This window comes from Photorhabdus viridis, assembly GCF_040256935.1.
Taxonomy (GTDB): domain Bacteria; phylum Pseudomonadota; class Gammaproteobacteria; order Enterobacterales; family Enterobacteriaceae; genus Photorhabdus; species Photorhabdus viridis.
The window spans coordinates 1-57,481 of record NZ_JBEJZY010000029.1; the positions used below are offsets into that span (position 1 = coordinate 1).

General features: G+C 44.2%; 56 protein-coding genes, 1 tRNA gene and 2 pseudogenes (1 of these 59 cut by a window edge). 28 read left to right on the top strand and 31 right to left on the bottom strand.

Annotated elements, in window-relative coordinates; all coding sequences use genetic code 11:
- Window positions 1-357 (top strand): RNA-guided endonuclease InsQ/TnpB family protein (locus ABR397_RS13605; protein WP_350306207.1); only part of this gene is annotated, 357 nt, incomplete at its 5' end.
- Window positions 358-394: 37 nt separating this feature from the next.
- Here ABR397_RS13605 and ABR397_RS13610 read toward each other — a convergent pair.
- The 6 genes and pseudogenes from ABR397_RS13610 to aspA all read right to left on the bottom strand — a co-directional run.
- A pseudogene (locus ABR397_RS13610) lies at window positions 395-508 on the bottom strand (Arm DNA-binding domain-containing protein); the annotation flags it as partial.
- Between the two features lie 153 nt (window positions 509-661).
- Window positions 662-737: transfer RNA gene (locus ABR397_RS13615), tRNA-Phe, on the bottom strand.
- Window positions 738-865: 128 nt separating this feature from the next.
- Complete coding sequence (dicD, locus tag ABR397_RS13620) at window positions 866-1,438, bottom strand: division control transcriptional repressor DicD (RefSeq protein ID WP_350306208.1); 573 nt, start codon at window positions 1,436-1,438, stop codon at window positions 866-868.
- Between the two features lie 16 nt (window positions 1,439-1,454).
- The gene (locus tag ABR397_RS13625; protein WP_350306209.1) at window positions 1,455-3,185 is read right to left on the bottom strand and encodes a protein-disulfide reductase DsbD; all 1,731 of its coding nucleotides are present in this window, start codon (window positions 3,183-3,185) and stop codon (window positions 1,455-1,457) included.
- Between the two features lie 179 nt (window positions 3,186-3,364).
- Window positions 3,365-4,666: an anaerobic C4-dicarboxylate transporter gene (locus tag ABR397_RS13630; protein WP_350306210.1), complete on the bottom strand. Its 1,302-nt coding sequence runs from the start codon at window positions 4,664-4,666 to the stop codon at window positions 3,365-3,367.
- A gap of 141 nt (window positions 4,667-4,807) precedes the next feature.
- The gene (gene aspA, locus ABR397_RS13635) at window positions 4,808-6,232 is read right to left on the bottom strand and encodes an aspartate ammonia-lyase (protein ID WP_350306211.1); all 1,425 of its coding nucleotides are present in this window, start codon (window positions 6,230-6,232) and stop codon (window positions 4,808-4,810) included.
- A 377-nt stretch (window positions 6,233-6,609) separates the two neighbouring features.
- Between aspA and ABR397_RS13640 the strand changes: the two genes are divergently transcribed.
- From ABR397_RS13640 to ABR397_RS13660, 5 genes are all read left to right on the top strand, one after another.
- The gene (locus ABR397_RS13640) at window positions 6,610-7,101 is read left to right on the top strand and encodes an FxsA family protein (protein WP_350306212.1); all 492 of its coding nucleotides are present in this window, start codon (window positions 6,610-6,612) and stop codon (window positions 7,099-7,101) included.
- Between the two features lie 197 nt (window positions 7,102-7,298).
- The gene (locus tag ABR397_RS13645; RefSeq protein ID WP_011148251.1) at window positions 7,299-7,592 is read left to right on the top strand and encodes a co-chaperone GroES; all 294 of its coding nucleotides are present in this window, start codon (window positions 7,299-7,301) and stop codon (window positions 7,590-7,592) included.
- A 49-nt stretch (window positions 7,593-7,641) separates the two neighbouring features.
- Window positions 7,642-9,288: a chaperonin GroEL gene (gene groL, locus ABR397_RS13650; protein ID WP_350306213.1), complete on the top strand. Its 1,647-nt coding sequence runs from the start codon at window positions 7,642-7,644 to the stop codon at window positions 9,286-9,288.
- Between the two features lie 563 nt (window positions 9,289-9,851).
- On the top strand, window positions 9,852-10,733 hold the full coding sequence (locus tag ABR397_RS13655; RefSeq protein WP_350306214.1) for a LysR family transcriptional regulator: 882 nt from the start codon (window positions 9,852-9,854) through the stop codon (window positions 10,731-10,733).
- Between the two features lie 535 nt (window positions 10,734-11,268).
- Window positions 11,269-11,613: a DUF4156 domain-containing protein gene (locus tag ABR397_RS13660; protein ID WP_350306215.1), complete on the top strand. Its 345-nt coding sequence runs from the start codon at window positions 11,269-11,271 to the stop codon at window positions 11,611-11,613.
- Between the two features lie 58 nt (window positions 11,614-11,671).
- On the opposite strand, the gene epmB is transcribed toward ABR397_RS13660, so the two are convergent.
- Window positions 11,672-12,700 carry an EF-P beta-lysylation protein EpmB gene (gene epmB, locus ABR397_RS13665; protein WP_350306216.1) on the bottom strand — a complete coding sequence of 343 codons (1,029 nt, stop codon included), beginning with the start codon at window positions 12,698-12,700 and terminating at the stop codon, window positions 11,672-11,674.
- Between the two features lie 39 nt (window positions 12,701-12,739).
- Between epmB and efp the strand changes: the two genes are divergently transcribed.
- Window positions 12,740-13,306: an elongation factor P gene (efp, locus tag ABR397_RS13670; RefSeq protein ID WP_021324340.1), complete on the top strand. Its 567-nt coding sequence runs from the start codon at window positions 12,740-12,742 to the stop codon at window positions 13,304-13,306.
- Window positions 13,307-13,538: 232 nt separating this feature from the next.
- The gene (gene sugE, locus ABR397_RS13675) at window positions 13,539-13,853 is read left to right on the top strand and encodes a quaternary ammonium compound efflux SMR transporter SugE (protein WP_350306217.1); all 315 of its coding nucleotides are present in this window, start codon (window positions 13,539-13,541) and stop codon (window positions 13,851-13,853) included.
- 123 nt (window positions 13,854-13,976) lie between these two features.
- On the opposite strand, the gene frdD is transcribed toward sugE, so the two are convergent.
- Genes frdD through frdA form a run of 4 tightly spaced genes read right to left on the bottom strand, consistent with a single transcriptional unit; the run spans window position 13,977 to window position 17,276 of the window.
- Complete coding sequence (frdD, locus tag ABR397_RS13680) at window positions 13,977-14,330, bottom strand: fumarate reductase subunit FrdD (protein WP_350306218.1); 354 nt, start codon at window positions 14,328-14,330, stop codon at window positions 13,977-13,979.
- A 19-nt stretch (window positions 14,331-14,349) separates the two neighbouring features.
- Window positions 14,350-14,742 carry a fumarate reductase subunit FrdC gene (frdC, locus tag ABR397_RS13685; protein ID WP_350306219.1) on the bottom strand — a complete coding sequence of 131 codons (393 nt, stop codon included), beginning with the start codon at window positions 14,740-14,742 and terminating at the stop codon, window positions 14,350-14,352.
- A gap of 16 nt (window positions 14,743-14,758) precedes the next feature.
- Window positions 14,759-15,493: a succinate dehydrogenase/fumarate reductase iron-sulfur subunit gene (locus ABR397_RS13690; protein WP_350306220.1), complete on the bottom strand. Its 735-nt coding sequence runs from the start codon at window positions 15,491-15,493 to the stop codon at window positions 14,759-14,761.
- Window positions 15,486-17,276 (bottom strand): fumarate reductase (quinol) flavoprotein subunit, encoded by a 1,791-nt coding sequence (gene frdA / locus ABR397_RS13695; protein WP_350306221.1) that lies wholly within the window; start codon window positions 17,274-17,276, stop codon window positions 15,486-15,488. Before frdA ends, ABR397_RS13690 begins: the two co-directional genes overlap by 8 nt.
- Window positions 17,277-18,289: 1,013 nt before the next feature.
- Here frdA and epmA point away from each other — a divergent pair.
- Window positions 18,290-19,267 carry an elongation factor P--(R)-beta-lysine ligase gene (epmA, locus tag ABR397_RS13700; RefSeq protein WP_350306222.1) on the top strand — a complete coding sequence of 326 codons (978 nt, stop codon included), beginning with the start codon at window positions 18,290-18,292 and terminating at the stop codon, window positions 19,265-19,267.
- 37 nt (window positions 19,268-19,304) lie between these two features.
- Here epmA and glpQ read toward each other — a convergent pair whose 3' ends face one another.
- The 4 genes from glpQ to ABR397_RS13720 form a co-directional block, all read right to left on the bottom strand.
- Entirely contained in the window at window positions 19,305-20,381 is a 1,077-nt protein-coding gene (gene glpQ, locus ABR397_RS13705) for a glycerophosphodiester phosphodiesterase (protein WP_350306223.1), read from the bottom strand.
- Window positions 20,382-20,559: 178 nt separating this feature from the next.
- A complete protein-coding gene (glpT, locus tag ABR397_RS13710) occupies window positions 20,560-21,912 on the bottom strand; it encodes a glycerol-3-phosphate transporter (RefSeq protein WP_350306224.1) in 1,353 nt (450 codons plus the stop codon).
- Between the two features lie 380 nt (window positions 21,913-22,292).
- A complete protein-coding gene (locus ABR397_RS13715) occupies window positions 22,293-23,393 on the bottom strand; it encodes a glycerol dehydrogenase (RefSeq protein WP_350306225.1) in 1,101 nt (366 codons plus the stop codon).
- A 248-nt stretch (window positions 23,394-23,641) separates the two neighbouring features.
- Window positions 23,642-24,316, bottom strand: coding sequence for a 7-cyano-7-deazaguanine/7-aminomethyl-7-deazaguanine transporter (locus ABR397_RS13720; protein WP_350306226.1), 675 nt, complete (start codon window positions 24,314-24,316; stop codon window positions 23,642-23,644).
- 185 nt (window positions 24,317-24,501) lie between these two features.
- Here ABR397_RS13720 and tusA point away from each other — a divergent pair, with 185 nt between their 5' ends.
- Entirely contained in the window at window positions 24,502-24,756 is a 255-nt protein-coding gene (gene tusA / locus ABR397_RS13725; protein WP_021324325.1) for a sulfurtransferase TusA, read from the top strand.
- 132 nt (window positions 24,757-24,888) lie between these two features.
- Here tusA and ABR397_RS13730 read toward each other — a convergent pair whose 3' ends face one another.
- From ABR397_RS13730 to rsmD, 4 genes are all read right to left on the bottom strand, one after another.
- Complete coding sequence (locus ABR397_RS13730) at window positions 24,889-27,168, bottom strand: zinc/cadmium/mercury/lead-transporting ATPase (protein ID WP_350306227.1); 2,280 nt, start codon at window positions 27,166-27,168, stop codon at window positions 24,889-24,891.
- A gap of 143 nt (window positions 27,169-27,311) precedes the next feature.
- Complete coding sequence (locus ABR397_RS13735; protein WP_350306228.1) at window positions 27,312-27,938, bottom strand: lysoplasmalogenase; 627 nt, start codon at window positions 27,936-27,938, stop codon at window positions 27,312-27,314.
- A gap of 115 nt (window positions 27,939-28,053) precedes the next feature.
- Window positions 28,054-28,323 (bottom strand): DUF1145 family protein, encoded by a 270-nt coding sequence (locus ABR397_RS13740; RefSeq protein WP_350306229.1) that lies wholly within the window; start codon window positions 28,321-28,323, stop codon window positions 28,054-28,056.
- 23 nt (window positions 28,324-28,346) lie between these two features.
- Window positions 28,347-28,931 carry a 16S rRNA (guanine(966)-N(2))-methyltransferase gene (gene rsmD / locus ABR397_RS13745; protein ID WP_350306230.1) on the bottom strand — a complete coding sequence of 195 codons (585 nt, stop codon included), beginning with the start codon at window positions 28,929-28,931 and terminating at the stop codon, window positions 28,347-28,349.
- A gap of 229 nt (window positions 28,932-29,160) precedes the next feature.
- Here rsmD and ftsY point away from each other — a divergent pair, with 229 nt between their 5' ends.
- The 5 genes from ftsY to ABR397_RS13770 all read left to right on the top strand — a co-directional run bounded on the left by ftsY (window position 29,161) and on the right by ABR397_RS13770 (window position 34,628).
- Window positions 29,161-30,636: a signal recognition particle-docking protein FtsY gene (gene ftsY, locus ABR397_RS13750; protein ID WP_350306231.1), complete on the top strand. Its 1,476-nt coding sequence runs from the start codon at window positions 29,161-29,163 to the stop codon at window positions 30,634-30,636.
- A gap of 5 nt (window positions 30,637-30,641) precedes the next feature.
- Window positions 30,642-31,307, top strand: coding sequence for a cell division ATP-binding protein FtsE (gene ftsE / locus ABR397_RS13755; protein ID WP_350306232.1), 666 nt, complete (start codon window positions 30,642-30,644; stop codon window positions 31,305-31,307).
- The gene (gene ftsX / locus ABR397_RS13760; protein ID WP_350306233.1) at window positions 31,300-32,274 is read left to right on the top strand and encodes a permease-like cell division protein FtsX; all 975 of its coding nucleotides are present in this window, start codon (window positions 31,300-31,302) and stop codon (window positions 32,272-32,274) included. Before ftsE ends, ftsX begins: the two co-directional genes overlap by 8 nt.
- 247 nt (window positions 32,275-32,521) lie before the next feature.
- Window positions 32,522-33,379: an RNA polymerase sigma factor RpoH gene (gene rpoH / locus ABR397_RS13765; protein ID WP_350306234.1), complete on the top strand. Its 858-nt coding sequence runs from the start codon at window positions 32,522-32,524 to the stop codon at window positions 33,377-33,379.
- 109 nt (window positions 33,380-33,488) lie between these two features.
- The gene (locus ABR397_RS13770; RefSeq protein WP_350306235.1) at window positions 33,489-34,628 is read left to right on the top strand and encodes a glycerate kinase; all 1,140 of its coding nucleotides are present in this window, start codon (window positions 33,489-33,491) and stop codon (window positions 34,626-34,628) included.
- On the opposite strand, the gene panM is transcribed toward ABR397_RS13770, so the two are convergent.
- Window positions 34,616-35,014 carry an aspartate 1-decarboxylase autocleavage activator PanM gene (gene panM / locus ABR397_RS13775; protein WP_350306236.1) on the bottom strand — a complete coding sequence of 133 codons (399 nt, stop codon included), beginning with the start codon at window positions 35,012-35,014 and terminating at the stop codon, window positions 34,616-34,618. The genes ABR397_RS13770 and panM overlap by 13 nt on opposite strands.
- A 389-nt stretch (window positions 35,015-35,403) precedes the next feature.
- Between panM and ABR397_RS13780 the strand changes: the two genes are divergently transcribed.
- Genes ABR397_RS13780 through ABR397_RS13805 form a run of 6 tightly spaced genes read left to right on the top strand, consistent with a single transcriptional unit; the run spans window position 35,404 to window position 40,593 of the window.
- Entirely contained in the window at window positions 35,404-36,516 is a 1,113-nt protein-coding gene (locus tag ABR397_RS13780; protein WP_350306237.1) for a branched-chain amino acid ABC transporter substrate-binding protein, read from the top strand.
- A gap of 60 nt (window positions 36,517-36,576) precedes the next feature.
- Complete coding sequence (gene livH / locus ABR397_RS13785; protein ID WP_350306238.1) at window positions 36,577-37,503, top strand: high-affinity branched-chain amino acid ABC transporter permease LivH; 927 nt, start codon at window positions 36,577-36,579, stop codon at window positions 37,501-37,503.
- Window positions 37,500-38,786, top strand: a complete 1,287-nt coding sequence (locus tag ABR397_RS13790) for a high-affinity branched-chain amino acid ABC transporter permease LivM (RefSeq protein WP_350306239.1) — start codon at window positions 37,500-37,502, stop codon at window positions 38,784-38,786. The genes livH and ABR397_RS13790 overlap by 4 nt, the downstream gene beginning before the upstream one ends.
- Window positions 38,783-39,556 (top strand): high-affinity branched-chain amino acid ABC transporter ATP-binding protein LivG, encoded by a 774-nt coding sequence (gene livG, locus ABR397_RS13795; RefSeq protein WP_350306240.1) that lies wholly within the window; start codon window positions 38,783-38,785, stop codon window positions 39,554-39,556. The genes ABR397_RS13790 and livG overlap by 4 nt, the downstream gene beginning before the upstream one ends.
- Before the next feature lie 2 nt (window positions 39,557-39,558).
- Window positions 39,559-40,260: a high-affinity branched-chain amino acid ABC transporter ATP-binding protein LivF gene (livF, locus tag ABR397_RS13800; protein ID WP_350306257.1), complete on the top strand. Its 702-nt coding sequence runs from the start codon at window positions 39,559-39,561 to the stop codon at window positions 40,258-40,260.
- 30 nt (window positions 40,261-40,290) lie between these two features.
- The gene (locus tag ABR397_RS13805; protein WP_350306241.1) at window positions 40,291-40,593 is read left to right on the top strand and encodes a hypothetical protein; all 303 of its coding nucleotides are present in this window, start codon (window positions 40,291-40,293) and stop codon (window positions 40,591-40,593) included.
- A 139-nt stretch (window positions 40,594-40,732) separates the two neighbouring features.
- On the opposite strand, the gene ABR397_RS13810 is transcribed toward ABR397_RS13805, so the two are convergent.
- The 7 genes and pseudogenes from ABR397_RS13810 to ABR397_RS13840 all read right to left on the bottom strand — a co-directional run bounded on the left by ABR397_RS13810 (window position 40,733) and on the right by ABR397_RS13840 (window position 46,240).
- Window positions 40,733-41,233 carry a helix-turn-helix domain-containing protein gene (locus ABR397_RS13810; protein ID WP_350306242.1) on the bottom strand — a complete coding sequence of 167 codons (501 nt, stop codon included), beginning with the start codon at window positions 41,231-41,233 and terminating at the stop codon, window positions 40,733-40,735.
- Between the two features lie 121 nt (window positions 41,234-41,354).
- Window positions 41,355-41,768, bottom strand: a pseudogene (locus tag ABR397_RS13815) (helix-turn-helix domain-containing protein); the annotation flags it as partial.
- A 292-nt stretch (window positions 41,769-42,060) separates the two neighbouring features.
- Entirely contained in the window at window positions 42,061-42,357 is a 297-nt protein-coding gene (gene fis / locus ABR397_RS13820; RefSeq protein ID WP_010847912.1) for a DNA-binding transcriptional regulator Fis, read from the bottom strand.
- A gap of 25 nt (window positions 42,358-42,382) precedes the next feature.
- Window positions 42,383-43,348: a tRNA dihydrouridine synthase DusB gene (gene dusB, locus ABR397_RS13825; RefSeq protein ID WP_350306258.1), complete on the bottom strand. Its 966-nt coding sequence runs from the start codon at window positions 43,346-43,348 to the stop codon at window positions 42,383-42,385.
- Between the two features lie 283 nt (window positions 43,349-43,631).
- Complete coding sequence (gene prmA, locus ABR397_RS13830) at window positions 43,632-44,522, bottom strand: 50S ribosomal protein L11 methyltransferase (RefSeq protein WP_350306243.1); 891 nt, start codon at window positions 44,520-44,522, stop codon at window positions 43,632-43,634.
- 40 nt (window positions 44,523-44,562) lie between these two features.
- Window positions 44,563-46,008, bottom strand: coding sequence for a sodium/pantothenate symporter (panF, locus tag ABR397_RS13835; RefSeq protein ID WP_350306244.1), 1,446 nt, complete (start codon window positions 46,006-46,008; stop codon window positions 44,563-44,565).
- Window positions 45,998-46,240 (bottom strand): YhdT family protein, encoded by a 243-nt coding sequence (locus tag ABR397_RS13840; RefSeq protein ID WP_046975259.1) that lies wholly within the window; start codon window positions 46,238-46,240, stop codon window positions 45,998-46,000. The genes panF and ABR397_RS13840 overlap by 11 nt, the downstream gene beginning before the upstream one ends.
- A 1,182-nt stretch (window positions 46,241-47,422) precedes the next feature.
- Here ABR397_RS13840 and ABR397_RS13845 point away from each other — a divergent pair.
- Complete coding sequence (locus ABR397_RS13845; RefSeq protein WP_350306245.1) at window positions 47,423-48,643, top strand: multidrug effflux MFS transporter; 1,221 nt, start codon at window positions 47,423-47,425, stop codon at window positions 48,641-48,643.
- Between the two features lie 877 nt (window positions 48,644-49,520).
- Here the strand turns inward: ABR397_RS13845 and accC are convergent.
- From accC to acuI, 4 genes are all read right to left on the bottom strand, one after another.
- A complete protein-coding gene (gene accC, locus ABR397_RS13850; RefSeq protein WP_350306246.1) occupies window positions 49,521-50,870 on the bottom strand; it encodes an acetyl-CoA carboxylase biotin carboxylase subunit in 1,350 nt (449 codons plus the stop codon).
- 12 nt (window positions 50,871-50,882) lie between these two features.
- Complete coding sequence (gene accB, locus ABR397_RS13855; RefSeq protein WP_350306247.1) at window positions 50,883-51,353, bottom strand: acetyl-CoA carboxylase biotin carboxyl carrier protein; 471 nt, start codon at window positions 51,351-51,353, stop codon at window positions 50,883-50,885.
- A 28-nt stretch (window positions 51,354-51,381) separates the two neighbouring features.
- Window positions 51,382-51,837: a type II 3-dehydroquinate dehydratase gene (aroQ, locus tag ABR397_RS13860; RefSeq protein WP_350306248.1), complete on the bottom strand. Its 456-nt coding sequence runs from the start codon at window positions 51,835-51,837 to the stop codon at window positions 51,382-51,384.
- A 208-nt stretch (window positions 51,838-52,045) separates the two neighbouring features.
- Window positions 52,046-53,023 carry an acrylyl-CoA reductase (NADPH) gene (gene acuI / locus ABR397_RS13865; protein WP_350306249.1) on the bottom strand — a complete coding sequence of 326 codons (978 nt, stop codon included), beginning with the start codon at window positions 53,021-53,023 and terminating at the stop codon, window positions 52,046-52,048.
- A 134-nt stretch (window positions 53,024-53,157) separates the two neighbouring features.
- Here acuI and ABR397_RS13870 point away from each other — a divergent pair, with 134 nt between their 5' ends.
- The 6 genes from ABR397_RS13870 to rng all read left to right on the top strand — a co-directional run.
- Window positions 53,158-53,475: a hypothetical protein gene (locus ABR397_RS13870; protein ID WP_350306250.1), complete on the top strand. Its 318-nt coding sequence runs from the start codon at window positions 53,158-53,160 to the stop codon at window positions 53,473-53,475.
- Window positions 53,476-53,668: 193 nt separating this feature from the next.
- The gene (mreB, locus tag ABR397_RS13875) at window positions 53,669-54,712 is read left to right on the top strand and encodes a rod shape-determining protein MreB (RefSeq protein WP_021323550.1); all 1,044 of its coding nucleotides are present in this window, start codon (window positions 53,669-53,671) and stop codon (window positions 54,710-54,712) included.
- Window positions 54,713-54,822: 110 nt separating this feature from the next.
- Complete coding sequence (mreC, locus tag ABR397_RS13880) at window positions 54,823-55,857, top strand: rod shape-determining protein MreC (protein WP_350306251.1); 1,035 nt, start codon at window positions 54,823-54,825, stop codon at window positions 55,855-55,857.
- Window positions 55,857-56,345, top strand: coding sequence for a rod shape-determining protein MreD (mreD, locus tag ABR397_RS13885; protein ID WP_046975272.1), 489 nt, complete (start codon window positions 55,857-55,859; stop codon window positions 56,343-56,345). Before mreC ends, mreD begins: the two co-directional genes overlap by 1 nt.
- Window positions 56,346-56,536: 191 nt before the next feature.
- Window positions 56,537-57,124 (top strand): Maf family protein, encoded by a 588-nt coding sequence (locus ABR397_RS13890; protein ID WP_021323553.1) that lies wholly within the window; start codon window positions 56,537-56,539, stop codon window positions 57,122-57,124.
- Window positions 57,121-57,481, top strand: partial view of a ribonuclease G gene (rng, locus tag ABR397_RS13895; RefSeq protein WP_350306252.1) — the beginning only. The gene runs 1,109 nt beyond the window's last position; only the first 361 of its 1,470 coding nucleotides appear in the window; it begins with the start codon at window positions 57,121-57,123; the stop codon falls past the right edge of the window. The genes ABR397_RS13890 and rng overlap by 4 nt, the downstream gene beginning before the upstream one ends.

Sequence of the window (57,481 nt, forward strand, 5' to 3'; positions counted from 1 at the left end):
AAAACAGCAAATATGATGAAAAACCCCAGGCTGGCTCGCGCTATCAGTGACGCTGGCTGGTATGGATTCATCACAAAACTGGAATACAAGGCAGCAGAAAAAGGCGTTCATCTGGTGAAGCTGGATCAATGGTTCGCTAGTTCGAAAACCTGCCATTGTTGCGGTCATAAAATGCCGGAAATGCCGTTACATAAGCGCATCTGGCCATGTCCTGAATGTGGCGTTGAGCATGACCGAGATATCAATGCGGCGCTCAACATCCGGCGCAAGGGCATACTGGAATTACAGACGGCGGGACTCGTCGTTTCTGCCCATGGAGGCCAGCGTAAATCCGTCACACAGACGGTTGCGGCCTGAGAAGTGGGAAGCCTCGCCGTTTACGGCGGGGAGCAGTCACACGGTCTTCTTTCTTATCGGTGGGGCGGTAATCCTTCATTCGCCAGTATTTTGAGCCGGGCGGTGAAACTTCTAAACAAAGACCGCCGCCATCGGCGAGTTTTAAGGGCATTTCTGTAATCGAATGGTAGGTGCCCCGAATTATGCCCTTCGCTGCATTTTGATTGCAACAGACGAAACTAGACCTAAAAATAAGAAAGAGTGTTGATTTTGCTGGGTTTGAGAGAAATCGTTTTACTGGGCTGGACTTCACTGGAAGTTGAAGTGGTGCCCGGAGGCGGAATCGAACCACCGACACGAGGATTTTCAATCCTCTGCTCTACCGACTGAGCTATCCGGGCAACGGGGCGAATTAAACCGTATTCAGCCTAAGTCGTCAATGCCTTTCTGATAAAAAATGATAAAAGACGATTGATTGCTGACTTTTTGCCCCAAATTTGTGTGGTTATTCATCTTGGGATGATTTTTATTAGCTTAATGCACCATTTTTTCGGCATTTGGCGATAGCCAAAATATCTTCTGCCAGCAGTTTTGCCGTTGCGATATCATCAATATCCCGTTTGATCAGTAGCTTACTCAGGCAACCTTCCAGAATCAGTTCCATCTGTTTGGTAATCAGTTCGCAATCTTCGATATCCAGTTGATGTAGTAGCTCGGTGGTGTAATGGGAAGAACTCTGTTTTTGCAATTCAGCTAATTGATGGATTGGATGGTCAGATTCAGGGAATGCACTACAGGCCGCGATAAACAGGCAGCCAGGGTAGCGTTTCTCTTTTACTTTTTCACCAAGCGCTGCATAACGAGCCAGTAGCTTTTGCTCTGGTGTCAGGTTTTCATCCAATAACATCTGTCGTTGCCAGACTTCGATCTGTTGACCGTGATAACGCAGGCTGTCATAAAGCAGTGCTTCCCGATCGGGCCAGAACTGCTTTAGATATTCCATATCCATGTTAAGTGAACCAAGGAGCATCTCAGTTGTAGCGGATAAGCCATGTTGCTCCAGCAAGTTTAAGACATGACTAAGAACTTGTTCTCGTTGCACGATGTTCTCCTTCAGATCATTTTTGCAGATGTTGCAAGTGTTCGTTAAAACGGGCTGCGTTCATAAAACCATTTACCCGTGAATCGGGGATCTCTTTTCCTTGAGAATCAAAAAACAGAATAGTCGGTAATCCCCGAACATTCAGTTTTTCTAAAAGTTGTTTTTGCTGTGGGCTGTTATTTGTGACATTTGCCTGTAGCAGCAAGGTATCACGTAGTTGTGATTGAACCTGTAGATCGCTGAAAGTATATTTTTCAAATTCTTTACAAGCGGTACACCAGTCAGCATAGAAATCAAGCATAAGGGTTTTATGATTGTTTTGCGCCATTAGGTGTTCCAATTCTTGCCAGTTATTTATCTGGCGGAAATTGAGGCTGTGTTGCGATTGTTGTGTAACTGCTGCCGTGCCCCAAAACCAATCCTGCAATGGGCGGGTGGCTATCAGCATCAGAACTAACAATATCAGTTGCATGACTCTCATCCAGCCATTTTGGCTTCTGAGCGTCAGTGCAAATCCCCATCCCAGGAAACTGACCGCCAGCAGGCTCCATAACCGTATTCCCCATACATCACCAATAACTCTTTCCAGCAGGAAAACAGGCAGTGCAAGAATAATGAAGCCAAAAGCTTCTTTGACATATTGCATCCATGGACCGCTGCGTGGCAGGAGTTTATGACCAAACAGGGTAACGGCAATAAGTGGTAATCCCATTCCCAAAGCATAAAGATAAAGGGTTACGCCCCCTGCCACTGTATTACCACTTTGGGCAATGTAAAGCAGAATGGCGCTTAAAGGCGCGGTAGTACAAGGGGAACAAATTAATCCCGCTAATGCACCCATAGCGAATACACCAAAGAATGAGCCACTTTTTTGCTGGTTACTCCAATTGACCAGGCGAGTCTGAACAGAGGAAGGCAGTTGCAGGGAATAAAGGCCGAACATCGACAGCGCCAGTAGAATAAACAGGATCGACAAACCAATCAGCACATACGGATGTTGCAGTGCGGCCTGAAATTGTAAACCCGCAGCCGCGACAATCAATCCAAGTAAGGTGTAGGTGATTGCCATTCCCTGAACATAGCTTAGTGCCAACCAGAAGATCTGTTTCAGGTTTTTAGGGTGCTGGCTACCAAGAATAATGCCGGAAATTAATGTATACATCGGTAGTACACAAGGTGTAAAGGCGATACCAATGCCAATCAAAAGCGCCCAAAGTGGTGAGAAAGGTAAATCTTGTTGGTCATTTGATGCGCTTTCTGGCGCTTTCTGAACAGGTTCGGTGGGTACTCCGTTAGCTGTTTTTGATGGGATAACCGTACTTAATGGAACAAGGCGGGTTTCCGGTGGGTAGCAGTATCCTGCCGCAGCACAGCCCTGATAAGTGACGACGATATTGGATTTATCATTCGCCTCTGTAATAGGAATATTGACCGCGAGTTGTTGGAAATAGACTTCAGTTTCACCGAAAAATTCATCCTGATGAGCCGTACCTTGTGGCAACGTAATTTTACCTAGTGTGGCCTGTTGTGGCTCAATACGAAGTTGTTTGCGGTAAAGGTAATAACCCGGTTTGATCTGCCAATTTAGTGTCAGTTTGTCGCCTTTTTGCTGAAAATCAAACATGAATGCCTGATCTGCCGGCAAATACAGGTTTTGCCCCGGTTGTTCAAACAGCGCATTCGCTGCCAGTGGGGTAAACATTGTACTGCAAAGCAGTAAAAACAATATCAGAGTACGTTTAATCATAAGGTTAATGATCGCTAATAGAATAAAAATATTCAGCACTATAACCGAAGGCTGTCAGACCAGAAAGTGTTCTGGTTAAGATTAAGACAATAATCAAGAACTTTCAGAGAAAAGAACGCTATTTCGGGGAAGAATTCAGGGGCGGTATACTCCCCTGAATTAGGTTGTTATTGACGAGATTAGAGGATCATACCGCCGAACAGGAAGCCAAAGGCGACAGCTAGAGCAACCCCGATGGTGCCGGGAATAAAGAACGGGTGGTTGAAGACGAAACGGCCGATACGGGTAGTTCCGGTGTCATCCATCTGAACTGCGGCAACCAGGGTTGGATAGGTAGGCAGAATAAACAACCCGGAAACTGCGGAGAAAGAAGCGATTGCCGTCAGTGGTGTGACGTTCAGAACCAGAGCCATCGGCATCAGCGCTTTTGCTGTTGCAGCCTGTGAATAGAGCAGAGCGGAACAGAAGAAGAAAATAACTGCCAGCAACCAGGGTTGAGATTGGATTAAGCCGCCGGCAGTGTCTTTGATCCAATCAATATTCGCCTGTACAAAAGTGTCACCTAGCCATGCAACGCCCAGAATGCAGATACATGCGCTCATTCCTGCTTTAAAGGTACTGGAATTCAGGATGGCGTCAGTATCAACTGAGCAGGACATCGTAGTGATAGTTGCGACACTCAACATAATGATAAGAATAGCGTGAGTGGTGTTCATTAGTGGCTCTGCAACCAGACCGATACTGGGGCTATTGATGATAGCGTAAATAACAACACTGATAACGCCAGCTAAGAACAACAGAACAGAAGCCTTAGCCCTTGGTTTAACTTCAATCTGTTTGCTGCCACGCAGAGTCACCAGGTTGTCTGCCAGACGTTTCAGATAAACAGGATCATCCGACAGTTTGGAGTTAAATACCCAGGAGACGATGAAAGACATCAGAACGATAGCCGCGAAAGTGGATGGCAGCAGGACCATCAGCAGATGAATATAGCTGACGCCGTGGCCTTCCATCAGAGAAGACATATAAACGACCGCAGCGGAGATTGGCGAGGCGGTGATGCCAATCTGGGCTGCGACAACCGCAGTGGAAAGCGGACGGCATGGTTTAATGCCTTGTTCTTTTGCAACTTCAGCAATCACTGGCAGTGCTGACAGAGAGATGTTACCTGTACCTGCAAACAGTGTCAGGAAATAGGTAACGATAGGTGCGAGGATTGTGATGTATTTTGGGTTCTTACGCAGTAATTTTTCAGTTTGTTGAACCAAATAGTCCAGACCACCGGCAACTTGCATGGCAGAGATTGCCGCGATAACTGCCATAATGATGGAAATAACATCGAATGGAATGTGCCCCGGTTTAACACCAATTGCTGACAGCACCAGAACGCCAAGACCACCGGCAAATCCAATGCCGATCCCCCCCAATCTTGCACCCAGGAAGATGGCCAGCAGAACGATAACCAATTCTACGGCTAACATAATATTTACTCCTTGAAATAATTAAAAATTTGAAAATTTTAGGTTAATACTTTGTGCATGTAGGGAAGTAAAAAGGCACGCTATCCAGTTGGAGTTGCGTGCCTTAATTGCTAAGAGCTATTTTTTATTATATTCAACAACTTAATCTTCAAAACGTTTTGCCTTATAAGCCGGGCGTTTTAGGTTTTCTACACAGAAGATATCATCCAGCTCAGTTTCGGTCAGTAAGCCACGTTCCAGCACAACTTCACGAACACTCTTACCCGTTTCAGCGCAGATCTTACCGACAATATCACCATTGTGGTGACCAATGAATGGGTTCAGATAAGTGACGATACCGATCGAGTTGAATACGAAGCTTTCGCAAACTTCTTTGTTCGCCGTGATGCCGTTAATGCATTTTTCTACCAGGTTGCGACAAGCGTTGCTTAATAGGGAGATAGATTCAAACATGGCCTGACCAATCGCGGGTTCCATTACGTTTAACTGTAACTGACCAGCTTCGGATGCCATAGTAACACAAATATCGTTGCCGATAACCTTGAAGCAAACCTGATTCACAACTTCTGGAATAACAGGGTTAACTTTTGCTGGCATGATAGAAGAACCCGCCTGCAACTCGGGCAGGTTGATTTCGTTCAGACCGGCACGAGGACCGGAAGAGAGCAAACGCAAATCATTACAGATTTTAGACAGTTTAACAGCCAGACGTTTCAGCGCGCCGTGAACCATAACATAAGCGCCGCAGTCGGAGGTTGCTTCAATCAAGTCCTCGGCGGGTATGCAAGGTAAACCAGTGACCTCGGCCAGTTTTTCAACAGCCAATTTTTGATAACCTGGTGCGGTGTTCAGGCCGGTGCCGATAGCAGTAGCGCCAAGGTTAACTTCCAACAACAGTTGAGAAGTCCGATTCAGGTTTTTAACTTCTTCTTTCAGCAGGATTGAGAATGCGTAGAATTCCTGTCCCAGCGTCATAGGAACTGCGTCCTGTAACTGGGTGCGACCCATTTTCAGAATGTCATCAAATTCTTTGGATTTTTTATCGAAGCCGGCAATCAACAGTTCAAGAGACTCGATCAGTGTCGTGATGGAGTTATAAACTGCGATACGGAAACCGGTTGGGTAGGCGTCGTTGGTTGACTGGCTTTTATTCAGATGGTCATTAGGGTTTAGGTGTTCATATTCGCCTTTTTTATGGCCTAACAATTCCAAACCGATGTTTGCCAGAACTTCGTTGGTATTCATGTTGAGTGAAGTACCGGCGCCGCCTTGAAATACGTCAACCGGGAACTGGTCTATACATTTGCCAGTATTGAGCACTTCGTCGCAGGCTTTGATAATGATATCCGCAATTTTTTTAGGAATGGTTTGCAATTCCTTGTTAGCTAAGGCGGCGGCTTTTTTTACCATCACCATGCCACGGATAAATTCGGGTACATCATTAATGGTGTTGTTACTGATGTAGAAGTTTTCAATCGCACGTAAGGTGTGAATACCGTAATAGGCTTCAGCGGGGATTTCTCGTTTACCTAACAGGTCTTCTTCGATACGAATGTTGTTTGACATGAGAACCTTCTTATTAGATTACGTTTTTACTGTCTAATTATGCGTTTGTTAAATAATTATGTTGCCAACAGCAATAGTTATGATACGAACCCTTCATTACCAGATTGCTGGCGTGATCATATGCTGGTTAGCAATAAATGCATTGAAGCTGGATCACTTTATAGTGGTATTTGTTTAACGTGATTTGATATATGTGATATTGATCACAATTATGGACCTGATCAGTAAGATTTTCAGAAGATTGAAAACGATGGCTGTGACACCAATCAAATCTCTAATAAACTGAAAAAATGTTAATTTGGTTGTTCCTTGGATTTTGTTGATATGATTTATTCAGGATACAACCTTTTCATCCCAATCAATTGAAGGAGCACCAAGTGCGTTGGTTGCCATTGATCCTGATATTTTTGCTTGTCTACATTGAGTCAACCTTATTTGTACGTGTTGCCTCTGAATTAGGTGTGTTGTTAACTCTGTTACTGGTGCTGTTTACTTCTTGTGTCGGTATTTCTCTGGTACGTAATCAGGGAATAAAGAATTTTATCCAGATCCGGCAAAAGCTGGAAGCCGGGGAGAGTCCGGCGGCAGAAATGGTAAAAAGCGTCTCTCTTTTGCTGGCGGGGTTCCTATTACTATGCCCTGGCTTTTTTACTGATTTCCTGGGCTTGCTGCTGTTACTGCCGCCGGTTCAAAAAACATTAATGATGAAACTGATGCCACATATCAATTTCTATCGCCCTCATAATAGCGGTGGGTTCAGACGGGATAATAATACCTTTGAAGGGGAATACGAGCGCAAGCAAGATGATCCCTCCCGTAAATTGAACGATGCCAAACCTGATGATGACGAGCATAAGCCCCCTCGTTGACAAGAGGTTATCTTCTGAATGTTTTGTTAAATCATCGGTTTTTTTCTGTAGGTAAGAAAAAAGTAAAATATTTTTTTGCCTGCCCTTGAAGTATCATAAATAAGTCCCCATTTAATTTATTATGATACTGGTTTAATGAAAGCATACTGGTATCAATCCTCTTACCTGATATGGACTTTCTTATAGGAGAGCTATCAATGAATATTCGTCCATTGCATGATCGTGTAATCGTCAAGCGTAAAGAAGTTGAATCAAAATCTGCTGGCGGTATTGTGCTGACTGGCACTGCTGCGGGTAAATCTACTCGTGGTGAAGTTTTGGCTGTGGGCAATGGCCGCATCCTTGAAAGCGGTGACGTAAAAGCACTGTGTGTGAAAGTTGGAGATATTGTTATTTTTAACGATGGTTACGGTGTTAAGTCAGAGAAGATCGACAACGAAGAAGTGTTGATCATGTCTGAAAGCGACATTCTGGCAATTGTTGAAGCGTAATTGTTGCGCTTAGATCTTCTTAACTGAAAGAATTTAAAGGAAAGAAACAATGGCAGCTAAAGACGTAAAATTTGGTAGCGACGCTCGCGTTAAGATGTTACGTGGTGTGAATATTCTTGCTGATGCAGTAAAAGTAACCTTGGGCCCTAAAGGCCGTAACGTTGTTTTGGATAAATCTTTTGGTGCGCCTTCAATCACTAAAGACGGTGTTTCTGTTGCCCGTGAAATTGAACTGGAAGACAAGTTCGAAAACATGGGGGCTCAGATGGTGAAAGAAGTTGCCTCTAAAGCGAATGATGCTGCGGGTGACGGTACAACTACTGCAACTGTGTTGGCTCAATCTATTGTTACTGAAGGTCTGAAAGCCGTAGCCGCTGGCATGAACCCAATGGATCTGAAACGCGGTATTGATAAAGCAGTGATTGCCGCAGTTGCAGAACTGAAAAAGCTGTCCGAACCTTGTTCAGATTCCATCTCTATTGCTCAGGTAGGTACTATCTCCGCTAATTCCGACGAAACTGTGGGTAAATTGATCGCAGAAGCGATGAAGAAAGTCGGTAAAGAAGGTGTAATCACTGTTGAAGAAGGTACAGGCCTGGAAGATGAACTGGATGTCGTTGAAGGCATGCAGTTCGACCGTGGCTACCTCTCTCCGTATTTCATCAACAAACCAGAAAACGGTTCTGTTGAGTTAGAAAACCCATATGTTCTTCTGGTAGATAAAAAAATCTCCAATATCCGTGAGCTGTTACCAGTTCTGGAAGGCGTAGCTAAGGCAAGCAAGCCTTTGCTGATTGTTGCTGAAGATGTTGAAGGCGAAGCACTGGCAACTCTGGTTGTTAACACTATGCGTGGCATCGTAAAAGTTGCTGCGGTTAAAGCGCCTGGCTTCGGTGACCGCCGTAAAGCTATGTTGCAGGATATCGCTGTTCTGACTAGCGGTATCGTTATCTCTGAGGAGATCGGTCTGGAACTGGAAAAAGCCACTCTGGAAGATCTGGGTCAGGCAAAACGTATCGTTATCAACAAAGATACCACAACTATCATTGATGGCGTTGGCGAAAAAGTTGCAATTGATGGCCGTGTTTCTCAGATTCGTCAGCAGATCGGAGAATCCACTTCTGATTACGACCGCGAAAAACTGCAAGAGCGTTTGGCTAAACTGGCTGGCGGCGTTGCAGTTATCAAAGTGGGCGCTGCAACAGAAGTTGAGATGAAAGAAAAACGTGCCCGTGTTGACGATGCTCTGCATGCAACCCGCGCAGCAGTGGAAGAAGGCGTGGTAGCTGGTGGTGGTGTTGCACTGGTTCGCGTTGCTGCTTCTATTGCTGGTCTGAAAGGCGACAACGAAGATCAAAACGTAGGTATCCGTGTTGCGATGCGCGCAATGGAAGCACCTTTGCGTCAGATCGTTGACAACGCAGGTGAAGAGCCATCTGTTATCGCAAACAACGTGAAAGCAGGTGAAGGTAACTACGGTTATAACGCGACTACTGAACAGTATGGCAATATGATCGAAATGGGTATTCTGGATCCAACCAAAGTAACCCGTTCTGCACTGCAATTCGCAGCATCTATTGCTGGCCTGATGATCACCACTGAATGTATGGTGACTGACCTTCCTAAAGATGACAAAGCTGATTTAGGTGGAGCAGGCGGTATGGGTGGCATGGGCGGTATGGGCGGCATGATGTAATGTGACGAGAGTCACATTGCTTTGATGTAGCTATACGTCTTGTGTGAGCAGGTTAATCCTGCTCACACACCCTTTTATAGAAAACATGCCACAAGATGAGTAGTTGTGTGGTGTTTCAATTCAAACTCAAAATTAAGTCACTGGCTGTGACAAATAACGATTTTTTCCGCTGCGAAGTTGCAATCCACGATCTCGGTAAATTCTTGTGACCCGTCCCGTGTCAGATGTATTGATACTTTTTCTTCTGTATTAGATACCAAATTCAGATAATAGCCGCTTTCCTCACCATATCCGGTGCCAATAATCTACCGATTCTTGCAAAGAATTTCTTCTTTTCTAAAACTAACTCTTATAAGAGGAAACTCAACGGGTCGATCCCCGGTGGTGAGCTCCAAAATTAGGCGTCTTTTAGAAAGGGCAGACACTGAAGCTGCTGGGTTGTCGTAGTAAAAATATATCTTTAATTTTAGAAAAAATGAGCTTATTAGACTAGAATTCATTTATTCATAGGATTTTGGAAAAAAATTCAAATATCTATGCACACATTCAATAGATCTACAGAAATGGCTGTATTCGTTCAGGTAATTGAGTCGGGAAGCCTCTCTGCTGCTGCTCGCAAGCTCGGCATGACGCCATCAGCAGTCAGTAAGCTTATCAATCGACTAGAGATACGGCTCGGTGTACGGTTGCTGAATAGAACGACACGTAAGCTTCAGTTAACACCTGAGGGCTCTGTTTTCTATGAGCGCAGTATTAGGATTTTGGAGGACATCGTAGCCGCTGAACAAGAAGCAAATCAGGGGGCGGTGCCTCGTGGACGAATACGCGTGCATTGCCATGTTGCGTTTGGAAAACACTGCTTGATGCCTTTGCTGCCGGATTTTCTGCAACGTTACCCAGAGATCACACTCGACATCTCATTGTGCGACTTGGTAGTGGATTTACTTGATGATCGCAGTGATGTGGCGATTCGCGTTGGTCCTCTGCACGACTCGCGTCTTATAGTGCGGCGGTTAGGCTCAAGCCGAATGGTTGTGGTAGGGGCTCCTTCATACCTTGAAAGGATGGGGATACCTTCTACGCCTGGAGACCTTGGTCGCTACAATCGGCTCGGTTTTGGCTTTACTCGTCATGTGAAAGCTTGGCCTTTCATCGATTCAGAAGAGCGGGTGCAACAACTGCCTTCAGGAAATTTGTTGCTCGGTGATGGAGAAACCATGCGTAAAGCTGCGATAGCCGGACTTGGTTTAGCTCGTCTGGCGCGTTTCCATGTGAATGCAGATATTCAGGCTGGTCTGCTGCTACCTGTACTTGAAAATTATAATCCTGGTGATGAGGAAAAAATATATGCAGTTTTTGTTGGGCCAGGCCGCCAATTCCCATCACGAGTTCGAGTATTTCTGGACTATCTGACAGAGAATATCCACATTGGTGATGGGGAGTGATAATTGCTAAAGATGACATCATGAAAATGCTTGGTTGAGTGTTATTATGGTGTCAATGGATACTATTTTCAATATTTCTACTGAATGGGACTGTTCTTCTTTAGCTCATGTTTCATGTTTGCGAGCGGCTGTATATTTAATCTCTTAGAGTAGTAATTAAAAAATTCGTAATTATTTAAATATAATAAAATTCATGTGAAATTTAGATGAATATAATATCTAAATCCTTTAATAGGTGGATTTCCATAAGGTGTAATATCATATACTTTCTCGATAAAAAATTAAATAGAGTTAATTAAGTTGACACAGTTTATGGTTTGTTTTTAACATTTTTATTAAATTTTTGTGCTTACACTATTAATGGAACAACGGGTATCACTTATTTTTTCTGTTTTCATACCGGTGCAGAGCGTTTCTGGCCTAAATACTTCACCTGAAGGGGGGATTTTATAAATTATTTGTTTTGCGATATTGGTGTACAACAAGGTATATTGATGATTAGTTGTGAAATTTCCAACGATAAATGGGGAAAGACATGCGAATTAAAGTTTTGCTCAGTGCTTCAGCATTGTTACTGTTAACAGGGTGTACAGCCACAAATCAATTAACTTCCGGCGGTTCACAGGTTCGTTTTGTTGATACTAAGCCAGGCAGTGAGTGCCAGCTATTAGGTGAAGTTGCAGGCACTCAAAGTAACTGGATGACTGGTGTAAGTAATGAGAGCAGTTCAATGCGTGGTGCGGCCAATGATTTACGCAATAAAGCCGCAGCTATGGGCGGAAATGTAATTTATGGTGTAACCAGCCCAAGTGAAAGCCTGTTATCGAGCTTTGTTCCACTGGACAGTAAAATGATTGGTCAAGTCTATAAATGTCAGTAATTACATTCTTGATTTGAATGATATGCCCGGCTGAAAGCATCCGGGCATGAATTTTCTGTTAATTTTGCCTTAGTCCCAAATCTAATGGCGTCTTACTCGGTTCTCCGCCGATCTCCCTTGCCAGACGTGGCACTAGGTAACCTGAAACTTTTGTCAGTAATTCCCGGATAAGCCCTTTGGCTTCCTCATCACTGACCATAAAGTGAGCGGCTCCTTGTACCTTATCTAGTACGTGAATGTAATAGGGTAGAATACCCGCATCAAACAGAGTATTGCTTAGATCAGCCAAAATATCCGAATGATTATTGATGCCGCGTAATAGCACACTTTGGTTTAGTAACGTGACGCCTGCTTGTTTTAGCATCATCATACTATTCCGTAAGGGCGGGTCGATCTCATTGGCATGATTGATATGCGTCACCATGATCACTTGTAATCTCGATTGTGACAGCCGATCGCAAAGCGTTGTTGTGATCCGGGCAGGAATAACCACAGGCAAACGGGTGTGAATACGTAGTCGTTTGATATGGGAAATCTTTTCTAGATTACTGATCAACCAGTCCAGTTCATGATCTTTTGCCATTAACGGATCGCCGCCAGAGAAGATAATCTCATCAAGTTCAGGATGCTGTTGAATATAATTTAACGCTTGCTGCCAGTTGCGCTTATTACCTTTGTTATCCTCGTATGGGAAATGACGGCGGAAGCAGTAGCGGCAGTTAACCGCGCATCCTCCTTTAACCAGCAGTAGTGCGCGGTTACGGTATTTATGCAATAAACCGGGAACGGCACTTCGTTGTTCATCCAGAGGATCGGTGGAAAAACCAGGAGTAAGCGTAAATTCTTCTGGTGTCGTTATGACCTGAAGTAGCAATGGATCATTAGGATCGTTTGCTTGCATACGGGCAGCAAAAGCTCTGGGTACTCGCAGTGGAAACAGGCGACGAGCGCCACTCCCTTTGGTTAATCCCGGGTGTTCATGTAACGACAACAATTGTAATAGTTCGTCAGGATCGGTAATAACATCTGTAAGTTGTTTCAACCAGTCTTCTCTGATGAGGATCTTTGGGGTTATAATATGCGCCATTTTTTGGCTAAGCCATTTTGTTTAAATTAGAGGGTCTCCATGGCTACTTATAGTACCAACGAATTCCGTTCAGGTCTTAAAATCATGTTAGATGGCGAGCCATGCTCTGTTATTGAGAGTGAGTTTGTTAAGCCGGGCAAAGGCCAAGCATTTGCCCGTACTCGTATTCGTAAGCTGATTTCCGGCAAACTATTGGAAAAAACGTTCAAGTCTACTGATTCTGTAGATGCCGCAGACGTAATGGATATGAACCTGACTTACCTGTATAACGATGGTGAGTTTTGGCACTTTATGAACAACGAAACCTTCGAGCAGTTAGCTGCTGATGAGAAAGCGGTTGGCGAGAATGCGAAATGGTTGGTTGAGCAGGCTGAGTGTATCCTGACCCTGTGGAATGGTCAGCCTATCTCTGTAACGCCGCCAAACTTTGTTGAACTGGAAATCATTGAGACTGATCCGGGTCTGAAAGGTGACACCGCGGGTACAGGTGGTAAACCAGCAACTCTGAGCACTGGTGCTGTGGTAAAAGTGCCTCTATTTGTACAAATCGGTGAAGTGATTAAAGTGGATACTCGTTCTGGCGAATATGTTTCCCGTGTAAAATAACCGCTGGTTGTATTCTGTAAAAACCGCTGTTCTGGGCAACAGGCTGCGGTTTTTCTTTAATTGATGTGGAAGGCAATTAAGCTATTTTGTCTTTAGATCGCTGTGATATTATTCTATTGATACCACAATTTTACACGATTATAATCTGCTTTCATTTCTAATAAGTTATTCGGGACGACCTGAATATACTTCGGTTTTCCGGGGACGACCCTACAACTCTATGGGCGTTGATATGTCCTGGTTTATTCTTATTATCGCTGGTTTATTTGAAGTTATCTGGGCGGTTGGCCTGAAATACACTCATGGTTTTACCCGCTTGACGCCAAGTCTTATTACTGCCAGTGCTATGGCTATTAGTGTAGGAATGCTCGCTTATGCCATGAAAGGCTTACCAGTAGGCACAGCCTATGCCGTGTGGACTGGGGTAGGCGCAGTAGGTACCGCTATTTTTGGTATTATGGTGTTGGGTGAGTCAGCAAGCCTTGCCAGAGTATTGAGCCTCGTTCTGATTGTTGCCGGTATTATTGGTCTGAAACTGGTTAGTTAATTTTAAACCGCACTCCAAAGGTTAAATATAGCGTCTTACGGGTTGGTAGTGCGGTTAATGAGATGGCCGCTCCTTCTGTGAGCGGTACGCTGGCCTTATAGCCTTAAGCTCGTTATTGCTTGATTACAGGGTGAAAACAGCGATGATAGCGACAATACTCAGGATCGCTGCTAGGCCGTAGAAAACCCACTTGCCTGCCGTGACATGGATTTTCAGGTCATGCATACCGTGATGAATACGGTGTAAACCGCACCATAGCGGTAGAGTAATCATTAGTAATAAGAAAGCACGACCAATCAAGCTTTGACAGAAAGTCAGAATCCGTTCATAGCTTAACGCTTCCGGTGCGACTCCCAGTGGTAAAAGGATGGCTACCAGTAAGATAATGGCTGGAGCCAAAATTGCGCCCCACATACCTCCGGCACCAAATAATCCCCAGAAAATTGGTTCATCGGAACGTTTAGGTATTTGATTCATCAGATCCTCCTTATTGGGGTTAAAGTAAGGCTATGCTTAAGATAATGGCGGTGACAATAATGGTGACGGCCCATAACAGCTTGATCACGGGTTCAGGCCCCATTTTTTCACCTTTTATCACTATGTTCGCTGCCTTTGGCGCCAGTTCAAACCAAGTTTTGGTGTGTAGCAGAGCACCCAGTAAAGTGATGATGTTAATCAGCAGAATAACTGGGTTTTGCAAGAACGTGACAAATCCATCCCAACTTTGTGTACCACCTTTTAGAGCGAATACACCGTATATCAGCAAGATACTGAACCACACAGTCGTAACCGCAGTACTTTCACGCAGAATATAGAAGCGATAAAAGCCCAGTTTCTGCCACCAGTTGGGGGCCATGTTGCGAACATAAGGTTTACGTTTGGTAGTCATTGCGCTATTTCTCCCCTTATTGTGGTTTCAGCATGGCGATCATGAAGTCTTTTGCACTTTCGATCTTGCCTTGTTGAATAGCGGCAGCCGGATCGACATGTTTTGGGCAGACTTCAGAACAATAGCCGACGAAAGTACAGCTCCATACCCCATTCTGGCTGTTAAGTTGTGGCATACGTTCCTTCTTTCCGCTGTCACGGTTGTCAAGATTGTAACGGTGAGCCAGAGTAATTGCTGCTGGTCCGATAAACTCGGGATTCAAACCGAACTGGGGGCAAGCGGCATAGCAAAGGCCGCAGTTGATACAACCAGAAAACTGATGATATTTTGCCATCTGTGCCGGAGTTTGAATGTTCGGGCCTTCAGAAGGTTTACGACCATTCCCGATAATATATGGTTTGATAGCTTCCAGGCTTTCAATAAAGTGAGTCATATCTACTACCAGGTCACGCTCAATAGGAAAGTTAGCCAGCGCTTCAACTTTCATACCTTGTGGATAGTCACGCAGGAAGGTTTTACAGGCCAGTTTCGGCACACGGTTAACCATCATGCCGCAAGAGCCACAGATAGCCATCCGGCAGGACCAGCGGTAAGAGAGGTCGGGGGCCAGATTGTCTTTAATGTAACCTAACGCATCAAGCAACGAGGTCTGTTCATCATAAGGAACCTCATAGGTTGTGGAATGAGGTTCAGTATCATTCTCCGGGTTGTAACGCATGACCTCCATTCTCAGCGTTTTCATATCAGCCATTCGCCTGCTCCTTTTTTTCTTGTGCTGCGGCTTCACCGCCGTATACGCGTTTCGCTGGAGTGGACTTAGTAATTTTTACGTCACTGTATTCCAGATGAGGCGCACTTTCAGAGTTATAGAAAGCCAGCGTATGTTTAAGGAAATTTTCATCATCACGTTCGGTACAACCTTCATCCAGACGCTGATGTGCGCCACGGGACTCTTTACGGTTTATCGCAGAGTGAATCATACATTCGGCTACATCCAGACCAAAGCCAAGCTCAATGGTGTACAGCAGATCAGTGTTGAAAACATGGGTGTTATCAGTGATCTTCACGTGTTTGAAGCGATCTTTCAGTTCAGCAATTTTATCAACCGTTTTCTGCATGAGTTCAGGGGTACGGTAGATGCCGCAGCCTTCTTCCATAGAGATACCCATTTCATCACGGATCTTCGACCAACTTTCTGTTCCTTCCTGTTTCAGCAAGTTGTTCAAACACGTTGCTATATCATTTGCCTGGGCATCCAGTGCGCGGTTCTTGACAGGTTTGGCTTGTTGAGCGTATTTAACTGCTTCTTCACCAGCCAGACGGCCGAAGACCACCAGTTCAGCCAGAGAATTGGAACCAAGACGGTTTGCACCATGCAGACCAACAGAAGAACATTCGCCGACAGCGAACAGACCTCTAATGCGGGTTTCACATTTTTGGTCAGTTTCAATACCGCCCATAGTGTAGTGTGCGGTAGGACGGACCGGAATTGGTTCTTTGATCGGATCAACGCCAACATAGGCTTTTGCCAGTTCGCAGATAAAGGGCAGACGCTCAAGTAATTTCTTCTCACCCAGATGGCGCAGATCTAGATAAACCACATCGCCACGTTGGGTGGAAATAGTACGACCAGCGCGCCATTCATGCCAAAAAGCCTGAGAAACTTTGTCACGGGGACCCAGTTCCATATATTTGTTTTCAGGTTTGCCCAGCGGGGTTTCAGGGCCGAGACCATAATCTTGTAAATAGCGGTAGCCATCTTTGTTGACCAGAATTCCACCTTCACCACGACAACCTTCTGTCATTAGGATACCGGAACCCGGCAGGCCGGTTGGATGATATTGAACAAATTCCATATCACGCAGTGGTACGCCGTGACGGAATGCCATGCCCATACCATCACCTGTTACGATACCGCCGTTCGTGTTGTAACGGTATACACGGCCTGCACCACCGGTCGCCATAATAACGGCATTAGCCCGGATCTGAATTTTGGCGCCTTCCATCATATTTAGTGCAACCAGACCGCGTGCATGCCCTTCATCCACCAGAATATCGAGGACAAAATGCTCATCGAAGCGTTGAATTTGAGGGTACTTAAGGGAGGTTTGGAAGAGCGTATGTAACATGTGGAAGCCAGTTTTATCCGCAGCGAACCAAGTGCGTTCTATCTTCATACCCCCGAAACGACGCACGTTGACGGAACCATCTTCTCTACGGCTCCATGGACAGCCCCATTGCTCCAGTTGGATCATTTCTGTCGGGCAATGTTCGACAAAGTATTCAACAACATCTTGTTCACACAGCCAGTCACCACCGGATACAGTGTCATTGAAATGGAAATCATAGGAGTCGTGAGCTTGAGTGACTGCGGCTGATCCGCCTTCTGCTGCCACCGTGTGGCTACGCATTGGGTAGACTTTTGAGATCAAAGCAATCTTCATTTGAGGGTTAGCCTCAGCTGCGGCAATTGCGGCACGTAGACCCGCTCCCCCGGCTCCGATGATAACGAGATCGGCATTAAAGGTTTGCACTGTTCTTCTCCATTGTTTAAGTAAAATGAGTCAGTAAGTAAAAGAGTCGTAACTTTCCTGAATGTTGTTGTTATTGTTTCTCATATAGCAGGATTCTGTAGGTAAAATCCGGTGCTTTAACGATTGAGGATAGTTATTTGCTACTTTTTGTGTGGTATTAAGTATAGCGAATTGCAAGTGAGGGAAATTTGATATGAAAGGGGGTTTTGTCAGATTTGCTTACTAAAACATGATCTGAGACAGGAATTAATTATTTTTTAATTTAAACATGATAATAACCTATGGTTATTTAATAAATGTGAATGAGAATTAAATTATAATTGATTATATTATCCAGAATAAAGATAAAATACATTTCATTGTTTAGTGATAATGGTATATATTCAATAAGGGGATTTTTTTCAGCCATAGAGAATAGAGATGGTATTTAAATAATATTCTATAAATAATTAATTTAAGAAATTAAATATATTTAAACAGGAGGATATGATGGCACTACCAGATCACACTATCGCATTGTAGGCAGATAATGGGCTCTATTTGAGTCGGGTTGCTCGGCCTAATGGCAGCTATATTGAAGCTGCGAGCTCTAATATTGATGTTTATTCTACATTTACAGTAGAGGATGTCGACGATAATGTTATAGCCTTGCGTGCAGATAATGGAAAATATCTGAGCCGGATTAATATAAGCGGTCTTAATTATATTAAGCCGGATAAGACCGATATAGACGTTTTTTGCTAATTTAAATTGATAACATTGTTCGAGTAAATAGTGATTTTGGTTGGCATTGGTTTTGTCGTGATTAAGTAAAATAGACCACGGCTTTACTATTTATTTGACGGTAATATTTCGGCAGATAGCTAATAATGATATATCCGGCTGTAGCAAATTTATTGTAGTCTTGAGGTAGGGTAAGTTAAGTTGTTCCGGGATGATCAGACGGTAATAATTTGTCTGATATGTGTGATGCAGGTAGACTGCATGTTTTGTTTTATTTTGGAGTCATTTACATGAGCGAAACAGCAAACTGGCAGCCAAGTGCACCTATCGCCAACTTGTTGAAACGGGCGGCTATTTTAGCAGAAATACGGCGCTTTTTCGCAGAACGCGGTGTACTGGAAGTTGAAACGCCTGCGATGGGCAAGTCTACAGTGACTGATATTCAATTGTTTTCTTTTCAGACAGAGTTTGTTGGTCCAGGCGTCGCAGATGGCATGACTCTATATCTGATGACAAGTGCGGAATTTCACATGAAACGCCTGCTGGCGGCGGGAAGTGGTCCTATTTATCAGATTAGCCGCTGCTTCCGTAATGAAGAAGCAGGCCGTTATCATAATCCTGAATTTACCATGCTGGAATGGTATCGGCCTCATTATGATATGTATCGTCTGATAAATGAGGTTGATGATTTACTTCAGCAGATTTTGGACTGTGAAAGTGCAGAATCACTCTCTTATCAGCAGGCTTTTTTGCGTTATCTGGATATTGATCCGTTGTCCGCAGAGAAAGAAAAATTGCGTGAAGTAGCTGCTAAACTGGATCTGAGCAATATTGCTGATACAGAGGAAGATCGGGATATCTTGTTGCAGCTTTTGTTTGCCGTCGGTGTTGAACCGCATATTGGTACTGAAAAGCCAACTTTTATCTACCATTTTCCTGCTTCTCAAGCTTCTCTGGCGGAAATCAGTAAAGAAGATCATCGGGTTGCTGAGCGTTTTGAAGTCTATTTCAAAGGTGTTGAGCTGGCAAATGGTTTCCGTGAACTCACTGATGGTGATGAACAACGTCAGCGTTTTGAACAGGATAACCGTAAACGTGCGGAATTGGGTTTACCTGTCCGGCCGATTGATGAAAACTTGATTGGCGCTCTGAAACAAGGGATACCTGAGTGTGCAGGTGTGGCGCTTGGCGTTGATCGTCTGGTGATGCTAGCTTTAGGCGAAGAAAGGCTCTGTGATGTTATTGCCTTTTCGGTAAATAAGGCATAAAACAACAGGGCGCTGATTAAGGCGCCCTGCTGTCATCTCACTTATGTTGATGCTGTTTTTGTAGGAATTTCACACCCAAATCAGGAAAATCGGTAAATACACCGTCTACACCCGCTTGGTTATATATAATATTGAAAAGCTGATCGCCGGTGGTGGCATATTTAGGCAATGCATCAACCCGAATGGAATATGGATGGACTTCCATATTATTAGCGTGAGCATCTTTCACCATACCGGTTAACTTAATATTGGTTGGTGTGGAGTCTTCCGACACAATCATATGGTAGTCAGGGCCAATGCCATCGGCATATTGTGCCACTTCTTTCATTGCATCCGGTTTGAACATCCAGTCGTAGCTGTAATTTACCCATTTGCCGTCCGGATGCTTTTCATAGGTTTCATGCCAGTCGGTATAGGCAATAAGCTGAATCAGTTTCAGATCCATACTTAATTTCGGTTCCAGCTCGTTTTTGATGCGTTTGAGTTCGTTGGCATCAAAACATTGCAAATAAACTTTATCGCTTTTCTTGGTGTAACCGTATTCTTTTAACACCGTCAGCACCTGAGTGGAAATATCTTTGCCTTCTTGCTGGTGGAACCACGGGGCTTTGATTTCAGGGTAGATGCCGATATTTTTACCCGTTGATTTATTCAACCCTTGAACGAATTCAATCTCTTCCTGAAAGGTGTGGATCCGAAAGTCGGATTTCCACATCGGGAAACGGTTGATATAATCTTGTACCTGCTGGTCATTTTTAATATTAAAGCCTTCCGTGAATTTCAGTGATTTGATTTCATGTAGGGTAAAATCAATGGCATAGTAGCGTCCGTCCTGACGGGCTCGGTCGGGAAACTTATCCGCAACGTCAGTCACACGATCAAGGTAATGATCGTGTAATACCACCAGCTCGTTATCTTTAGTCATAACCAGGTCTTGTTCCAGATAATCGGCACCTTCGGCATAAGCCATAGCTTTAGCAGGCAGGGTGTGTTCAGGTAAATATCCGCTTGCGCCGCGATGAGCGATAACAATCTTATCTGTTGTTTTCGCGATGCCTGACATAGATGAGACTAAGATTACTCCCGCTACCATTGCTTTGATTGTAGTTTGCATATGTGTTTTTTCTCCGTTTTAGCGATGAGATAAAAATCAATTCTATTAAGCTGTTTGTCTTGTTATATGAATAACGCCTACAGGTATAGTCTCTTAGTTTAAACATTGAAAAAAGCCGCAACATAAATAATGTCGCGGCTTAATTGATATTATTAGTGATATATCACAGTTTCAATGATTAGCCATACTGACGGGCCAATTCCTGTTTATGTTTGTTTTCTGTGATCATGACAATCAGTAATAGAATAACGGCCAGGATACTACCGCCAATCATCACCATAAAACCGCTGTCCCAGCCGAAGAAGTCAACGGTGTAGCCGACGATAGCACTTGCCGCAACGGAGCCGCCTAAGTAACCAAATAAGCCGGTGAAGCCGGCGGCTGTACCAGCCGCTTTCTTCGGTGCTAGCTCAAGAGCGTGCAGACCTGTCAGCATAACTGGGCCGTAGATGAGGAAGCCGATAATCAACATACAAGCCATGTCTACAGTTGGATTACCGGCTGGGTTCATCCAGAATACGACAGTTGCAATAGTGACTAAGGTCATAAAGAATACGCCTGTTGCACCACGGTTACCTTTAAATATTTTGTCTGACATCCAGCCACACAGTAACGTACCTGGGATACCGGCATATTCGTACAGGAAGTAAGCCCATGAAGATTTATCCAGTGCGAAATGCTTGACCTCACGCAGATAGGTTGGCGACCAATCAAGAATACCGTAACGCAGCAGATAAACGAACACGTTAGCCATAGCGACCATCCACAGTAGTTTGTTCGGTAATACATACTGCATGAAAATCTGTTTAGCTGTTAATTCTTCTTCGTTTTTCTCTGTGTAATCAGATGGATAGTCGTTTTTATGCTCTTCAATTGATGGCAAGCCACAGGATTGTGGCGTGTCACGCATTAAGGCAAAAGCGATCAGTGCGACGAGAATTGCGGCGAAAGCCGGCATATAAAGGGCGGCTTTCCAGTCATTAAACCACGCCATGCCCAGCAGGAATAGCAATGGAGGTAAACCACCGCCGACATTATGCGCACAGTTCCAGACGGAGACGATCCCTCCACGTTCTTTCTGTGACCACCAGTGCACCATAGTGCGGCCGCAGGGAGGCCAACCCATACCCTGGAACCAACCACACATGAACAGCAGCACAAACATAACAGCGATACTGGAAGTTGCCCAGGGTACGAAGCCCATAAACAGCATGACAGCCGCCGCAAGAATCAGACCAGCAGGTAAAAAGACTCGCGGGTTAGAACGGTCGGATATGGAGCCCATGATGAATTTGGAGAAGCCGTATGCGATAGAGATCCCTGATAGCGCGAAACCAAGATCACCTTTGGAAAAACCTTGTTCAACCAGATAAGGCATTGCAAGCGCAAAGTTCTTCCTTACCAAATAGTAAGCGGCATAACCAAGGAAAATCCCCATAAAAATTTGCCAGCGTAGGCGGCGATAGATTGGATCTATCTGTTTTGCTGGCAGTCGGGGCTTATGAAGCGCCGGCTTAAAAATACTTAACATATTTTGCCTCCGATGGCTTTTTTTGTTATGTGAACAGCTCACCGGTTGACTAATGCCACCGGATGGAAAAGTGAGAGGTTTTATAACTGATTATTTTCCATAACGAAAATTATGATAGTCGAAATAACCCAACCTATCTGTGAGACAAGACTCAGTTGTTAAAATCGTTTTGCCCTAGCGATGATTTTGAGTGATTTGTTAACTTTTTAAAACGTACTTTACCAATGAAATTGTGACAACCGTCACAATAACGAGCTTTACTTAATTGTTGGTGAGCGTTTTTGGTTCGTTTTTGTTCTTTATCAAACAAAAACCCCAGTTTTTGTGCATATTCTATTTAGAAAAAATAAGAGCGGGAAGTTTCCCCACTCTTTTCTGGTTTAATACAGCCAGTCGCGTCCCATCCGGTCAGCAGTAAGAATAGCGGAATACACTTTTTCCGGTGTCACTTCAAAAGGCATGTTGTGAATGGTTTCTCCTTCAGCACAACTGGCTGTCGCCACTGCCATCACTTTCTCTTTCAGTTTTTCACCATCTTTTACGCCAAGTTGATCTAACGTAATCGGTAGCCCGACCTGTACGCAGAAATCAAGTAAAGTATCCAATTCTTCATTTGGGCTATTTTCCAGCACTAGCTGAACCAAGACCCCGAAAGCGACTTTTTCACCGTGATACATATGGTGGCATTCTTCCAATACGGTAAAGCCGTTGTGTACCGAATGAGCGCCAGCGACACCCGTATTTTCAAAGCCCAGGCCGCTTAAATAAGTAATGGCTTCGATAACATTTTCTACCGCGGGTGTACTGACTCCTACCTCAACAGCCAGTTTTGCTTTATAGCCTTCTTCCAATAAAGTTTCATAACAGAGATGGGAAAGCGCCATCGCTACGCGGGATATTCCACCACCTGTCATTCTAGGCTTATGGCCGGCATGACAGACGCGTGCTTCGAAGTAAGTTGCCAGAGCGTCGCCAATTCCAGCAATCAGGAAGCGGGTTGGGGCTTTAGCAATAATACGGGTATCAATCAGTACAATATCTGGGTTGCTTGGGAAAAACAGATAATCCTCATATTCGCCGTCATCGGTATAAACAACAGAGAGAGCACTGGTTGGGGCGTTAGTAGAGGCGATAGTTGGTGCAATCAGAATAGGTAATTTGGATTCGTGAGCAACTGCTTTTGCAGTATCTTGTACTTTACCGCCACCGATACCAATAACAGCTTGGCATTCGTGCTTTTTAAGCATGTCAGACAGACGCTGAATTTCATTACGGCTACATTCACCGCCAAATACTTCAAAATGGCTGGTAACATCAGATTCTTCCAGGCTGCTATGAACAGTATCTCCTACTAATTTCATAGCAGAGTTACCGATAATAACAAAAACATGGTCGGCGATGGTTTTTGTGTATTTACCAATATGATGCAGGGCATCAGGCCCCTGAATATATTTGGCTGGGGATTGAATAACTTTCAGCATAAAAATACTCCTTTTGTGGAAACTCAATGTCTGTTTGCCGTCTAGATCTTCCTGACAAACAGGGAGCAGAATGTGACAGATTAGGAAATTGGCTTCGGATGAAAAAAGTACTTAATTACTTAACAGACTAACACCGTATGATAAAAAGTAATGGTTGATTATGGATAAATAAAGTTGTTATACCCGTTTTATTGCGGGAAATATGCATTTTTTTGATCTATGCCCGGTATCTGCCGGGCAGATGAAAATCAGCGAACCTGGATATGAGCATTGCCAGCCGGGTAAGCGAAAAAATATTTCAGAATCAGGTTCAGTGAAATGCCGTAAGCTGGCAGGAAAAAGAGCGAGCATATTAATAGCTTAAAACAGTAATCCACTACCCCAATCTCGACCCAGTGAGCGGCCATGAAGGCATCGGTACTGTGGTAGAAAGCGATAAAGAAGAAGACTAAGGTATCAAGCAGATTGCCAAAGAACATAGCGGAAGCGGGAGCGACCCACCAGCTACGTTTTTGGCGCAGGCGGTTAAAGACGTATACATCCAGTATTTGCCCAAGTGAATAGGCCATAAAGCTGGCACAAGCAATACGGGCAACAAATAGATTGAATTCAGACAGCGCTGTAAACTTTTGCCATTCTCCTTGGAAGAAGAGAGCTGAAATAATATAAGAGATCAGTAATGCAGGGATCATAACAGTAGTAATGATTTGCCTTGCCAGTGGTGCGCCGTAGATACGAACAGTCAAATCTGTTGCAAGAAAGATAAATGGGAAAGTAAAAGCTCCCCAGGTGGTATGAAAACCAAAAATAGAGACAGGTAATTGCACCAGATAATTACTGGAAATAATAATCAGGATATGAAATAACGAAAGCCAAATCAAAGCAGTAGCTCGCTGCCGCGTAGTCGTGGTGAATAAAAGCATATTGTACCTTTTTGGATAATGGGGTGAGGGAACCCAATGAAATAGCTGCCGCTTTAGCTGACAGTGCTTCGTATGATACGTCTGTTGCCTGAAAAATCAAAATATCTGCCTGTAAAGTTAATTTTTGATAGCTTTTTTATAATATAATCCACAGGCATAAATTGCCTGAAATTACAGAGATAGTTATGCCAGATGTTTTTGCCAATCCAGATAAGACTCTTGATACACAAGGGCTTCGTTGTCCTGAGCCTGTGATGATGGTACGGAAAACCGTACGTCATATGGAAGCTGGGCAGATGTTATTAATTCTTGCTGATGATCCGGCAACCACACGTGATATTCCCGGTTTTTGCCGTTTTATGGAGCATCAGCTTGTTGCGCAAGAAACGGAACAGACACCTTATCGTTATCTGGTGCGGAAAAAAGAGAGTCAACTCTGAACGTACCTATATAGACACATTAAAACAAATGCGTTCTTGCAGGGATAGGGTTTATTAGTACAGGATATGGGTCGAACTTTGGAATAAGACCCATATCCTTAATTGATATTACAGAAATCACTCACTGTATAGCTAAACAGATTTCGTTTTAATTCTCAGTAGCCTGACAGCGTTTGCAGTCACAAGAGCGGTAGCGCCGGAGTCCGCCAGCACTGCCATCCACAGGCCAGTAATACCCAACAGACTGGTGACAAGGAAAATCCCTTTTAACCCCAGAGCAATAGCAATGTTCTGGCGGATATTATTGTGAGTAGCGCGAGAAAGGGCGATTATTTCTGACAAACCGGTCAGACGGTTGTGAGTCAATGCTGCATCTGCGGTTTCCAGGGCAACATCAGTACCACTTCCCATTGCCACACCGATACTGGAAGCTTTCATTGCAGGTGCGTCATTAATGCCGTCACCGACCATCATTGTGCTGTGATCTTTATTCAGCTTCATAACAGCTTTGACTTTATCTTCTGGCATTAATCCAGCGCGGAAATCTATTCCTAACTGACCTGCAATTGCGGTCGCAGCACGCGGGTTATCACCTGTCAGCATCACTGATTTTATACCCTGATCTTTCAGTAAACGAATGGCATCTATCGCATCCTGACGTAATGTATCCTGCATAGCGATAAGGCCGATAAATTGTCCATTATGCATCACGGCAACAACGGTTTTACCGTGATCTTCCAATTGAGCAATTTTCTGTTTCCAATGATCGGATAAAGCGCTCTCTGGCAGTTTTCCGGGCGCGCTGACTAGAATGCGTTTGCCGTCTAACTGACCTTCAACACCGATACCTGCCAGAGCCTTACGATGATCAGCTTCAGTAACATTAACGTTTTTACTTTCCGTATGTTGCAGGATAGCTTTGGCCAGTGGGTGATGGGAGCCGCTTTCTACTGCGGAGGCCAGTGCTAATAGCTGAGATTCGTTGATATTTTCTACTGGTTGTACATCAGTGACTTGTGGTTTACCGGCTGTCAGTGTACCAGTTTTATCAAAGGCGATAGTTGTGATTCGGCCCAGTTGTTCGAGTGCTGCACCGCCTTTAATCAGTGCACCCCGGCGGGTTGCGGCTGCAAGTGCTGAGGTGATTGCGGCTGGTGTGGAAATCACCAGAGCACAAGGACAGCCAATCAGTAGCAAAGTAAGACCACGATAAATCCAGGTTTCCCACGGTTGGCTGAATACAGTGGGTGGAACTATAATAACCAACGCAGAGAATAGCATAATCAGCGGCGTGTAAATTCGGCTGAAACGATCAATAAAGCGCTCAATCGGTGCGCGGCGTTCTTCTGCTTCTTCAATCAGTTGCAGGATGCGGTCAATGGCGTTGTTACCCTGTTCGGACAGTACTTTCATTTGTACTGAACGATCCACAGACAGACAACCCGCCGGGACTTTTTCTCCTTGTATTCGTTCAACTGGAATGGATTCGCCTGTCAGAGCACTTTCATCAAAGCTGGCGAATGAACTGAGTAATTCAGCATCAGTCGGTAAACGCCCACCTGGTGCAACCTCAATAATATCTCCGGGGCGTAGATCTGCGACCGGGACAGTTTTTTTCTCACCATTTCTTACCAGCAGCGCTTCTTCCGGGACCAATGCCATCAATGCACTTACCCCCTGACGTGCACGGCCGGCGGCGTAGGATTCCAGCATTTCACCAAGCATAAACAGCAGCAGAACCATTGCCGCTTCGGCGGTGGCATCAATAAATAGCGCACCGATTGCTGCAACGCTCATCAGTGTTTCAATAGCGAATGGTGTGCCTGACCGTATTAGCTGCCACGCTTTGCTGGCAATAGGCACCAATCCAATTACGGTGGTAATGATAAAAGCAATGCGGCCAAGTGGAGCGTTAACATTAGAGATTCCCCAGCTTGTCAGCATCATCAGTGAAAGAATGATGATCGGTGCAAATTCTTTCCAGCGACTGCTTTTTGCCGCCTTCTGATTTGAATTTGGGTTGTGTAGGTCAAATCCAGCTTGATTAACGGCTTGGATAACTGCCGAACGTATATCTGTATCGGCATCCACGACCAGTTTTTCAGTTGCAAATAAAACCTTGGCTTGCTTCACTTCTGGAATTTTACTGACTGCCGTTTCAATTTTGCGTGCGCAGCTTGGGCAATCCATGCCATTAACAATCCAACTAAAACGCTGGTTTGCCAAAAGCTCAGGCGCTTGTGTCTCTTGTACATCATGGGAATGGTTGTGCTCATGTGAAGAAGACGCATCATGTTCATGGTTATGTGAATGCTCACTAACGGTTTTTGCCTGAGCTGTGCAGGCAGTAGAACCACAACAGCTTCCATGCTGATGGCTATGTTGGTGAGTGTTATTTTTGTTTGAATACATAGGCTCCCCCTTAGCAGAGTCAATTCAACGATAATGATTAAACTCTACACTTTGGAGCCCACTCCAGAGTCAAACAAAAAAGAGAAAATAAGTTGGTAAATTGTGCGACTGAGTGTTGTTATTCATTTTCAATCTCATTTCTCTTAAAGATAAAGGGAACGAATAATCAGAAAATGCCCGATAAAATAGCAGGCTGCTACAATCGCTTTAGAAGAGTTGAATTGAATACGATAGCGGTTAATCAACCAGAGACTGTGTGACAGTAACAACATAATACTGCCTGCTAATAGGGAGAAGCTGTAGTCTGTACTTAAGGCGAAATATTGCTCACCTGCCATCCACACCATTATCAGGAGCATCACTAGCGCGGAAACGACCGGCCAGCGCATATTTTCCAGTTTATTCCAGATAATCAGCAGAATAATCGCCCCCAGAGCCAGTAAAATTAACGGCAGTGGGAAGAAGAAACTGAAATTCATCTGTAATACAAAACTCATAGTGTAGAACAAATAAGAGAGGAATAACGCGCTTAGAGAGAGTAGTAAACGCTCACTAGGGAGCATGCGCAGGGCGTCTGATATTAAAGCAGCAAATAACCCAAGACAGATTAAATAGCCTGATATATTCAGCTCAGGAGTTTGCCATGCCCACAATAGCAGTAGCAGCAGAGTGACTGGCCTGAATAACCATCTTTGCCAGTTTGGACCACGGTAAGCCGCGTCAACATACAACCAACCTGAAAAAAACACTGCAATAAATGGCCAGCTCATTTTTCTTCCTTCAATAAGTTATTGGTAAGAGGTCTGCTCTTTTATTATCAAAATATATACTCAAATAATAGTGATTAATTTCGGAGGGAATTAGCGGGGACTTCCCGCTAATCATTTATTTTTTCCCTTTAAGCTGTTTTTTCTGCATTGACAGCAGTTCAAAGACACCAAAAAAGAAAATTTTGGTTTGCATCAGGCCAGAGAGTTTTTGGTCTTTGGGTTGACCCGTTTTCAGAAGCAGCATTTGAAATGCATGCATTACCACCATGAAAATCATGGCGACATCCATAAAATACTTCAACGGTTTTGGAAATGGGTGGATTAAGTTAAATACCAAAAATCCCCAAACACAGATCATTAATAGTTTGCCCAATTGAATAAACATCAGAGTGTGCTCCAAAATAATAATTATGCGGGTAAGTAGCGGATATAGAGCCGATATGCCACTTGCCCGGCAATTTTTTCGCGATGAAGTTGCCAGTTAACAGGCACATCAGTCGCCGCTGATTCAGATTCAGCCTCAACATAAATCCAGCTTTCATCTGCCAGCCAACTCCGTTCTTCCAACAATTTTATTGTTTCGGCAAGCATTCCTTTACGGAAAGGTGGATCAAGGAAAACGACATTATAGGGTGTTCCCGGTGGAGATAAATAGTTTAACGCACTGTCGTTAATGACTTCGGCATTTTGAGCGCTGAGCAGAGCCAGATTCGTGGAAAGTTGTTTTGCTACATTACGTTCATATTCGATAAGTGTAGCCTGTGCTGCATAACGGGAAAGTGCCTCTAATCCAAGCGCTCCGCTTCCTGCATAGCAATCCAGACAGCGTGCTTCCTGAATAACCGGAGCCAGCCAGTTAAATAGAGTTTCTCTAATGCGATCGGTGGTTGGACGTAACCCGGGGCTGTCCGGTACAGGTAATTTCCGGCCTCGCCATTTTCCACCAATAATGCGGATTTGTCCCATAGATTGCCGTTGTGGTTTTTTTGCCATAATTTACATAACTTAATAATTAGCCATCAGATAGTGCTGTATAACCGATGACATATTTTTGAAAATGCCAGATGTAAGGAAATACGAGTTAAGACTTGCTGGGATTAATTTACCATGAAATCCATGATTGATATGTGTTGCGCTACTACGAAAATGTTAGACTGCGTCTAATTTCGTTATTATTCACTGTTATAACGCCATGATTTAACCTTGAGGAGTGTAGTGGCTAATGGCAAAAGAGAAAAAAAGAGGCTTTTTCTCCTGGTTCGGGCGTGGCCGTCAGGAAGAACAGCAAAAAGAAGAACAATTGGCGGCAGAGCAGGCGGAGCAACAACATCTTGTTGAAGAGTCTGCAAGATTAGCTGCGGAACAGGCGGAACAAAAACGTCTTGTTGAAGAAGCCGCAAGATTGGCAGCGGAGCAAGCAGAACAGCAGCGTCTTGCTGAGGAGTCTGCAAGATTAGCCGCGGAACAGGCGGAACAAAAACGTCTTGTTGAAGAAGCCGCAAGATTGGCAGCGGAGCAAGCAGAACAGCAGCGTCTTGCTGAGGAGTCTGCAAGATTGGCTGCGGAACAGGCGGAACAAAAACGTCTTGTTGAAGAAGCCGCAAGATTGGCAGCGGAGCAAGCAGAACAACAGCGTCTTGCTGAGGAGTCTGCAAGATTAGCCGCAGAACAGGCGGAACAAAAACGTCTTGTTGAAGAAGCTGCAAGATTAGCTGCACAACAGGTACAAACTGAACAGTCAAAGCCAGCTATATCAAAAGAGCAAGAACGTCCCACTAAAGAGGGTTTTTTCACTCGCTTGAAACGCAGTTTGGTTAAAACTCGTCAGAATCTGGGTTCCGGTTTTCTCAGCCTGTTCAGTGGTAAAAAGATCGACGATGATCTATTTGATGAATTGGAAGAGCAGTTATTGATTGCTGATGTTGGTGTTGATACTACCCGCAAAATCATTGGCAGTCTGACGGAGCATGCCAGCCGTAAAGAGCTGAAAGATGCGGAAGCATTGTATGCCAAATTGAAAGAAGAGATGTCTGGCATTCTGGCTAAAGTTGATAAACCGCTGGATATCGAAGGAAAAACACCGTATGTCATTCTAATGGTTGGTGTTAATGGTGTTGGTAAAACGACAACAATTGGTAAGTTGGCACGTCAGTTCCAGGCGCAAGGTAAATCGGTCATGCTGGCGGCCGGGGATACTTTCCGGGCCGCCGCGGTTGAACAGTTACAAGTGTGGGGGGATCGCAACCATATTCCAGTGGTGGCGCAGCATACCGGTGCTGATCCCGCTTCCGTGATTTTCGATGCTATTCAATCAGCTAAAGCTAAAGGTGTAGATGTACTGATTGCCGATACCGCAGGTCGTTTGCAAAATAAATCTCACCTAATGGAAGAGTTAAAGAAAATTGTCCGGGTGATGAAAAAACTGGACGAAGATGCGCCACATGAAATTATGCTGACATTGGATGCCAGCACCGGCCAGAATGCGATAAGTCAGGCTAAATTGTTCCATGAAGCTGTTGGGCTGACAGGTATCTCACTGACAAAACTGGATGGGACTGCCAAAGGCGGGGTGATTTTCGCCATTGCTGATCAGTTTGAAATTCCGATCCGTTATATTGGCGTCGGTGAAGGAATTGAAGATCTGCGACCATTTAAGGCAGATGATTTTATAGAGGCACTTTTTGCCCGAGAGGATTAATTACCATGATTCGCTTTGAACAGGTCAGTAAAGCTTATCTGGGGGGACGGCAAGCCCTGCAAGGGGTGAATTTTCATTTGCGCCCTGCGGAAATGGCATTTCTAATTGGTCACTCAGGGGCAGGTAAAAGTACCTTGCTGAAACTCATTTGTGGCATTGAGCGACCTAGCGCCGGACATATCTGGTTTTCAGGTCATGATATTAGCCGGTTAAAGAGTCGTGAGGTGCCTTTCCTGCGTCGCCAGATTGGTATGATTTTCCAGGATCACCATCTGCTGTTGGATAGGACGGTATACGATAACGTGGCAATGCCACTGGTTATTTCAGGTGCGAGTACGGAAGATATCCGTCGCCGGACTTCTGCGGCATTGGATAAAGTGGGTCTGCTGGACAAAGCGAAAAATTTTCCGATTCAGCTTTCGGGTGGTGAACAGCAACGTGTCGGCATTGCCCGAGCAGTTGTGAATAAGCCAACTGTTTTGTTGGCGGATGAACCGACCGGTAATCTTGATGGTGAATTGTCAGAAGGCATTTTACGGCTGTTTGAAGAGTTTAACCGGGTAGGGGTGACGGTATTGATGGCGACCCATGATATGGCACTGATTGAACGACGGAAATATCGTATTCTGACTCTGAGCCAGGGCCGTATGGCGGGAGAGCATCATGGTTAAAAATGTGCGTAAGGTCGCGGGGAAAGTAACAAGATCGAAAAGTAAAGCTCTGCAAGGGGGATGGCGTGAGCAGTGGCGCTATGCCTGGATGAATGTGCTGACAGATATGTTGCGTCAGCCACTGGCAACTCTGCTGACGATTATGGTTATTGCGATATCTCTGACATTACCAAGCGTTTGTTACATTGTCTGGAAGAATGTCAGCCAGGCTGCGGAAAAATGGTATCCCACTCCTCAATTGACGGTGTATCTCGATAAATCACTGGATGATAACAGCGCTCAGAAATTAATAAGTGAACTGAAAGCACTTGATGGTGTGGATAATGTTAACTATCTCTCACGTCAGGAAGCGATGACAGAGTTCCGCACTTGGTCTGGTTTTGGCGGTGCGCTGGATATGCTGGAAGAGAATCCGCTACCCGCAGTCGCTATCATTACGCCAAAAATCGATTTCCAGAGCTCACAGACTTTGACTACGTTGCGTGACCGGGTTTCTCAGGTCAAAGGTATTGAAGACGTTCGGATGGATGATAGCTGGTTTGCCCGTTTGGCGGCGTTGACGGGGCTTGTCGGCCAGATTGCGGCAGTGATTGGTATTCTGATGGTCGTGGCGTTGTTTTTGGTCATCGGTAACAGTGTGCGTCTCAGTATTTTCAGCCATCGTGACACGATTAACGTGATGAAGCTGATTGGTGCGACTGATGGTTTCATTTTGCGTCCATTCCTCAATGGCGGCGCTTTGTTAGGGGGGCTTGGTGCGATGTTATCATTGATACTCTCTGCCCTGTTGGTATGGAAGCTCTCTGATGTTGTCACACAGGTTGCCAGTGTGTTTGGTACCACGTTTAATTTACATGGGCTTTCATGGGATGAATCCCTGTTGTTAGTTTTAATCTCCGCGATGATTGGTTGGATAGCCGCTTGGTTAGCCACAACCCAGCATTTGCGCCACTTTACGCCAGAATAATTGAATTAATGCTTGTTATGGCTGATACAAATAAAGTTACTTGCAGAAATATAAAACAATCTGTTATTTTTTGTTCCGTGATTCCACGGTGGATGTTATCTGTCCTGAAATTATTACAACCTCATGCATCTGTAACTTGAATATGCACATTCTGGTGATAGACTGTACCGCTGTATGTTGAGCATTGGTTTATAAACACTGATGTAATCTGTACTAACGATTTGAGCCTTAATTTGAGAGGATTTGAATGACCAAAGAAATGCAAACCTTAGCGTTAGTTCCTCAAGGAAGTCTAGAGGGCTATATTCGCGCCTCTAATACCTACCCGATGCTGACAGCGGAGGAAGAGAAGGAACTGGCTGAAAGGCTGCATTACCAGGGAGATCTGGATGCAGCCAAGAAGCTGATTCTGTCTCATCTGCGCTTCGTTGTTCATGTCGCTCGCAGTTATGCTGGTTATGGCCTGCCCCAGGCGGATTTAATTCAGGAAGGGAACATTGGCTTGATGAAAGCAGTACGTCGTTTCAACCCGGAAGTGGGGGTGCGTCTGGTTTCTTTTGCTGTTCACTGGATTAAAGCTGAAATCCACGAATATGTACTGCGTAATTGGCGTATTGTTAAAGTTGCAACTACCAAAGCACAGCGCAAGCTATTCTTTAATCTGCGCAAGACTAAACAGCGTTTAGGTTGGTTTAATCAGGACGAAGTGGAAATGGTCGCCAAAGAACTTGGTGTGACCAGTAAAGATGTGCGTGAGATGGAATCTCGTATGTCAGCGCAGGATATGGCGTTTGATATGTCTGCTGATGATGATAGTCAGGAAGGCTTGCCGATTGCCCCAGTTTTGTATCTTCAAGATAAAGCTTCTGATTTTGCAGATGGCATTGAAGAGGATAACTGGGAAAACCATGCTGCTGATAAATTATCGGTAGCGATAGAAGGCTTAGATGAGCGCAGTCAGGATATTATCCGTTGCCGTTGGTTGGATGATGATAACAAATCTACCCTGCAAGAGTTGGCTGATAAATATGGTGTTTCTGCGGAGCGTGTACGTCAGCTTGAAAAGAATGCCATGAAAAAACTGCGTGTAGCAATTGAAGCATAAATAAAGTGATTTTGCGTTAACGCATTCACAATGAATAAGTTAAGAGGGCGATAATGATTTATCGCCCTTTTTGTTCCTTCTTTCAGGGTGTTACAACCAAATTAATCCGATGAAAATTGTTATTGCACCTGATTCATTTAAAGAGAGCCTTGGTGCCTTGCTGGTTGCTGAAGCGATAGAACAAGGATTTCGTGAAATCTATCCACGAGCTGAATACATTAAACTGCCGATGGCAGATGGTGGTGAAGGTACGGTTGAATCAATGGTAGCCGCCACTGATGGGCAAATTATCCACTTGCCGGTTACCGGCCCGTTAAATCAGCCGGTGGATAGTTTTTTCGGTGTACTGGGTGACGGAAAAACTGCGGTTATTGAAATGGCGGCGGCTTCTGGCTTACATCTGGTTTCGATGGAAAAACGTAATCCGCTGATAACTACGACGTATGGTACCGGAGAGCTGATGCTGGCTGCTTTAGATAAAGGTGTCAGTAAGATAATCCTCGGTATCGGTGGTAGTGCGACTAATGATGGTGGTGCCGGTATGATGCAGGCATTGGGTGCTCGCTTGCTTGATGATTGTGGTGAAGAGCTGAGGGCTGGTGGGGCCGCATTAAGTCAGCTTGCTGAAATCGATCTCTCTGGTTTGGATTCGCGTTTGAGTCAGATTGAAATTATCGTCGCCTGTGATGTGTCTAACCCGTTATGTGGTGAATTTGGCGCATCTGCCATTTTTGGGCCACAAAAAGGGGCGACCCCAGAGATGGTGAAAGAATTGGATGCTGCTTTACGCCATTACGGTGAAAAAATTGAATTCCTGACAAAAGTGAAGATCATGGATGTACCGGGTACGGGAGCCGCAGGGGGTATGGGGGCGTCTTTACTTGGTTGGCTTAAAGCGAAATTACAACCGGGAATTGATATTGTTATTTCCACGCTGGAACTGGAAAAAGTGGTACAAGATGCTGATTTGGTTATTACTGGGGAAGGCCGGATGGATAGTCAGACTATTTACGGTAAAACACCAATCGGTGTTGCCCGTATTGCCAAAAAGCATGCTATTCCAACCATTGCATTGGTTGGCGGTATGAGTCAGGACTATAACGTCGTTCATGAGCATGGATTGGATGCCGTTTTCTCAATTGTGCCCGGCGTTTGTTCTCTTTCGGATGCTCTTGCTTGTGGGCATCAGAATTTGCGGGTGACAGCCCGCAATGTGGCTGCCGTCTGGAAGATGAGTCAGCCCAAGTAATAATTTGAAGTGGTGTCATAACGAAAACCACAGGCGTTCATAAAACCTTGTAACGCCGGTTCGTTGGCATCAGGGAAACCCGCGAGACTTAGCTTCCACTGTTTAACAGCGGGATGCTGGGCCTTTATCTCATTTACCAGATATAAACCCACCCCCCGGCGACGTGTTATTTCACGAACACATAAATCTTCAAGCAGGCCGGATTGATTACTGAGAATGATTTTTACTGCGGCCAACAATCTGTCATTAAAACGGGCAGCAAACAGTTTATTGTCGTTTTTTAGATGGATTTGCCATTGTTCCGGCGTTTGCTGAGGCCAGATTTTCCCCAAATCAATCATATCTTGTGCTGATAAAACAGTCAGTTGTTCGATAGTTAACTTCATGGTTTTTCCATATCCATTGTAGATGAATAAACAGTCAGAATGTTGTGTGACTATTTTTATACGTTACTGGAAAAAATGTTTTTAACACGATCGATCTTTCGAGTTAAAGATTGCTTTACTAATATTTAACCAGAATATCACACTATGATTAGTCTAAATTACAACCCTCTCTGGTGGTATTTTATTCTGTATTTGATGCTTTTTGCTACCTTGTCAATTTGATTTTAAGCATGAAATGCTATTTTAATAACATGAAAAATAAAATCTTATTAATAAAAACCGCTTTATCTAATCATTAATCACAAACGGCCATGATTTCCAGCCAGATAATGGAAGATCTTAAAGGCAAATACAAGCAATCAGACCGATAACAATACGGGGATAAATAAATGAAAATAGTAACAGGTAAGGCATTATTAACCGGTTGTATTGCCATGGTGATGAGTTATTCACTGTGGGCAAAAGAGATTAAAGTCGCGATTGTGGGGGCAATGTCCGGCCCGGTTGCTCAGTATGGAGATATGGAATTTACTGGCGCACGTCAGGCGATTGCGGATATTAATGCCAAAGGCGGCATTAATGGCGATAAGCTGGTGGGCGTTGAATATGATGATGCCTGTGACCCAAAACAGGCTGTTGCAGTGGCTAACAAAGTGATTAATGACAACATTCGTTATGTTATCGGTCATCTTTGCTCTTCATCGACTCAGCCGGCATCTGATATCTATGAAGATGAAGGTGTCATTATGATTACGCCCGCGGCAACTAATGCTGATCTGACAACTCGTGGCTACCAAATGATTCTGCGTACCACAGGGTTGGATTCTGATCAGGGTCCAACGGCAGCGCAATATATTGTTGAAAAGATCAAACCTCAACGGCTGGCAATTGTTCACGATAAACAGCAATACGGTGAAGGGTTGGCACGTTCTGTTCTCGATAAACTGAAAAAAATGGGAGTCAATACGGTATTGTTTGAAGGTGTTACTGCCGGTGATAAAGATTTCTCAGCACTGGTTGCTCGCCTGAAAAAAGAAAATGTAGATTTTGTCTATTTCGGTGGTTACTACCCTGAAATGGGACAAATTCTGCGCCAGGCTAAACAAGCGGGTTTGAATATCCGTTTTATGGGACCGGAAGGTGTTGGTAACTCTTCGTTGTCTAATATTGCCGGCGCCGCTTCTGAAGGAATGTTCGTAACACTGCCTAAACGATACGATCAAGCTCCGGCAAACAAAGCTATCGTTGATGCAATCAAAGCTAAGAAAGAAGATCCAACGGGCCCATTCGTCTGGACAACCTATGCCGCCTTGCAATCTCTGACAACGGCAATGAGCCGTACCGGCAGCATGGAACCTGCTGATTTGGTGAAAGACCTGAAAACTAATCCGGTCGATACCGTGATGGGAACACTGAGCTGGAATCAGGCTGGCGACCTGAAAGGGTTTGAGTTCGGTATTTTTGAATGGCATGCAGACGGTTCTTCTACTTCTGTGAAATAAAGTCATCCGAATAGCCGTCAGCCCCTGCTGGCAGGGGCTGCTATTCCAGAGGTACAAGGTATGTCAGAGCAATTTCTCTATTTTTTACAGCAGATGTTAAACGGGGTTACCCTGGGTAGCACTTATGCATTGATTGCCATTGGCTATACGATGGTTTACGGCATTATCGGGATGATTAACTTTGCTCATGGTGAAGTTTATATGATTGGCAGCTATGTCTCCTTTATTGTGATTGCTGCTCTGATGATGATGGGAATTGATTTGGGCTGGTTGCTGATTACTGTTGCTTTTTTAGCATCAATTGTGATTGCCAGCGCTTATGGCTGGAGTATTGAACGGGTGGCTTACAAACCCGTTCGCCATTCCAAACGCCTGATTGCGCTGATTTCTGCAATTGGGATGTCTATTTTCCTGCAAAATTATGTCAGCTTGTCACAGGGTTCCCGTGATCTGGCATTGCCGGGGTTGATTTCCGGGCAGTGGATATTGAGCGAAAGTGATGGGTTTTCTGCCAGTATTACTGCGATGCAACTGATTATCTGGGTAGTGACATTCCTTGCCATGCTGGTACTGACGATGTTTATCCGCTATTCCCGTATGGGGCGTGCCTGCCGCGCTTGCGCGGAAGATCTGAAAATGGCCGGTTTGCTGGGGATCAATACTGACAAAGTTATTTCTTTAACCTTTGTTATCGGCGCTGCAATGGCAGCGGTAGCGGGTGTTTTGCTGGGGCAGTTTTACGGTGTGATAAATCCGTATATCGGTTTTATGGCAGGAATGAAAGCTTTCACCGCAGCCGTATTGGGGGGCATTGGCAGCATTCCGGGGGCAATGATTGGCGGCTTGATCCTGGGCGTTTCTGAAGCCCTGACTTCCGCTTATTTGAGCACAGAATATAAAGATGCTGTTTCCTTTGCTTTGCTTATCGTTGTGTTGTTGTTTATGCCTACCGGGATCTTAGGCCGTCCAGAGGTAGAAAAAGTATGAAATATGCCAATTGGATTAATGCCATTATCGCCTCAGCCGCTTTATTTGTTCTGGCGGTTTTTATGATGGGGATGCAGTTGTCACTAGATGGCACGAAGCTGGTCGTTTACCGTGCCGATGAAGTCCGATGGCTATGGATTGGCGTCGGCTGTACGGTTGTTTTCCTGTTCCAGCTATTGCGTCCAATTGTTCAACAGACGATGAAGAAAGTGCCAGTTAAAAGCTGGGCATTGCCGGATTTCGATGGTTCAACCAAGGGACAAAAACTACTGGCGGCATTGATTATGGTTGCCGCGATTGTCTGGCCATTTATTGTCTCCCGTGGCAGTGTCGATATCGCTACGCTGACATTAATTTATGTCATGTTGGGGTTAGGGTTAAATGTAGTCGTTGGTTTATCAGGGTTGCTGGTGCTTGGATATGCAGGTTTTTATGCTATTGGCGCTTATACTTATGCCTTACTAAGCCACTATTACGGGCTAGGATTTTGGCAGAGCTTGCCATTGGCGGGATTAACGGCTGCTTTATCGGGGCTGTTGTTAGGTTTTCCGGTATTGCGATTGAGAGGTGACTATCTGGCAATTGTCACACTCGGTTTTGGCGAGATTGTCCGCATTCTGCTATTGAATAATACCGAAATAACGGGTGGCCCGAATGGTATCAGCCAGATTCCAAAACCCACTTTCTTCGGACTGGAATTTAACCGCAGTGTGAAGGAGGGCGGTTGGGATACTTTCCATAACTTCTTTGGTCTGAAATACGATCCAAGTGACCGGGTTGTTTTTCTCTATTTGGTCACATTGTTATTGGTGATACTGACCGTATTTATTATCAATCGGTTATTGCGTATGCCATTAGGCCGCGCGTGGGAAGCACTGCGTGAAGATGAAATTGCTTGTCGTTCTCTTGGGTTGAGTCCAACCCGTATTAAACTGGCCGCGTTTACTATCAGTGCTGCATTTGCCGGTTTTGCCGGAACCTTGTTTGCTGCCCGGCAGGGTTTCATCAGCCCGGAATCTTTCACTTTTGCTGAATCTGCTTTCGTGCTGGCGATTGTGGTACTGGGTGGAATGGGTTCGCAGACTGCGGTGATTCTTGCGGCCATTCTGTTGGTGGTTTCCCGTGAGATGATGCGTGATTTGAATGCTTACAGTATGTTGCTGCTGGGGGCTATGATGGTGCTGATGATGGTTTGGCGTCCGCAAGGATTGCTACCGATGAAACGCCATAATGTTAAATTTAAACGACAGGAAAGCCAACCTCAGGGAGGAGAACAGGCATGAGTGCAACACCATTATTGCAGGTTTCCGATCTGACCATGCTCTTCGGTGGTTTGCTGGCGGTTAACAATGTTGCCCTGATATTAAATCAAAGCGAAATTGTCTCTCTTATTGGGCCTAATGGCGCAGGGAAAACCACGATATTTAATTGCCTGACAGGGTTTTACCGTCCGACCAGCGGCACAATAAAATTGCGGGAAAAACATCTGGAAGGGTTATCCGGGCAGTCTATTGCCCGGATGGGCGTTGTCAGAACATTTCAGCATGTGCGATTGTTCCGTGAGATGACTGTGATTGAAAATCTATTAGTAGCGCAGCATCAGCATTTGAAAAGTGGTCTTTTTTCCGGGCTTTTCAAAATGCCGGCATTCCGCCGTGCGGAATCTGAGGCTGTAGATCGAGCTGTAACTTGGCTGGAGCGGATTGGCTTGTTGCCACTGGCAAACAGACAGGCGGGTAATTTAGCCTATGGTCAACAACGCCGTCTGGAGATTGCCCGCTGTATGGTAACACGCCCGGAAGTTTTGATGCTGGATGAGCCTGCTGCGGGCCTGAACCCGAAAGAGACCGCAGAACTTAATATCTTAATTGCTGAACTGAGAAAACATCATCAGGTTTCTGTGTTGCTGATTGAACACGATATGAAACTGGTGATGGGGATTTCTGATCGTATTTATGTGGTTAATCAGGGGACACCTTTGGCACAAGGGAGACCGGAAGAGATTCGTAACAACCCGGACGTTATTCGGGCATATTTGGGAGAGGTGTATTAATGATGTTGGAATTCAAACAGGTATCTGCCCACTATGGAGAAATTCAGGCGCTGCATCGGGTGAGTCTGAATATTCAACAGGGAGAAATTGTCACTCTGATAGGTGCAAACGGCGCAGGAAAAACGACGCTGCTCAATACGTTATGTAATGAACCCAGAGCGACTGAGGGCTCTATTATTTTTCGCGGCAAAGATATCACTCAATGGCCGACTGCACGTATTATGCGTGAGGCCATTGCGATTGTTCCTGAAGGGCGCAGAGTCTTTTCCCGTATGACAGTAGAAGAAAATTTGGCAATGGGCGGCTTTTTTGCTGACAAAACTCAGTATCAGCAGCGCATTGAACGGGTTTATGATTTATTTCCCCGATTACAGGAAAGGCGAAATCAGCGGGCTGGAACGATGTCCGGTGGTGAACAGCAAATGCTGGCAATTGGCCGCGCTTTGATGAGCCAGCCCCAGTTATTATTGCTGGATGAACCTTCACTGGGATTGGCGCCGATAATTATCATACAGATTTTCGATACCATTCAGCAGTTGCGGGAAGAAGGGATGACAATCTTTCTGGTTGAACAGAATGCAAATCAAGCGCTAAAACTGGCTGACCGGGGATATGTCTTGGAAAACGGTAAGATCGTACTGGAAGACAGTGGTGCGGCGTTATTGGTTAATGAAGCCGTGAGGAGTGCGTATTTGGGAAGGTAATATTTTTCTCAGCCTAAAGGCGAGTGTTATGTGATTGGTAAACAGTGCTGGAGAGGGTATTTCTCCCAAGGTGATGGCTCCATTAATAATGCTTTAAGCTTGGTATTATTTGGTGTTGGGGCAACTAATGCGGCGTCAAATGTTTTAGGCATAAGTCAATTACTCCGGTATCTCTGTTGGATATACATTGTAGTGTCCAATCATTATAGACAAGCTTATATTATTTGCGGCCAATTAGTAATATTTTCTCCTGAAAATATGTTGTTAACACCTGAAAATGTAATGACAAGCGAGTTCGAAGGATCTTCTCTTTTTGAATTGCATGTGATCTGATTTTTCTGTAATAGAATGGTTTTTCGATCAATAAATTATTTAATTTTTTACTTATATATCAGTTGATTATTAAATAATATAGCCAGAAGAATCATTCTCTTTTGGCTTTAAAATTAAATTTGTTATTTTAATATAATGATTATTTGTTGATTAATTTATTTGTTCTTTTGTTTTTCCATCGATTTATATATTTATGAATAAAGAAAGTTTTCAGCCAGCGATTAATGAGTAATATACCCAATATTAAAATAACAATGCCGGACCATGAAATAGTATAATTAATTACCCAATTGATCAACAAAAGGATAATGCTGGTAATAATAAACCTCACTAAATGACGATAAAATTTTGCTTCCAATGCAACTTGTTGCTGAATTTCATCTCGCTTTTTATCAATGGACTTAGCTTGTTCTTGGGTGATTTTGTCAGTTTCTGGGGAATAGAGATCTGTCACTTTTATATTAAACGCGGATGCTATTGCGGCCAGCGTTTCTAAACTTGCTTTTTCGCCATTTTCCAGACGTTGTATGGTCCTGACACTTAAAGATGATAATTCAGCAAGTTGTTCCTGTGACCAGGCTCTGGATTGCCGTAATTCTTTGATTCGATATCCACTCATTTTTAATACCTTCTTTAGCATTCAAAAGTGAATCTATCATAAAAGAAGCATAACAACAGGAACACGACAGATACCTGACAGGAATCTGACAGGAAGCTGACATTTGGCTGCCAGATGCCTATTTAGCGTCATGGGTGTTATCTCAATCATTACCTTCCTTATAAGCAGACATATATTCTCTTGGTGGTTGCCCGGTCATTTTCTTGAAAAAGATGATAAAAGCGCTGTCACTGGAAAATACTAACTCATCAGCGACAGATGATAAATTACCCTGTTTCGCCAGTAATTCTATAGATTTGATTAAACGCCACTGTTGTCGCCATTGTTGATAACTGAGACCTGTTTCCCGGCGAAATATCCGGCTGATAGTTTTCTCACTGGCGCCGATATTCATTGCCAGTATTTTGAGCGGTGGTGGAAGTGTCGTCATAGGGATGCAGGCCAAACGACGATCGCAAGGGAGTGGTAATAATGTTGGTTCTCTCTTTGCCTGGCGGATTTCGTCAAGACAAACCGCTAATAGGTTAGCAGCAGGTCCATGTAACCAATCTGTATCAATATGGCTTCATGCGATAGATAAGGGGCTTAGTGATGCGGTTATTCCAACGAAACCAACACCAGCGGTATGAGATTGTATGATGAGGAGGAAATAATAAAGCTGCTTCATATTGCCGCAAAAAAGGCAAAAGAGAGACTTGATGCAGATGATTCAGGATTGCTAGGCAACTAAATAATCTGTATTTTGTCGCGTAAGGTCCCCCAAAATTCGGCATTACCTTTCTTGATCTGGCAAAAAGGTACTTTACCAAAAGGTAAAGTGCCTTTTTTAATGAACTAATTGATAGTGATTAGTTCATGCCATATTTTTTCAATTTCTTACGCAGTGTGCCACGGTTGATGCCCATCATCAGGGCAGCACGTGTTTGGTTGCCACGGGTGTATTGCATCACCATGTCCAACAATGGCTGCTCCACCTCAGCCAGTACCAACTCATACAGGTCATTAACATCCTGACCATTTAGTTGAGCAAAATAGTTCTTCAGTGCTTGTTTAACTGAGTCTCGCAAAGGTTTTTGAGTAACCTGATCTTGTGAATTTACAGTAGCAACGGTTAGTACGTCAGAATTTACGCGTTGTTCGAACATAGTTCTGTCAGCTCTTTTCTTTATATTACGCAAAATTTTCGAAATATGCCTTCAACACCTCCAGCTGTTCGCTGGCATCCTCTATGGTGTTGAATGTGCGCCGGAACTGGTCATCAGGAGCATGTTCCCGGAGATACCAAGATACATGCTTACGTGCGATACGGGCTCCCTTGCCTGGACCATAAAAGTCGTGCAATTCCCGTATATGCTCGTTCATTAAATGCTGCACTTCGCCAATCGGCATCGGTGGCAGCAATTCCCCTGTTTCCAGATAATGCTGGATTTCCCGGAAGATCCAGGGTCTTCCCTGAGCAGCGCGGCCTATCATCAGGGCATCAGCCCCGGTGTATTCAAGCACTGCTCTGGCCTTAAGCGGGTCAGTTATGTCACCATTGGCAATAACCGGGATGGCAACAGTCTGCTTAACTGTCCGAATATTGTCGTACTCTGCTTCTCCGTTAAACAAACAGGATCGAGTCCTGCCGTGAATCGTCAGAGCCTGAATACCACAATGCTCGGCCAATTGGGCAATCTTTACACAATTTCGTTCTTCTGGCGACCATCCAGTGCGAATTTTCAGCGTAACAGGAACATCTACTGCGTTTACAACCGCGGACAGGATCTTTTCGACCAATTCCGGGTAACGCAATAAAGCCGAACCTGCCAGCTTACGATTCACTTTCTTGGCTGGGCACCCCATGTTGATATCAATGATCTGAGCACCATTAGCGACGTTAATCTTCGCTGCCGCTGCCATTTCATCAGGATCATTGCCGGCAATTTGCACGGAACGAATTCCCGGTTCGTCACTGTGAACCATACGCAGCCGGGATTTGTCTGTCTTCCAGACCTGTGGGTTGGAAGATAGCATTTCCGATACTGCCATACCTGCACCCATTTCGTAACATAGTGACCGAAACGGACGGTCAGTTATGCCAGCCATTGGGGCCGCAATAAGACAGTTTTTCAGCTGGTATTGTCCGATACGCATAGACGAAGAAAGAGTGGCCATACTGTGACTGCAAGGGCGCGTATATTACGCATTTTTCGCAAAATATGAAAGGCCAAACTTTGAGCAAATCGACATTTGTTACAATTTTTTTCCAGCTATCATTCTGGGATAAATATAATTTTTCATAAATAACATAGTGTTATATGCCATTGGTAAAGTTTATCACTCAGGATTTTTCTATCAGCCAGTTTGCTGATAGCACGGATTATCATCAGTGAGTGATCAAAAATTACTCTCGCCACCATGACAAAATAAAATAATTCTAACTTGCTACTATTTTTACCCCAGATATCCGACACCATTCTTCCTGCTCCGCAACAGGATCGATCACGAACTTATCAGTATAGGCTTGAATAACACTTTCTGCCTGACTCGCTAAAATACCCGATAAACCTAACAGGCCACCCGGTTTTGGTAATGCACCGATAATAGGTGCGAGTTCACGCAGAGGGCCTGCCAGAATATTAGCAATTACTACATCAGATTCAAGATCATTTGGCTGATCTTTCGCCAAATATAGTGTTAAACTCCCCAGAACGCCGTTACGCTCTGCGTTATCGCGGCTGGCTTGAATAGCTTGCGGATCGATATCGATGCCGATAGCGTGTGCGGCACCGAGTTTTAGCGCTGCAATTGCCAATATTCCCGAGCCGCAACCAAAATCAATGATGGTTTTACCTTCCAGATTGAGGCTGTCCAGCCATTGTAGGCATAACGATGTGGTTGGATGGGTACCTGTACCAAAAGCCAGTCCTGGATCCAGCATGACGTTTACGGCATTGGGATCAGGAACGTCGCGCCAGCTTGGGCAGACCCACAAACGGTGACCAAAACGCATTGGGTGGAAGTTATCCATCCATTCACGCTCCCAGTCTTTGTCTTCCAATTGCTCGATCTTATGAATAAATCCTTGACCTAACTGAGGAACTTTTTCAAGTAGGTTGATAACGGTTTTCATGTCCGTTTCAGCATCATAAAGTCCGATGACATCTGTATCTCCCCATAAACGGGTTTCGCCTGGCAGGGGCTCGAATACAGGGTTATCGTGGCTGTCCTGAAAGGTGACTGATACTGCTCCACTTTCCATTAGATTATCCCCCAGGGATTCTGCCAGTTGTCCTGTGGTATTTAATCGAAGTTGTATCCAAGGCATAACAATTCTCTTTAATTAAAAATAGGTTAAAACGACTCGTCTAATGAAGCTTGACCACCCGTTGAGGCAACCGGTGGCCGATGGTATTACCAATCCCGAAGGCCAACAGGCTGAGTAGCAGTGATGGTACGATCGGATGAAAGTCTAATAGATAAATATCGAAACTGGCGAGCAGAGTGTAACTTGCTGCCCCTGTAATCATCGAACTGACAGCGCCATATGCATTGGCTTTTTCCCAATACAGTCCCAGCGCTAATGGCCATAGGAATACGGTCTGTAAGCCGCCGAAAGCCAGTAGATTCAACCAGATAATCATCTCTGGCGGGCGCCAGGCGGCTAAAAGCAGTAACAAACCAAGGACTAGGGTTGAAAGACTGGAAATCCGGGCCAGTTTTTTCTCCTGTACGATTTGTTGTGGAAACAGGTTTAGATAGAGATCTTTCACGATTGTCGCAGAGGATTGCAACAGTTGTGCATTAATTGTTGACATAATTGCTGCCATCGGCGCGGCCAGAAAAATTCCGGCAGCGAATGGCGGCAAGACGGTGATCATCAATGTTGGGATGACTTGATCGGGAATGGCTAAATCAGGAATAATCGCCCGACCGAGTGCTCCTGCCAGGTGCATGCCAAACATGAGGATTGCCATGACAATGGTGCCGATGATAATCCCACGATGGACAGCTTTGCTATCGCGGTAGGAGATACAACGAACGGCGGTATGAGGCAGCCCAATGACACCAAAACAGACCAATATCCAGAATGATGCCATGAAAGGCCCGCTGAGGATGTGGTCTGCTCCTTGTGGGGAAACGAGTTCAGGATTGATCGTCCGTAATGTGGCAACCGCTTCCGCCAGACCACCTGCTTTATAGATAATCGCTACCAACAGCAAAACGGTGCCTAACAGCATGACCAGCCCTTGCAGGGCATCATTGAGGACACTCGCTCTGAAGCCGCCAAATGCGGTATAGAGCGCGATAGAGACACCGAAAATCATTAATCCGGCGCCATAAGGGATACCTGCGGCAGTTTCCAGCAGGCGTGCTCCGCCAATAAACTGAACGGTCATCGCGCCGACAAAAGCGACTAAAAGACTCAGGCTGGCAAACCAAACTAGGAGGCGACTGCCATAACGGGCATACAGCATGTCATTGAGGGTGACGGCATTATAGCGACGAGCGAGAATGGCAAATTTCTTACCCAATACACCAAGAGAAAGCCATATTGCCGGTAACTGAATCAGCGACAGTAATACCCATCCCAGACCATATTTATAGGCTGCTCCTGGCCCGCCAATAAATGAGCTGGCACTGATATAGGTGGCGGTAATGGTCATTGCCAGTACGAAGCCGCCCATTGAACGGTTACCAAGGAAATACTCAGTCAGGAAAGCGCCTTTCTGGCGGCGCCGGTAAGCGTAGACTGACAGAGCAAATACCAGAGCAAGGTAGCCAAGCAGAGGTAAGATAACGTCACTTTGCATTCTCATCCTCCAGCGGGACTTCTTTGAAAATAAACTTCACCATTAACCAGCAGAGGATAATAAAGACTACTGGTAGTAGCAGACATGCCATTTCAAACCAACGAGGTAAGCCCGTGACCCCCGGGGCATCACTGGGTAAATAGGCTGTCAGCAGCCAGCCAATAAGATAAGCAAGCGTTAAGAACACAGCCCAGCGTGCTTCTTTATGGGATTGAACAAATCGTCTGTCCATTCGTTCTTCCGGTAATTAAATAAATGAGATGGGAAAGGAGGAATTGTACGGCAAGATGTGGGTTTATTCAGGAAAAATATGATATGTAGTTAATAGCCTGAGTTTTGTTTAAAAATAGCAACGGACAAAAAAAGAGAGAATCTATTTACACAGATTCTCTTGGTTGATGCATTAAAAACCGGTGAAGGCTAGGCTAAATGTCGTGTTTTATAGCTTCTTTCCTACTGGACCTGATGCGCGGGAATCACTTCTTGTTCAACTTTTGCCAACGCTGGTACACCTTGATAGCGCTTTCGTCCTTCTTCTGGCTCATGGGCAGACGGCGTTCCTCGATGGGCTTCGCGTACTCTGCGTAGAACGTATCCAGCTCGAAGTACTTGCGATCATCCTTGTAGAATGCATAAAGACGATGGCAGCCTGAGAAGTGGGAAGCCTCGCCGTTTTTTACGGCGGGGAGCAGTCACCAGCAATATATTTAAGCAGCGCAGAGTCAACGTTTTCAATGGTATTGACGTTAACTACGGCATAATCGCGACCGTTAATTTGACTGATGATAACAGGCACTACTCCGCACTGACTACAGATGTGAAACTGAGCTGTACCTGTTTCAAAAGAGTATTTATGTAGAAGTTTTTGTTCTCTGATACTCAGATGAGGTTGCCTTGCTGGGAATGATGTTCAGACTGCATTGTGCTTGGTACAAAAAGGGCAAGTACATGTTCGTGCTGGAATCTCAAAATGACTTTTTAGTATTATATGTTGTGATTTGTATTTTTTTTATTCATTTTTGAACTTAAATTCTGTGTTTTTTTGTTTGCTAAAAGTGATGTTGGTGTTACTATTTTTTTAATTGATATTTATATGAGTTTATTTTTCTGAAAGTTAATTATTGAATAAGTTGTGTAAAAGTATCTCAATATTTGGAGGGGTTATTTATAGAGTAAGAAATTATTCATCTAAAGTGTGGGTGGGATTTTGTCTTTATGTTGTTATTAAGAGCTCTTAATTCTCGCAGTATAAGATAATATGCAAAGTAATTTGTTGTTTTTACATGCAAGGTGTTAATTTTTTCATTAAATAAGTGATTTTGTGCATTTAATGTAAATTTAACTGGCATGTGACTTTTATTTTATACGGAATTTATTTGGGATAATATTTATTATATTGATTGATTAATGGCCCATGAACAATAAATCTTCATCTTTATTATTTATCGTTTTAATGGCTTTTCTTTCTATGGGGGGATTGGTTTCATCGGATATATTTCTACCCGCCTTGAATAAAATGGGAAGCTATTATCACGTTAGCGAATCTAGTATACAAAGTGCAATAGCTATATTTCTATTTGGTATAGCCTTTTCTCAACTTATTTATGGACCATTAAGTGATTGTTTAGGAAGAAAAATGGCTCTTATTTCTGGGATGATTATATGGCTGATTTCAACAATCGGTATTTTTTACAGTACGCATATTAGTGAGTTACTATTATTGCGTTTATTCCAGGGAATAGGCGCTTGTGCTGGTATTACATTAAGTCGTGCTATTATTAGTGATCTGATGGAGAAAGAAGAAGCAGCCAATTTGTATCTGATTATTTTCCCTTTTGTGGGAATGTCACCTGCTGTTGCACCAATGATCGGAGGTATGTTAAGTGAATATTATGGCTGGAAAGCTTGTTTTTTATTTCTTATTTTATTTATAACAGCTACGCTTGTATTGTGTTTGCTAGTGCTGAAAGAATCACTACCAATAAATAAACGTCAAAAATTGAGTTTTAAAAATGTATTAGTTAGTACTTACCAAGTGATAATAAATAAAGAATTTCTTTACTATGCAGCAATACCTTGTTTCGCTTATACGGCATATTTTTCTTATTTAATTGAATCTCCATTTATTCTTACAGCTATGGGATTACCAGAAAAATATGTTGGTTACACCTATATAATGCTCTCTTTAAGTTATGTGTTGGGTAATCTTACCGCTAAAAAATTAAGTCGCCAGCAGGGTGTGAGAAAGACAATTTCTCATGGCTATCTCATCTTTGCTGTTGGAGGTATTGCTTTCACGATACAAATGTTTTTTAGTTCCTACCCATTGATAACTTCTGTGCTAACAATCTCAGTATTGACTTTCGGTAATGGTTTTTTATTGCCACTAGGTACTGCATCGGCAATTGCCACTCATTCTCAAGCCGCTGGGGCAGCTTCCGGCGTAATGGGAACATTGCAATTAGGTAGTGCAGGACTGGCGTCATTGCTTATTGGTTATATATCTAACCATGAACCTATTAAAGTGGCATCTATCATCACAGTTGTTTCTTTGGTCGGTAGTATTATTTATATAACGGGTAATAGAGGTAATAAAGAAACAATAGAAACTAAAATAGGAATGAAAAATGGTTAATAATATAGATGTCACATTACGTGATGGTGGATACCTGAATAATTTCAACTTTACAACAGAATACGCTATAAAGCATGTTGAGGTATTGACTAAAAGTGGCGTGGAATAGTTTGAAATCGGTTATCGCAATCAGGGCAAGATCGCGAACGTTTTTTAATCACGGGTAAATCAGTTGATTCGGACAAATAGTTGTGATCTTATACTCCCTTTTGGGCGTTAATACCATGTATCTTGAGAGTTTCATTGACCATTTCTCTGATATTGAAGATCCACGTCAATCCGCCAAAGTGGCTTACCCTTTATTTGAGCACTTTTGTTTAATGCGGTTAATACTATTAAATGTTTTGATATAATCCCATACCCTTGTTATTGGATTAACGTTGTCGTTTTATCACTTAAAACCCATTTTTGCTGTGTTTTCTCTTCCAATATTAATAATAGCGTCGAGTTTTTTACCCGTTTTAAAAAATCCTTAATCATTTATTTTTATCTTTATTGATTAAAGTTTTCACCTGTTTTTTCATGATATGCTTGCTCTTTTTTCAGATAAGGCATATTTAATCTTACGTGAATGAAAGTTTCTATAATCCTTTGTTTTTAGATGGCACGAAAAAGGATAATCCACATGATTTAATCTGAGCGAGCAGGACTCTGTGGAGTTAATAAAAAGCAATAAACCGCAAGGTTAAAGACAGTAAAAACAGTGTTAAAACCCATCCGGTAATAATAAAATGCGATGAAAAGGCGTTTAATGCCTATACGAACTGCCAGGACAAATTTTTTCTTTTTATTATTGATAAAAACCGGCGTTAAAAATCAGAAATTTAAGGAGCGCTTAAACGCCCCTTAAAAATATTTTGATGTCATTAAACCAGTCTTACGTTTCCTGTAATCCCAGTTTTTTCTCCAGATAGTGAATATTGGTGCCGCCATTCTGGAAGTTTTCATCATTCATGATCGTCTGCTGAAGCTCGATATTCGTCTTGATGCCATCAATGATCAGTTCTGCCAATGCATTTTTCATGCGGGCAATGGCGTTATCACGGTTTTCACCGTAAGTAATCAGCTTACCAATCATGGAATCATAGTAAGGTGGTACGGTGTAGCCGGCATAAATATGCGATTCCCAACGTACGCCAAATCCACCCGCTGAGTGGAAGCGGGTAATTTTACCCGGGCTTGGCAGGAAGGTGCGCGGATCTTCGGCGTTGATACGACACTCGATGGCGTGACCACGAACAATGACGTCTTTCTGCTTAATTGAAAGCGGCATACCGGCGGCAATTCGCAATTGTTCTTTAATCAGATCAACACCGGTAATCATTTCTGTCACTGGATGCTCAACCTGAATACGGGTGTTCATCTCAATGAAATAGAATTCGCCGTTTTCATACAGGAATTCGAAAGTACCGGCGCCGCGATAGCCAATTTCAATACATGCGTTGGAGCAGCGTTCACCAATGCTGCGACGCATTTCTGGCGTGATGCCTGGTGCAGGAGCTTCTTCAACCACTTTCTGGTGACGGCGTTGCATAGAGCAATCACGTTCAGCCAAATAAATTGCTTGACCCTGACCATCGGCCAGTACCTGGATTTCAATATGACGCGGGTTTTCAAGGAATTTTTCCATGTAAACCATATCGTTGTTGAAAGCAGCTTTTGCTTCTGCACGGGTCATGTTGATTGATTGTTCCAGATCTTTATCACTGCGGACGACGCGCATACCGCGACCGCCGCCGCCGCCGGATGCTTTAATGATCACTGGATAGCCGATGCGTTTAGCAATGGCTTTGTTTTTCTCTGTGTCATCAGATAACGGACCATCAGAGCCAGGTACACAAGGGACGCCTGCTTTTTTCATCGCATTGATAGCGGAAACTTTATCACCCATCAGGCGGATCGTTTCTGCTTTTGGGCCGATAAAAATAAAGCCGGAACGTTCAACTTGTTCAGCAAAATCTGCGTTTTCAGACAGGAAACCGTAGCCGGGATGAATGGCTACTGCACCGGTGATTTCTGCCGCAGAAATAATCGCTGGGATATTCAGATAGCTTTTTGCAGAAGCTGCCGGACCAATACAGATAGTTTCGTCTGACAGCAGTACGTGTTTTAAGTCACGATCCGCAGATGAATGTACCGCAACGGTTTTAATCCCCAACTCTTTACAAGCTCGCAGGATACGCAGGGCGATTTCACCACGGTTAGCAATTACAATTTTATCAAGCATGGGAACGCCTCGTTATTCGATGACGACCAATGGCTCGTCAAATTCAACGGCTTGACCGTTTTCCATAAGAATTGCTTTAACTATACCCGCTTTGTCGGCTTCAATCTTGTTCATCATTTTCATGGCTTCAACGATGCAGAGGGTATCACCCACATTGACACGGTCGCCGATGTTGATAAATGGTTTCGCATCCGGGCTAGGAGTACGATAGAAGGTACCTACCATTGGAGAACGAACAATGTGACCGCTGATTGCTGCCGGTTTTTCGCTGATCGTTTCCGGCAACGTCTGGGAAAGAGCAACAGCGTTAGCCAAGGCCGGTTGTTGAGTTTGAACGGGAATATATTGTTGAGCTGCCGGAAAACTCTGGGGGGCTAATGCGCGGCTGATGCGCACTGACTCTTCCCCTTCAGAAATTTCCAGTTCAGAAATGCCAGATTCTTCAACCAGCTCGATCAGTTTTTTTATCTTACGAATATCCATGAGTGTGATTCCGTACTCTTCTGTTATTTCATTTAGTTGAGTTTTGCAAGCGGTTTACCGCTGCCTGTAATGCAAAGCTATAGCCATCTACCCCTAAACCGCAGATTACACCAACAGCAAGATCTGAAAGATATGAGTGATGACGAAATGGCTCGCGAGCGTGAACATTGGAGAGGTGGATCTCAATAAATGGGATCTTCACTGTCAGCAATGCATCACGCAGTGCCACGCTGGTATGCGTGAATGCAGCAGGGTTAATCAAGATAAAATCGGTATTACCCTGCGCAGAATGAATTCTATTTATCAGCTCAAACTCTGCGTTGGATTGCAGGTGACTGAATCTAACCCCTGATTGATGGGCTTCTTCAGATAATTTGCTGACGATATCGTCGAGCGTTAAGTTGCCATAGATATCAGGCTCCCTGGTTCCTAACATATTTAGGTTAGGGCCGTTAAGGAGTAAAATGTGAAATTTGTCTGCCATTGTGCTGGTATCTCCGGCAATTTGTCAACAATTGCCCAACATAATCCTATATTAACGATTTGTCATCTTTTTAAAACAGCCACAAGTTCATTTCGGCGATAAAGCCCGACATTATAATGATATCGTAGCATTTAGCAGCTAAATACTGGTCTTATCAGAGAAAATGTCAAGAATAAAGCCATTGTACTTTAGAAGCTAATCACAATTCTTAACGAATTCTTACCAATGTACGTCCTGTAACTTGGTTAGCTATCAATTTATTTGCGTATTCCACGGTTTGGTCCAGTGTTATCTCAGTCGTTGCTTGTTGGTAAAAAGAAGCGGGTAGCAGTTTTTGCAAACGCTGCCACACAGCAGATCGCTTGGTGGATGGAACCGTGACAGATTCTACGCCTTGCAAACGTACGTTCCGTAAAATAAATGGCATGACTGTTGCTGGCAGATCTGTACTACCGGCAAGCCCACAGGCTGCAACGGTACCATTATAGTGAGTTTGAGCCAGTATTGTTGCCAGTACATTACCGCCTACAGTATCAATTGCTCCAGCCCAAAGTTGTTTTTCCAATGGGCGAGGCGGTTGGCTAAGTTCATTACGCGGCAGAACTTTTTTTGCCCCAAGGGATAACAAATATTCGTGATTTTCCTGTCTGCCGCTAACGGCAACAACGGAATAGCCAAGTTGTGAAAGAAGCGCTATCGCAGTACTTCCTACACCACCGCTGGCGCCGGTTACAATAACATCCCCACTTTCTGGTTTAACGCCGCCTTGTTCCAGCGCGGTAACACACAGCATCGCGGTAAAGCCGGCAGTACCAAGGATCATTGCTTGCCTGCCATTTAAACCAGTTGGTAAAGGTGTCAGCCATTCCCCTGAAACTCTGGCTTGTTCTGCCAGGCCGCCCCAATGATTTTCTCCTACACCCCAGCCGGTTAACAGTACATGCTGACCGATATGAAAACGGGGATCTTCTGTACTGTGCACAATCCCAGAGAAATCAATACCCGGTATCATTGGGAATTGGCGGACAATTTTCCCTTTACCTGTGATTGCTAATGCATCTTTATAGTTTAGGGTTGACCAGTGAATATCGACGGTAACGTCTCCCACGGGAAGGTGAGAAGCATCAACTTCTTCTATGGACGCTGATAGTTGATTCTGTTGTTGTTTTAGTAGCAGAGCTTTCATTAGATGGTTCCGTTCTCTGTGAGTCGTTTTGTTATTAAATAAGAATAGATAAAAATTGGCAGTTTACATAAAGAAGATAAGAAAAAATAAAGTTTTGGTTAATTGTTAAGCGGATTCTGTTCGGCATTTTTCCGATGATGTCAGTATTAGGTTTCAGTATCAGTATATGGCAAGCTATTTTGGAAAATTCTGTTTTTTATTATTTTTCAGCAGAAGATACTGTATTTTGGTCGAAATTTATTACATCATTAGCTTGTTTACTACACAGACTGATACTTACAGTTAATATCGGAAATAGTGAGCAGAAGAGTCTGATGATATGTGAACTTACAGGAATAGCTACTGGTCAAAATAGAGATCAGTGGATCGGCTGTGACGGTAACGTTGGCGCTATAACGCTGAATTATGCAAAACCGGGTGGTTCCTGCACTTTGTTATGGAACAATTGGTAAAATTAACCCATTTTTATGCAGTTTTTTTCTGCTCCGTTTGGAAAAAGTAACGTAGAATATTGCGTTGTTGATATGAATAACGTAGCCACTTTTTTATTGAAGCAGGTGCTTATGCGCCTTGTCCCTGCTTCATGTGGTTGGTAGAGTAGACGGGTTTTGTTCCGTCCCCAGCTTGCAGGATTATCCTTTCGCTATGTTTAAAAAATTTCGTGGCATGTTTTCCAACGACTTGTCTATTGACTTGGGTACCGCCAATACCCTTATTTATGTCAAAGGTCAGGGTATTGTATTGAATGAACCTTCTGTCGTCGCAATCCGTCAGGACCGTGCAGGCTCATCGAAAAGTGTTGCTGCCGTTGGGCAAGAAGCAAAGCAAATGCTGGGTCGTACACCGGGTAATATCGCGGCGATTCGTCCGATGAAAGATGGCGTGATTGCTGATTTTTATGTTACAGAGAAAATGCTGCAACACTTTATTAAACAAGTTCATAGCAACAGTTTTATGCGCCCAAGCCCGCGGGTTTTGGTTTGTGTGCCAGTTGGTGCAACTCAGGTTGAACGCCGTGCAATCCGTGAGTCCGCGCTCAGCGCCGGAGCTCGCGAAGTGTTTTTGATTGAAGAGCCTATGGCGGCGGCTATCGGCGCTGGCCTGCCTGTTTCTGAAGCGACAGGTTCTATGGTTGTGGATATCGGCGGCGGTACTACAGAAGTCGCGGTTATCTCTCTGAATGGCGTTGTTTATTCATCATCTGTACGCATTGGTGGTGACCGGTTTGATGAGGCTATTATCAACTATGTCCGCCGTAATTATGGTGCGCTAATTGGTGAAGCGACTGCTGAACGTATTAAACATACTATCGGTTCAGCCTATCCTGGCGATGAAATGCTGGAGATTGAAGTTCGGGGCCGTAATTTGGCTGAAGGTGTACCGCGTGGCTTTACTCTTAACTCCAATGAAATTCTTGAAGCTTTGCAAGAACCGTTAACGGGTATTGTCAGCGCTGTCATGGTCGCTCTTGAACAGTGCCCGCCAGAATTGGCTTCCGATATTTCAGAACGTGGCATGATCCTGACTGGTGGTGGCGCACTACTGCGTAATCTTGATCGCTTACTGATAGAAGAAACCGGTATTCCGGTCATTGTTGCAGAGGATCCGTTGACATGTGTTGCCCGTGGTGGTGGAAAAGCGCTTGAAATGATCGACATGCATGGTGGTGAGCTCTTCAGTGAGGAGTGAGTATTAACTTGCAAGTGAGGGAGGAATGACAGGTAACTCAGACCTCCTTGCTATTGCTGTCTGGGAATTCCATTGTTTATGAAACAGCACAGTTTGGAATAGCGCAGCTTATGAAGCCAATTTTTAGCAGGGGGCCTTCCCTGCAATTACGACTTTTCTTTGCTGTTATTGTTGCCATTACTTTGGTTGTGGCAGACAGCCGCCTTGATGCTCTCAGTAAAGTCCGTAACTATATGGATACGGTGGTCAGTCCATTTTATTTTCTTGCCAATGGCCCGCGTCAAGTACTTGATGGTGTGTCAGAAACGCTTGCTTCCCGTGAACAACTGCAACTGGAAAATCGTGCTTTACGCCAAGAATTATTGATTAAAAATAGTGAGATGCTGCTATTAGGGCAACTTAAACAGGAAAATTCCCGCTTGCGTGAACTGTTGGGATCACCTTTGCGTCAAGATGAACACATGATGGTGACACAGGTAATTTCCGGTAAGGCTAATCCTTATAGTGATCAGGTGGTCATTGATAAAGGATCAAGAGAAGGCGTTTATGAAGGGCAACCTGTTATTAGTGATAAAGGTATTGTTGGTCAGGTTGTTGCTGTCAGTCAGTTTACCAGCCGGGTATTACTGATTTGTGATACAACTCATGCTTTGCCAATCCAGGTTTTACGTAATGATATCAGGGCTATTGTTGCGGGTGCAGGCTGTGCTGATGATTTGCAATTTGAGTCATTACCAAGTAATACCGATATTCGGGTTGGGGATGTGCTGGTCACTTCTGGGTTAGGCGGCCGTTTCCCGGAGGGGTATCCGGTAGCTGTGGTATCGTCGGTTAAAGTCGATAATCAGCGGGCCTATACTGTGATTCAGGCTCGGCCAACCGCAGAATTACAGCGTTTGCGCTATTTGCTGTTATTGTGGGGAGCAGATAATAACCCATCCGAACCATTGCCTCCATCAGAAGTTTATCGTGTAGCTAACGAGCGTTTAATGCAGATGATGCCTCAGGTATTGCCGCATGCAAATGAAATGGGGCCGCCAGCGCCGTCCTCTGTTTCTAATGAAATAACCAAAACGACAGGAAGAGTGGAAAGTTCTGAACCAGCAGTAACGTCTGCTAAATTTATAAATGCGGGAAATCGTTAATGAATCAATACCGGAGTCATGGGCGTTGGATCATTTGGTTATCTTTCTTGATTGCGATGGTACTGCAAATTATGCCGTGGCCGGAGCAAATTTATATGTACCGGCCTACCTGGTCGGCACTGTTACTTATTTACTGGGTGATGGCATTACCTCACAGGGTCAGTGTTGGTACGGGCTTTATATTGGGGATTATCATAGATCTGATTCAGGGGGCAACACTGGGTGTCAACGCCTTAGCTTACAGTCTTGTTAGCTATTTGGTGTCATTTAAGTTTCAATTATTCCGTAATATGGCACTTTGGCAGCAGGCTTTGGTCGTCGTTGCTTTATCGGTGCTGATGGATATCAGTGTTTTTTGGGCAGAGTTTTTGTTATCAAATGTTGCTTTTCATCCAGAAATATTCTGGAACAGTTTGGTCAACGGTATTCTTTGGCCATGGTTATTCCTGTTAATGCGAAAAATCCGTCGTCAATTTAATGTGCATTAGGGGTTGGAGCGCGGTTTTTAACAAAATTGCGGAATTATCCTGCCTAAATTCTTATTGAGGGCGAAGCGAACTTGCACTGAAATGCGTTCAAAAGCGACGGCTTTTGTTTGAGTTTTGCTTTGGTGCGCTCTTTATTACAAGAATGGTAAATAAAAAGCCCTAATGAGATAAGTAGTAAGGACAATATCATCATGAAAACCCTCTATCTGGCTTCCGGCTCACCAAGGCGGCGTGAGCTGGTTGAATTATTGGACTTTAAATTTGAAATTCTTTCTCCTCAGGTAAAGGAGCAATGGCAAGAGGGTGAAACTCCGCGTCAATATGTCAGCCGATTAGCAAAAGATAAATCTCTGGCGGGGGTTGTTATTGCGCCAGAGGATTTTCCCGTGTTGGGCGCGGATACTATTGTTATATTGAATGATCGGATTTTGGAAAAACCCCGTAGTGAACAACATGCCGTTGAAATGCTCAGCGCACTTTCTGGTCAGTGTCATCAGGTAATTACAGCTATTGCTTTATCAGATAGTCAGAGTACTTTAAGTGATATAGTCGTTACAGATGTGACCTTCCGCCAATTATCCACGCAGGAAATTTTGGATTATGTAGCGACCGGTGAGCCAATGGATAAAGCGGGCGCTTATGGTATTCAGGGAAAAGCAGGCTGCTTTGTCAAAACGCTGAATGGTAGTTATCACTCAGTCGTTGGTCTGCCATTAGTGGAAACGCATGAATTAATCACAAAGTTTTTTGCGTTAGTTGATGGAAAGAGGAACACATGACAGCAGAGTTATTAGTCAATATAACACCATCAGAAACGCGCGTTGCCTACATTGATGGTGGGATTTTGCAGGAAATCCATGTCGAAAGGGAAGCCAAAAGGGGAATTGTCGGTAATATTTATAAAGGTCGTGTAAGCCGGGTGTTACCAGGGATGCAGGCAGCCTTTGTTGATATTGGGCTGGAAAAAGCGGCTTTTCTTCACGCCTCAGATATTGTGCCTCACACGGAATGTATTGCTGGTGAAGAACAAAAGAATTTCCATGTCAGAGATATTGCTGAATTGGTTCGTCAGGGGCAGGATTTGATGGTTCAGGTAGTGAAAGATCCACTTGGCACCAAAGGAGCCCGGTTAACTA

Bases quoted from the DNA above. Each gene is read 5' to 3' on its own strand.
- acuI (WP_350306249.1), bottom strand. From the start codon at position 53,023: ATGAAAGCTCTGCTACTAAAACAACAACAGAATCAACTATCAGCGTCC.
- ftsY (WP_350306231.1), top strand. From the start codon at position 29,161: ATGGCAAAAGAGAAAAAAAGAGGCTTTTTCTCCTGGTTCGGGCGTGGC.
- rpoH (WP_350306234.1), top strand. From the start codon at position 32,522: ATGACCAAAGAAATGCAAACCTTAGCGTTAGTTCCTCAAGGAAGTCTA.
- rsmD (WP_350306230.1), bottom strand. From the start codon at position 28,931: ATGGCAAAAAAACCACAACGGCAATCTATGGGACAAATCCGCATTATT.
- groL (WP_350306213.1), top strand. From the start codon at position 7,642: ATGGCAGCTAAAGACGTAAAATTTGGTAGCGACGCTCGCGTTAAGATG.
- epmB (WP_350306216.1), bottom strand. From the start codon at position 12,700: ATGGCGCATATTATAACCCCAAAGATCCTCATCAGAGAAGACTGGTTG.
- panM (WP_350306236.1), bottom strand. From the start codon at position 35,014: ATGAAGTTAACTATCGAACAACTGACTGTTTTATCAGCACAAGATATG.
- ABR397_RS13630 (WP_350306210.1), bottom strand. From the start codon at position 4,666: ATGTTAGCCGTAGAATTGGTTATCGTTCTGCTGGCCATCTTCCTGGGT.
- ABR397_RS13780 (WP_350306237.1), top strand. From the start codon at position 35,404: ATGAAAATAGTAACAGGTAAGGCATTATTAACCGGTTGTATTGCCATG.
- ABR397_RS13845 (WP_350306245.1), top strand. From the start codon at position 47,423: ATGAACAATAAATCTTCATCTTTATTATTTATCGTTTTAATGGCTTTT.
- accB (WP_350306247.1), bottom strand. From the start codon at position 51,353: ATGGATATTCGTAAGATAAAAAAACTGATCGAGCTGGTTGAAGAATCT.
- ABR397_RS13690 (WP_350306220.1), bottom strand. From the start codon at position 15,493: ATGGCTGATATGAAAACGCTGAGAATGGAGGTCATGCGTTACAACCCG.
- prmA (WP_350306243.1), bottom strand. From the start codon at position 44,522: ATGCCTTGGATACAACTTCGATTAAATACCACAGGACAACTGGCAGAA.
- aspA (WP_350306211.1), bottom strand. From the start codon at position 6,232: ATGTCAAACAACATTCGTATCGAAGAAGACCTGTTAGGTAAACGAGAA.
- ABR397_RS13890 (WP_021323553.1), top strand. From the start codon at position 56,537: ATGAAAACCCTCTATCTGGCTTCCGGCTCACCAAGGCGGCGTGAGCTG.
- ABR397_RS13840 (WP_046975259.1), bottom strand. From the start codon at position 46,240: ATGGACAGACGATTTGTTCAATCCCATAAAGAAGCACGCTGGGCTGTG.
- fis (WP_010847912.1), bottom strand. From the start codon at position 42,357: ATGTTCGAACAACGCGTAAATTCTGACGTACTAACCGTTGCTACTGTA.
- livF (WP_350306257.1), top strand. From the start codon at position 39,559: ATGTTGGAATTCAAACAGGTATCTGCCCACTATGGAGAAATTCAGGCG.
- ABR397_RS13730 (WP_350306227.1), bottom strand. From the start codon at position 27,168: ATGTATTCAAACAAAAATAACACTCACCAACATAGCCATCAGCATGGA.
- glpQ (WP_350306223.1), bottom strand. From the start codon at position 20,381: ATGCAAACTACAATCAAAGCAATGGTAGCGGGAGTAATCTTAGTCTCA.
- ABR397_RS13735 (WP_350306228.1), bottom strand. From the start codon at position 27,938: ATGAGCTGGCCATTTATTGCAGTGTTTTTTTCAGGTTGGTTGTATGTT.
- ABR397_RS13655 (WP_350306214.1), top strand. From the start codon at position 9,852: ATGGCTGTATTCGTTCAGGTAATTGAGTCGGGAAGCCTCTCTGCTGCT.
- ABR397_RS13645 (WP_011148251.1), top strand. From the start codon at position 7,299: ATGAATATTCGTCCATTGCATGATCGTGTAATCGTCAAGCGTAAAGAA.
- tusA (WP_021324325.1), top strand. From the start codon at position 24,502: ATGCCAGATGTTTTTGCCAATCCAGATAAGACTCTTGATACACAAGGG.
- efp (WP_021324340.1), top strand. From the start codon at position 12,740: ATGGCTACTTATAGTACCAACGAATTCCGTTCAGGTCTTAAAATCATG.
- accC (WP_350306246.1), bottom strand. From the start codon at position 50,870: ATGCTTGATAAAATTGTAATTGCTAACCGTGGTGAAATCGCCCTGCGT.
- frdC (WP_350306219.1), bottom strand. From the start codon at position 14,742: ATGACTACCAAACGTAAACCTTATGTTCGCAACATGGCCCCCAACTGG.
- livH (WP_350306238.1), top strand. From the start codon at position 36,577: ATGTCAGAGCAATTTCTCTATTTTTTACAGCAGATGTTAAACGGGGTT.
- dusB (WP_350306258.1), bottom strand. From the start codon at position 43,348: ATGCGTATCGGACAATACCAGCTGAAAAACTGTCTTATTGCGGCCCCA.
- aroQ (WP_350306248.1), bottom strand. From the start codon at position 51,837: ATGGCAGACAAATTTCACATTTTACTCCTTAACGGCCCTAACCTAAAT.
- ABR397_RS13660 (WP_350306215.1), top strand. From the start codon at position 11,269: ATGCGAATTAAAGTTTTGCTCAGTGCTTCAGCATTGTTACTGTTAACA.
- ABR397_RS13870 (WP_350306250.1), top strand. From the start codon at position 53,158: ATGATGTCAGTATTAGGTTTCAGTATCAGTATATGGCAAGCTATTTTG.
- epmA (WP_350306222.1), top strand. From the start codon at position 18,290: ATGAGCGAAACAGCAAACTGGCAGCCAAGTGCACCTATCGCCAACTTG.
- ABR397_RS13625 (WP_350306209.1), bottom strand. From the start codon at position 3,185: ATGATTAAACGTACTCTGATATTGTTTTTACTGCTTTGCAGTACAATG.
- mreB (WP_021323550.1), top strand. From the start codon at position 53,669: ATGTTTAAAAAATTTCGTGGCATGTTTTCCAACGACTTGTCTATTGAC.
- sugE (WP_350306217.1), top strand. From the start codon at position 13,539: ATGTCCTGGTTTATTCTTATTATCGCTGGTTTATTTGAAGTTATCTGG.
- panF (WP_350306244.1), bottom strand. From the start codon at position 46,008: ATGCAAAGTGACGTTATCTTACCTCTGCTTGGCTACCTTGCTCTGGTA.
- ABR397_RS13740 (WP_350306229.1), bottom strand. From the start codon at position 28,323: ATGTTTATTCAATTGGGCAAACTATTAATGATCTGTGTTTGGGGATTT.
- ftsE (WP_350306232.1), top strand. From the start codon at position 30,642: ATGATTCGCTTTGAACAGGTCAGTAAAGCTTATCTGGGGGGACGGCAA.
- mreD (WP_046975272.1), top strand. From the start codon at position 55,857: ATGAATCAATACCGGAGTCATGGGCGTTGGATCATTTGGTTATCTTTC.
- ABR397_RS13770 (WP_350306235.1), top strand. From the start codon at position 33,489: ATGAAAATTGTTATTGCACCTGATTCATTTAAAGAGAGCCTTGGTGCC.
- glpT (WP_350306224.1), bottom strand. From the start codon at position 21,912: ATGTTAAGTATTTTTAAGCCGGCGCTTCATAAGCCCCGACTGCCAGCA.
- ABR397_RS13810 (WP_350306242.1), bottom strand. From the start codon at position 41,233: ATGCTAAAGAAGGTATTAAAAATGAGTGGATATCGAATCAAAGAATTA.
- livG (WP_350306240.1), top strand. From the start codon at position 38,783: ATGAGTGCAACACCATTATTGCAGGTTTCCGATCTGACCATGCTCTTC.
- ftsX (WP_350306233.1), top strand. From the start codon at position 31,300: ATGGTTAAAAATGTGCGTAAGGTCGCGGGGAAAGTAACAAGATCGAAA.
- ABR397_RS13720 (WP_350306226.1), bottom strand. From the start codon at position 24,316: ATGCTTTTATTCACCACGACTACGCGGCAGCGAGCTACTGCTTTGATT.
- frdD (WP_350306218.1), bottom strand. From the start codon at position 14,330: ATGAATCAAATACCTAAACGTTCCGATGAACCAATTTTCTGGGGATTA.
- ABR397_RS13790 (WP_350306239.1), top strand. From the start codon at position 37,500: ATGAAATATGCCAATTGGATTAATGCCATTATCGCCTCAGCCGCTTTA.
- mreC (WP_350306251.1), top strand. From the start codon at position 54,823: ATGAAGCCAATTTTTAGCAGGGGGCCTTCCCTGCAATTACGACTTTTC.
- ABR397_RS13715 (WP_350306225.1), bottom strand. From the start codon at position 23,393: ATGCTGAAAGTTATTCAATCCCCAGCCAAATATATTCAGGGGCCTGAT.